44 protein-coding genes and 1 tRNA gene are annotated in these 41,516 nt (G+C 51.3%); 21 read left to right on the top strand and 24 right to left on the bottom strand.

Annotation, left to right across the window (positions count from 1 at the left end; all coding sequences use genetic code 11):
* Nucleotides 1-253: 253 nt before the first annotated feature.
* From gpt to PsW64_RS14455, 4 genes are all read right to left on the bottom strand, one after another.
* Nucleotides 254-757: a xanthine phosphoribosyltransferase gene (gene gpt, locus PsW64_RS14440; RefSeq protein ID WP_057462537.1), complete on the bottom strand. Its 504-nt coding sequence runs from the start codon at nucleotides 755-757 to the stop codon at nucleotides 254-256.
* Between the two features lie 10 nt (nucleotides 758-767).
* Complete coding sequence (locus PsW64_RS14445; protein WP_063304062.1) at nucleotides 768-1,508, bottom strand: competence/damage-inducible protein A; 741 nt, start codon at nucleotides 1,506-1,508, stop codon at nucleotides 768-770.
* Between the two features lie 148 nt (nucleotides 1,509-1,656).
* Complete coding sequence (locus PsW64_RS14450) at nucleotides 1,657-2,856, bottom strand: FAD-dependent oxidoreductase (RefSeq protein WP_063304063.1); 1,200 nt, start codon at nucleotides 2,854-2,856, stop codon at nucleotides 1,657-1,659.
* Between the two features lie 98 nt (nucleotides 2,857-2,954).
* The gene (locus PsW64_RS14455; protein ID WP_063304152.1) at nucleotides 2,955-3,200 is read right to left on the bottom strand and encodes a zinc-finger domain-containing protein; all 246 of its coding nucleotides are present in this window, start codon (nucleotides 3,198-3,200) and stop codon (nucleotides 2,955-2,957) included.
* A gap of 290 nt (nucleotides 3,201-3,490) precedes the next feature.
* On the opposite strand from PsW64_RS14455, the gene PsW64_RS14460 reads away from it, so the two are divergent.
* From PsW64_RS14460 to PsW64_RS14485, 6 genes are all read left to right on the top strand, one after another.
* Nucleotides 3,491-4,243, top strand: coding sequence for an alpha/beta fold hydrolase (locus PsW64_RS14460; protein ID WP_063297991.1), 753 nt, complete (start codon nucleotides 3,491-3,493; stop codon nucleotides 4,241-4,243).
* Nucleotides 4,240-5,112: an alpha/beta fold hydrolase gene (locus PsW64_RS14465; protein WP_063289537.1), complete on the top strand. Its 873-nt coding sequence runs from the start codon at nucleotides 4,240-4,242 to the stop codon at nucleotides 5,110-5,112. The genes PsW64_RS14460 and PsW64_RS14465 overlap by 4 nt, the downstream gene beginning before the upstream one ends.
* A gap of 205 nt (nucleotides 5,113-5,317) precedes the next feature.
* Complete coding sequence (gene cysE, locus PsW64_RS14470) at nucleotides 5,318-6,166, top strand: serine O-acetyltransferase (RefSeq protein ID WP_063289536.1); 849 nt, start codon at nucleotides 5,318-5,320, stop codon at nucleotides 6,164-6,166.
* Between the two features lie 82 nt (nucleotides 6,167-6,248).
* The gene (locus tag PsW64_RS14475; protein ID WP_063289535.1) at nucleotides 6,249-6,464 is read left to right on the top strand and encodes a DUF3126 family protein; all 216 of its coding nucleotides are present in this window, start codon (nucleotides 6,249-6,251) and stop codon (nucleotides 6,462-6,464) included.
* Between the two features lie 260 nt (nucleotides 6,465-6,724).
* Nucleotides 6,725-7,039 carry a DUF6949 family protein gene (locus PsW64_RS14480; protein ID WP_063289534.1) on the top strand — a complete coding sequence of 105 codons (315 nt, stop codon included), beginning with the start codon at nucleotides 6,725-6,727 and terminating at the stop codon, nucleotides 7,037-7,039.
* A 55-nt stretch (nucleotides 7,040-7,094) separates the two neighbouring features.
* The gene (locus PsW64_RS14485) at nucleotides 7,095-7,622 is read left to right on the top strand and encodes a gamma carbonic anhydrase family protein (protein ID WP_063289533.1); all 528 of its coding nucleotides are present in this window, start codon (nucleotides 7,095-7,097) and stop codon (nucleotides 7,620-7,622) included.
* A 78-nt stretch (nucleotides 7,623-7,700) separates the two neighbouring features.
* Here the strand turns inward: PsW64_RS14485 and PsW64_RS14490 are convergent, their stop codons facing one another.
* The 3 genes from PsW64_RS14490 to PsW64_RS14500 all read right to left on the bottom strand — a co-directional run bounded on the left by PsW64_RS14490 (nucleotide 7,701) and on the right by PsW64_RS14500 (nucleotide 10,118).
* Nucleotides 7,701-8,321 (bottom strand): transglutaminase-like cysteine peptidase, encoded by a 621-nt coding sequence (locus PsW64_RS14490; RefSeq protein WP_063300844.1) that lies wholly within the window; start codon nucleotides 8,319-8,321, stop codon nucleotides 7,701-7,703.
* A gap of 367 nt (nucleotides 8,322-8,688) precedes the next feature.
* Nucleotides 8,689-9,324 (bottom strand): PilZ domain-containing protein, encoded by a 636-nt coding sequence (locus PsW64_RS14495; RefSeq protein ID WP_057462526.1) that lies wholly within the window; start codon nucleotides 9,322-9,324, stop codon nucleotides 8,689-8,691.
* A 104-nt stretch (nucleotides 9,325-9,428) separates the two neighbouring features.
* Nucleotides 9,429-10,118, bottom strand: a complete 690-nt coding sequence (locus PsW64_RS14500) for a PAS domain-containing protein (RefSeq protein WP_057462525.1) — start codon at nucleotides 10,116-10,118, stop codon at nucleotides 9,429-9,431.
* A 466-nt stretch (nucleotides 10,119-10,584) separates the two neighbouring features.
* Between PsW64_RS14500 and PsW64_RS14505 the strand changes: the two genes are divergently transcribed.
* Nucleotides 10,585-11,355, top strand: coding sequence for a rhomboid family intramembrane serine protease (locus PsW64_RS14505; protein ID WP_063289532.1), 771 nt, complete (start codon nucleotides 10,585-10,587; stop codon nucleotides 11,353-11,355).
* Nucleotides 11,356-11,519: 164 nt separating this feature from the next.
* Nucleotides 11,520-11,951: a CBS domain-containing protein gene (locus PsW64_RS14510; RefSeq protein WP_057462523.1), complete on the top strand. Its 432-nt coding sequence runs from the start codon at nucleotides 11,520-11,522 to the stop codon at nucleotides 11,949-11,951.
* 86 nt (nucleotides 11,952-12,037) lie between these two features.
* On the opposite strand, the gene PsW64_RS14515 is transcribed toward PsW64_RS14510, so the two are convergent.
* The 3 genes from PsW64_RS14515 to folE form a co-directional block, all read right to left on the bottom strand.
* Nucleotides 12,038-13,051, bottom strand: a complete 1,014-nt coding sequence (locus PsW64_RS14515) for a patatin-like phospholipase family protein (RefSeq protein WP_063289531.1) — start codon at nucleotides 13,049-13,051, stop codon at nucleotides 12,038-12,040.
* Between the two features lie 98 nt (nucleotides 13,052-13,149).
* Nucleotides 13,150-13,620: a phosphoribosyl-AMP cyclohydrolase gene (hisI, locus tag PsW64_RS14520; RefSeq protein ID WP_063289530.1), complete on the bottom strand. Its 471-nt coding sequence runs from the start codon at nucleotides 13,618-13,620 to the stop codon at nucleotides 13,150-13,152.
* Between the two features lie 34 nt (nucleotides 13,621-13,654).
* Nucleotides 13,655-14,287 carry a GTP cyclohydrolase I FolE gene (folE, locus tag PsW64_RS14525; RefSeq protein WP_063304064.1) on the bottom strand — a complete coding sequence of 211 codons (633 nt, stop codon included), beginning with the start codon at nucleotides 14,285-14,287 and terminating at the stop codon, nucleotides 13,655-13,657.
* 415 nt (nucleotides 14,288-14,702) lie between these two features.
* Here folE and PsW64_RS14530 point away from each other — a divergent pair, with 415 nt between their 5' ends.
* Complete coding sequence (locus PsW64_RS14530; RefSeq protein ID WP_063304065.1) at nucleotides 14,703-15,137, top strand: iron-sulfur cluster assembly scaffold protein; 435 nt, start codon at nucleotides 14,703-14,705, stop codon at nucleotides 15,135-15,137.
* 56 nt (nucleotides 15,138-15,193) lie between these two features.
* On the top strand, nucleotides 15,194-15,502 hold the full coding sequence (yidD, locus tag PsW64_RS27155; RefSeq protein ID WP_200962240.1) for a membrane protein insertion efficiency factor YidD: 309 nt from the start codon (nucleotides 15,194-15,196) through the stop codon (nucleotides 15,500-15,502).
* Nucleotides 15,503-15,517: 15 nt separating this feature from the next.
* Here the strand turns inward: yidD and PsW64_RS14535 are convergent, their stop codons facing one another.
* Nucleotides 15,518-16,072 carry a hypothetical protein gene (locus PsW64_RS14535; RefSeq protein WP_063304066.1) on the bottom strand — a complete coding sequence of 185 codons (555 nt, stop codon included), beginning with the start codon at nucleotides 16,070-16,072 and terminating at the stop codon, nucleotides 15,518-15,520.
* 48 nt (nucleotides 16,073-16,120) lie between these two features.
* A complete protein-coding gene (locus PsW64_RS14540; protein WP_063304067.1) occupies nucleotides 16,121-16,420 on the bottom strand; it encodes a hypothetical protein in 300 nt (99 codons plus the stop codon).
* Between the two features lie 350 nt (nucleotides 16,421-16,770).
* Here PsW64_RS14540 and PsW64_RS14545 point away from each other — a divergent pair.
* A tRNA-Tyr gene (locus tag PsW64_RS14545) sits at nucleotides 16,771-16,855 on the top strand.
* Nucleotides 16,856-16,894: 39 nt separating this feature from the next.
* The gene (locus PsW64_RS14550; protein ID WP_063297978.1) at nucleotides 16,895-17,317 is read left to right on the top strand and encodes an ASCH domain-containing protein; all 423 of its coding nucleotides are present in this window, start codon (nucleotides 16,895-16,897) and stop codon (nucleotides 17,315-17,317) included.
* On the opposite strand, the gene PsW64_RS14555 is transcribed toward PsW64_RS14550, so the two are convergent.
* Nucleotides 17,314-18,654, bottom strand: coding sequence for a glycosyltransferase family 4 protein (locus PsW64_RS14555; RefSeq protein ID WP_208980799.1), 1,341 nt, complete (start codon nucleotides 18,652-18,654; stop codon nucleotides 17,314-17,316). The genes PsW64_RS14550 and PsW64_RS14555 overlap by 4 nt on opposite strands.
* Nucleotides 18,655-18,953: 299 nt before the next feature.
* On the opposite strand from PsW64_RS14555, the gene thrS reads away from it, so the two are divergent.
* Complete coding sequence (thrS, locus tag PsW64_RS14560; protein ID WP_063289525.1) at nucleotides 18,954-20,900, top strand: threonine--tRNA ligase; 1,947 nt, start codon at nucleotides 18,954-18,956, stop codon at nucleotides 20,898-20,900.
* 214 nt (nucleotides 20,901-21,114) lie between these two features.
* Nucleotides 21,115-21,906 (top strand): 1-acyl-sn-glycerol-3-phosphate acyltransferase, encoded by a 792-nt coding sequence (locus PsW64_RS14565; RefSeq protein WP_244277281.1) that lies wholly within the window; start codon nucleotides 21,115-21,117, stop codon nucleotides 21,904-21,906.
* Between the two features lie 82 nt (nucleotides 21,907-21,988).
* Here PsW64_RS14565 and PsW64_RS14570 read toward each other — a convergent pair whose 3' ends face one another.
* Complete coding sequence (locus PsW64_RS14570) at nucleotides 21,989-23,074, bottom strand: hypothetical protein (protein WP_063304069.1); 1,086 nt, start codon at nucleotides 23,072-23,074, stop codon at nucleotides 21,989-21,991.
* Nucleotides 23,075-23,333: 259 nt separating this feature from the next.
* Here PsW64_RS14570 and PsW64_RS14575 point away from each other — a divergent pair, with 259 nt between their 5' ends.
* Both PsW64_RS14575 and PsW64_RS14580 read left to right on the top strand, forming a co-directional pair.
* Nucleotides 23,334-23,939: a nitroreductase family protein gene (locus tag PsW64_RS14575; RefSeq protein WP_063304070.1), complete on the top strand. Its 606-nt coding sequence runs from the start codon at nucleotides 23,334-23,336 to the stop codon at nucleotides 23,937-23,939.
* A 16-nt stretch (nucleotides 23,940-23,955) separates the two neighbouring features.
* Nucleotides 23,956-24,567, top strand: coding sequence for a flavin reductase family protein (locus PsW64_RS14580; protein ID WP_063304071.1), 612 nt, complete (start codon nucleotides 23,956-23,958; stop codon nucleotides 24,565-24,567).
* A gap of 26 nt (nucleotides 24,568-24,593) precedes the next feature.
* Here the strand turns inward: PsW64_RS14580 and PsW64_RS14585 are convergent, their stop codons facing one another.
* On the bottom strand, nucleotides 24,594-25,280 hold the full coding sequence (locus PsW64_RS14585) for a hypothetical protein (RefSeq protein WP_063304072.1): 687 nt from the start codon (nucleotides 25,278-25,280) through the stop codon (nucleotides 24,594-24,596).
* Nucleotides 25,281-25,464: 184 nt separating this feature from the next.
* Between PsW64_RS14585 and PsW64_RS14590 the strand changes: the two genes are divergently transcribed.
* Nucleotides 25,465-26,427, top strand: a complete 963-nt coding sequence (locus PsW64_RS14590) for a lytic transglycosylase domain-containing protein (protein ID WP_063304073.1) — start codon at nucleotides 25,465-25,467, stop codon at nucleotides 26,425-26,427.
* Between the two features lie 145 nt (nucleotides 26,428-26,572).
* On the top strand, nucleotides 26,573-27,712 hold the full coding sequence (locus PsW64_RS14595) for a DUF2336 domain-containing protein (RefSeq protein WP_063304074.1): 1,140 nt from the start codon (nucleotides 26,573-26,575) through the stop codon (nucleotides 27,710-27,712).
* A 21-nt stretch (nucleotides 27,713-27,733) separates the two neighbouring features.
* Here the strand turns inward: PsW64_RS14595 and PsW64_RS14600 are convergent, their stop codons facing one another.
* The 3 genes from PsW64_RS14600 to PsW64_RS14610 all read right to left on the bottom strand — a co-directional run bounded on the left by PsW64_RS14600 (nucleotide 27,734) and on the right by PsW64_RS14610 (nucleotide 30,771).
* The gene (locus tag PsW64_RS14600; protein WP_057462504.1) at nucleotides 27,734-28,249 is read right to left on the bottom strand and encodes an Hpt domain-containing protein; all 516 of its coding nucleotides are present in this window, start codon (nucleotides 28,247-28,249) and stop codon (nucleotides 27,734-27,736) included.
* Nucleotides 28,250-28,398: 149 nt separating this feature from the next.
* A complete protein-coding gene (locus PsW64_RS14605; RefSeq protein WP_063289517.1) occupies nucleotides 28,399-29,175 on the bottom strand; it encodes an NAD kinase in 777 nt (258 codons plus the stop codon).
* 453 nt (nucleotides 29,176-29,628) lie between these two features.
* Nucleotides 29,629-30,771, bottom strand: a complete 1,143-nt coding sequence (locus PsW64_RS14610; RefSeq protein WP_063304075.1) for an anhydro-N-acetylmuramic acid kinase — start codon at nucleotides 30,769-30,771, stop codon at nucleotides 29,629-29,631.
* A 465-nt stretch (nucleotides 30,772-31,236) separates the two neighbouring features.
* On the opposite strand from PsW64_RS14610, the gene PsW64_RS14615 reads away from it, so the two are divergent.
* Nucleotides 31,237-31,914, top strand: coding sequence for an OmpW/AlkL family protein (locus PsW64_RS14615; protein WP_057462502.1), 678 nt, complete (start codon nucleotides 31,237-31,239; stop codon nucleotides 31,912-31,914).
* Nucleotides 31,915-31,992: 78 nt separating this feature from the next.
* Here PsW64_RS14615 and PsW64_RS14620 read toward each other — a convergent pair whose 3' ends face one another.
* From PsW64_RS14620 to PsW64_RS14645, 6 genes are all read right to left on the bottom strand, one after another.
* A complete protein-coding gene (locus tag PsW64_RS14620; RefSeq protein WP_063304076.1) occupies nucleotides 31,993-33,081 on the bottom strand; it encodes an ABC transporter ATP-binding protein in 1,089 nt (362 codons plus the stop codon).
* A gap of 14 nt (nucleotides 33,082-33,095) precedes the next feature.
* Entirely contained in the window at nucleotides 33,096-34,382 is a 1,287-nt protein-coding gene (locus PsW64_RS14625) for an MGH1-like glycoside hydrolase domain-containing protein (protein ID WP_063304077.1), read from the bottom strand.
* A 39-nt stretch (nucleotides 34,383-34,421) separates the two neighbouring features.
* Nucleotides 34,422-35,651 carry a carbohydrate ABC transporter permease gene (locus PsW64_RS14630; protein WP_063304078.1) on the bottom strand — a complete coding sequence of 410 codons (1,230 nt, stop codon included), beginning with the start codon at nucleotides 35,649-35,651 and terminating at the stop codon, nucleotides 34,422-34,424.
* The gene (locus tag PsW64_RS14635) at nucleotides 35,648-36,979 is read right to left on the bottom strand and encodes a carbohydrate ABC transporter permease (protein ID WP_063304079.1); all 1,332 of its coding nucleotides are present in this window, start codon (nucleotides 36,977-36,979) and stop codon (nucleotides 35,648-35,650) included. Before PsW64_RS14635 ends, PsW64_RS14630 begins: the two co-directional genes overlap by 4 nt.
* Nucleotides 36,980-37,067: 88 nt before the next feature.
* On the bottom strand, nucleotides 37,068-38,417 hold the full coding sequence (locus tag PsW64_RS14640) for an ABC transporter substrate-binding protein (protein ID WP_063289689.1): 1,350 nt from the start codon (nucleotides 38,415-38,417) through the stop codon (nucleotides 37,068-37,070).
* 11 nt (nucleotides 38,418-38,428) lie between these two features.
* Nucleotides 38,429-39,529 carry a substrate-binding domain-containing protein gene (locus PsW64_RS14645; RefSeq protein WP_063289688.1) on the bottom strand — a complete coding sequence of 367 codons (1,101 nt, stop codon included), beginning with the start codon at nucleotides 39,527-39,529 and terminating at the stop codon, nucleotides 38,429-38,431.
* Nucleotides 39,530-39,923: 394 nt separating this feature from the next.
* Between PsW64_RS14645 and PsW64_RS14650 the strand changes: the two genes are divergently transcribed.
* Both PsW64_RS14650 and PsW64_RS14655 read left to right on the top strand, forming a co-directional pair.
* Nucleotides 39,924-40,436, top strand: coding sequence for a winged helix-turn-helix transcriptional regulator (locus PsW64_RS14650; protein ID WP_063304080.1), 513 nt, complete (start codon nucleotides 39,924-39,926; stop codon nucleotides 40,434-40,436).
* 50 nt (nucleotides 40,437-40,486) lie between these two features.
* Complete coding sequence (locus PsW64_RS14655) at nucleotides 40,487-41,476, top strand: NAD(P)H-dependent flavin oxidoreductase (RefSeq protein WP_063304081.1); 990 nt, start codon at nucleotides 40,487-40,489, stop codon at nucleotides 41,474-41,476.
* Nucleotides 41,477-41,516: the final 40 nt, after the last annotated feature.

Below are 41,516 nucleotides of genomic sequence, written 5' to 3' on the forward strand. Positions count from 1 at the left end.
CCAGCCCACGACACGCTGACGGACGGTCCGCCAGCTGCCCGTCACGTGGGCATGAAGTTAGTATGGGGGCACATTTGAGCAAGGGGGATAAGTTTGTCTAAGATAGCCGCTAGTCCGATGTTATTCATCGCTTCGTCTCGTGCTGCCAAAATGCATTCGTGAAGGTTGGATCATTACCGGCTTATGAACGGAAAAAGCCCCGGCGGTGAGGTCGAGGCTTTTGAAACTCTTATGCAGAATTCCGGTGGGCTGATTAGCCTGCGGTATCTTTAGAGATTGGCGGCTGGAACTGCATGCCCAGATCCCATGGGAAGTACACCCAGGTATCCTGAGAAACTTCAGTCACAATGGTATCAGCCAGATCGCGACCCATTGGCTTGGCGTAGACGGTTGCAAAGTGTGCTTTTGGCAGCATTTCGCGAACAACTTTTGCAGTCTTACCGGTGTCGACCAGATCGTCGATGATGAGAATGCCTTCACCACCTTCAGAGCCGACCACTTTCGGGTCGATTGGCTTGATGACCTTCAACTCACCCTGATCGTCGTAGTCGTGGTAAGATGCAATGCAAACTGTTTCGATGGTGCGAACACCCAATTCGCGCGCAATAATGCCAGCTGGAACAAGGCCACCACGTGTGATGGCTACAATCGCTGTAAATTCGCCTTTGTCGGCGAGGCGCCAAGAGAGGGCACGGCAATCGCGGTGGAATTGGTCCCAAGAGACCGGGAATGCTTTGGATTGCTGCTGATTATCCATGTGTCTTCTTTCAAAGAAATTTTGTCTTTGCAGCTTCTACGGCTGCTCGGACGGCTTCACTGGCCTGTTCCAGTACATCATTTGACCTAGATCGCACAACAACCTGTGTGGAAAATACTCCATCTTTTGACTGCGGATAGGAGCCAATTGAGGTTTCGGGGAAGTTTTTCTGGATTTCCCCTAGGTCTGTGGCAATGCGACTCTCAGGAAGAGAGGCCTCAATAGTCACAGAAAGCATCTTTTGACTGGTTTCCAGTGTTGGTGCGATGGCATCGACCATGGATTGCATGATGGCCGGTACACCTGCCATGACGTGCACGTTTTCCATTCTGAAGCCGGGTGCGATGGACACCTTGTTTTCAATCAGGTCGGCGCCATCAGGCAGGCGGGCCATGCGCTTGCGGGCAGGGGTAAAGTTCTCAGCGCCGTAGTGATCTTCCAGAAGCTTGTAAGCGCGTGGGTCCAGATCAATTGAGACACCGAAAGCTTTCGCGATGGCATCTGCTGTGATGTCATCGTGTGTCGGGCCGATCCCGCCGGATGTGAACACGTAGGTGTATTCTGCGCGTAGAGCGTTGACGGCTTCGACGATCTTATCTTCTACGTCAGGCACGACACGCACTTCAGACAGGTCGATGCCGATATCCGTGAGATAGCTTGCCAGAAAGCCGATGTTTTTATCTTTGGTGCGGCCAGACAGGATTTCATCGCCAATAACGACATATCCCGCTGTGATGATCTTATTGGTCATGGCTTTCTGTATTCCTGAAATATGGGTGGCTTTAACAGCCAGAGCGTGCCGCGTTCATCTGCATTCACGCGCCAAGCTATAGCTGCTTATTTTTATGCGCATTTTTACCCGAAAACCGGACCCACTTTTCGGGAACATGTATCAGTTTTTAGTCGGTATGGTCTTCCGGCGTCCATTCATAGATCCAGTTAAACCGATCAAGAAGCTGACTTGGGGTGTTGGAGCGCATGACGAGATCTCGTGCAATACGAAGAGGGAAGCCCATATGGTAGACCCAGTCATTCCACTTAACGAGCTTGCTCATTTTCTCAATGCGTGGACGGCGGGCAGTCTCATAGGCTTGCAGGGCCTGCGGTGTTGCGCCGTGTTTGTCGACCATTTTGGACAGGACTGCAGCATCTTCGATTGCCATTGCAGCGCCTTGAGCTGAAAATGGCAGGATCGCGTGGGCGGCGTCGCCGATAAGTGTCACAGGGCCCTGGGTCCATGCAGGGCGGGTGTCGACCTCGCACAATGACCATCGGGTCCATGTTTCCGGCAGGTAGACCAGACGCAAGGCCTCTGGAGCCCAGTTGCGAAAGTGCTTGCGGACATGATCACTGCCAACCGGTTGGGACCAGCTGTCTTCTTCCCAGTCTTCCCTCGTGATGGCGACGATGTTGAGCAGCTTGCCATTCTTTACTGGATACTGAACCAGATGGGCGTCACGAGCGAGCCACAGGCCCGAGGTGCTCAGGAGAGGTTCCAGATTGAAGGGCGGCTTTGCTGTTGCTCTGTAGGCTACGAAACCGGTGTGTTTGGCTGGTGCGCCACCCAATGTGGTCTGGCGGATGCTTGAACGGACACCGTCGGCGCCGATGAGCAAGTCAAACTGATCCGGTATACCTGCAAGAGCTTCTGAGAAAGCCGCTCCCTTGAGCGTGACAGTGTCACCGTTGATTTCGGCGGATTCTACCTTGGTATCCAGCCGCAGAGTGACTTCCGGTGTGTTCTGGACAGCTTCCAGTAACAGCTGTTGCAGATCTGCCCGGTGGATCACATAGTATGGCGCGCCATAGCGGTCTTCAGCAATGCGACCAAGCGGAACGGTGGCAAGTTGTGAGCCATCCTGACCGGAGCGTATATTGACGCTGGCAGGAGAGACGGCTCTGGACATGAGTGCAGGGCCTAAGCCAAGAGCCTGCAAACATCTCATTGCATTGGGAGATAGCTGAATTCCCGCGCCGACTTCGGAAAGCTCTGGGGCAGCGTCGAACAGGAAAACACTGTGGCCCTTACGGGCAAGGTATAACGCAGCTGTAAGTCCGGCGATCCCGGCTCCTGCGATAGCAATATTTTTTGGTATCATTACGCAGCTTGCCTGCCGTGCTTTGCCTGAGGTTATTGGGATCAGGCAAAGCAATGAGATTACGGTTTATTCGTTTTATCGATCAGATGACGCGGTTGTTAGGCCGCATCAGGTGCCCAGGCGCAGTCAGCCGGATTAGATTCTGCAGAACCGAGTGCAGCATCGTAGTGGTAAAGCGTTGAGCAGTATGGGCAGATTATGTTGTCATCAGCACCCATGTCGAGGAAGACGTGTGGGTGGTCCTGTGGGGGGCGTGCGCCAATGCACATAAATTCTTTGGTGCCGATTTTAATGGCGTCAACGCCATTGGTGTTGTGAAAGTGGGGTACGACTTTACCGGCCATTTTTTCGCCAAGCTCCATGGAACAAAAATTTGCCGCCGACATTAAATTGGTTCTGGTTAAAAAGACAGTTTTTCTCGCTGATTGATTGCCTTGAGATCGATGCGGTCCACAACTGTACTGCGTTTTTTCACCTAGGACCGAGGTTTTACCGCGGAACTGGTGTTGTCTCAGCCTCTGTGAATAGTTGATGGACTAGTCCAAATTGATAGTTCTTTGGTCTTTTCTTTCTCCACCCTTACATTTACCCTCCCATGACCCCATAGTTTTCCTTTACGTAAACGTTAGGTAATATGCCAATATTCAATAATAATGATCACCCTATCGCTTATCTTGATGAAGGAGAGGGCGACCCGATCCTGCTGATCCACGGATTCGCATCCAACAAGTTCGTCAACTGGGTGTATCCCGGCTGGGTTGATTTGTTGGTGAAGGATGGCCGCCGTGTGATTGCGATTGATAATCGTGGTCATGGTGAAAGCTACAAGTACTACAATGCAGAGGATTATGGCGCTCCGGTTATGGCCGAAGATGCGCTGAAACTGCTGGATCATCTCTATATCGATAAGGCGGACTTGCTTGGCTATTCCATGGGCACCCGCATTTCTGCGTTTTGTGCGCTGCAAGCACCGGACCGGGTGCGCTCGCTGTCGCTTGGCGGGATGGGGTATGGGTTGATTTCTGGTGTTGGTAATCCTGAGCCAATCATTGAAGGGTTGTTGGCTGACAAGATCTCTGATGTGAAAGACCGGACGGGTCGTGCCTTCAGAGCCTTTGCCGAGCAGACCAAATCAGACCGGCGTGCGCTGGCAGCGTGTATGCAGTCAGCCCGGAAGCCTATTTCTGAGGATATGGTATCTAAGATTACGGCGCCGACACTTGTTGCTGTTGGTACAAACGATGACGTGGCCGGTGATCCAAAGGCGCTTGCTGACCTTATGCCGAATGCCAGTTATCTGGAGATTACCAACCGGGACCATATGACCGCTGTTGGCGACAAGATTTTCAAAAAAGGCACATTAGAGTTTTTGGAGCAATTTTCATGAATAGAGGCACCCACGAATTTATCGGAGCCGACGGCAACCGCATTGTTGCAGACCGGTTCGGCTCAAAAGGCCAGCCGGTGATGATGATGCATGGTGGCGGGCAGACGAGACATTCGTGGGGCAAGACTGCTGAGATGATCGCCAATGCAGGTATGCAGGCGTTCTGTCTTGATATGCGTGGACACGGTGACAGTGCGTGGGTTGAAGGGGAGAAGTACTTCTTTTCTGACTTCGGTGCAGATGTTGCTGCAGCTGCCGCGCAAATCTATGAGGAAACCGGTTTCAAGCCAATTGCGATCGGTGCCTCATTAGGTGGTCTTGCGTCTATTCTGGCTGAGGGGGCTTTGCGTCCTGGCGTTCTGGCTGGCGTTATTCTGGTTGACGTGACCCCGCGCCTAGATGAAGGCGGGGTGAGCAAGATCCTGTCGTTTATGGCTGAAAAGGTTGAGGACGGGTTTGGCAGTGTGGAAGAAGCGGCGGACATGATTGCCTCTTATCTTCCGCATCGAAAGCGGCCCAAGACATTGGACGGCCTTTCGAAAAACCTGCGTTTACGGGATGATGGGCGCTATCGCTGGCACTGGGACCCTCGCTTTATCACGCATCACGCTGATCGTGCTGATATGAAAGACAAGGTACAGAGTGAGCTGTTGGAGGCAGCGGCTAATCTCAAAGTGCCGAGTATGCTTGTTCGTGGAGCGGCATCAGAGCTTGTGAAACAGAGCCATGTAGATGAATTTCTCGCATTGGTTCCCCATGCACAATTCACAGATGTGAAAGAAGCTGGTCATATGGTGGCAGGCGATGTGAATGATATTTTCACTGCTGCGATCATGCCATTTTTAAAAGAGTACCAAGCGGCAGCTTAAAATTAGAACCGGTTTCTGATTTTTGAAAGAAATGTAGGTTCACTTTCTAATTGCCAATGCAGGTTTGGTACGCGCTTTCTCTAATGGCAATACTGCGTGATGTACTATAGGCGGATAATTCATAGTGAGTGGGTGGGGCTTGGATCGAGACAGTCTGCACCTATGTAAGGTTGAATAGGTCCTATCCATAAAGGAACGCTCTTTCATGGTGCAATTTTCTTCAAGTAGCCCCAAGGAGTTCGCATCGCATGATCCTGTTTGGGATCGCGTGAAAGCCGAAGCCCAGGCGATGGCCAGCTCTGAGCCAGCACTTGCGTCTTTTGTTTACGAGACGGTGCTGAACCACTCTTCTCTAGAGGAAGCGATTGTGCATCGTGTGGCTGACCGGTTAGGCCATGTGGTTGTCTCTTCTTCTCTTATCCGCCAGACTTATCTGGATGTTCTGGATCAGGCTCCTGATATTGTTCAGGCCTTCCGTGTTGATTTGGGTGCTGTTTTTGATCGTGATCCTGCCTGTGACCGATTCCTGGAACCTTTGCTTTATTTCAAAGGGTTCCATGCGCTGCAGACACACCGGTTAGCCAACTGGTTGTGGAAGCAGGGGCGAGAGGATTTCGCGCTTTACCTGCAAAGCCGTTGCTCTGAAGTGTTCCAGATGGATATTCATCCTCAGGTTCCAATCGGGCGGGGTGTTTTCTTTGACCATGGTACCGGCATTGTGGTTGGCGGAACTGCTGTGATTGAAGATGATGTCTCTATTCTGCAAGGTGTGACACTTGGTGGTACGGGCAAGGTCTCTGGCGACCGTCATCCGAAGATCCGTCAGGGCGTGCTGATTGGTGCAGGTGCCAAAGTTCTAGGCAATCTGGAAATTGGCCATTGCTCACGTGTTGCAGCAGGATCTGTGGTTCTTAAAGACGTTGATCCGTGCACGACTGTGGCGGGTGTTCCTGCCAAGGTTGTGGGTGAAGCTGGTTGCGACCAGCCGGCTCGTGCCATGGATCAAATGATCGGTCAAGGTCAAGGACTTTCCTCGCAAAACAAACAAGGATAAGCTAGTTTCCTAGGGTTGGCAGGACGATAAACTTGTATAGTTTGTGCCCCAAGTTTGAAGTGAAATTGGTAAGGAGACGGCTGTGAAGCCTGATGAAATTCGTAAGGTGCAAACCTACATGCGCAATACTTTCAAGTCGCCAGAACTTGAAGTGCGTGCGCGTCCTCGTAAAGATGATTCCGCAGAAGTATATATCAAGGATGAGTTTCTTGGCGTTATCTTCCGCGACGAGGAAGATGGCGAACTGAGCTGGAACTTCCAGATGGCTATCCTTGATATTGACGTGGAAGGCCTCTAAGGCTTCACGCAAAATCTGATTGATTTGAAGGGCTCCGTTTTGGGGCCCTTTTTGCATCAAAATGAGACTCTTGAAGGCTGTGGGCGTCCTGAATTGAAACGGGATGGAGTTTGTTCGCCTGCCTGAATTTCCTATGCGGATTTCATATGTAAATATTAACAGGAGGTTAACTCGAGGATAGCACGCGGCATAGGAATTGCTTTCAACTGCACAGTAACGCGTTTGAGCTGGATTGAGCCAGCTGAGAATGGGGGAAGTGCATGCTGGGCGATTTGTTGTTGGCCGCGTTTATAGCGGCTTCTGGTTTTGTGACCGCGGGAATTCTGGGTAGCTTCTATCACTTGGTGACTGGGGAGCCACCGCGATTTTTTGCTGAGATGAAAGGGCCGTTGTCCTGGCTTATTGTCGTCGGGTTATGGCTTGTTGCTGGTCCTTTTATATTTATGCGCAATGCGATCCAGGGTTATTACCGGGAGTCATTTAGCCCAAAGATGCTGGCCGCCGCAGGAGGGCTCACCGCTATGTGGAGTATTCTTTCCGGTACGTTTGTTTTGAGTTTTCTCTTGGCACTTTGAGCAAGCCATATGCTAGATTGCGCGGGATTTGATTTGTGCAATCTAGGAGAACCTTGTGCCTTTTTATAAGCTTGGAGACAGAAGCCCTAATGTTCCTGAAAATGGAAACTACTGGGTCGCGCCATGTGCAAGTCTGATTGGGCATGTGCAGCTGGATGAAGAAGCGAATATTTGGTTTGGCGCTGTTTTGCGTGGCGACAATGAGCTTATCCATATTGGTGCACGTTCCAACATTCAGGACGGATCGGTTCTTCATACAGATTTGGGGTATCCGCTGGTTGTTGGCGCAAACTGCACGGTTGGCCACAAGGCAATTTTGCATGGATGCACTGTGGGGGAGGGCTCGCTTATTGGAATGGGCGCGACAATCCTGAACGGTGCTAAGATTGGTAAGGGCTGTATTATAGGTGCAAATGCACTGGTTCCTGAAGGCAAGGTTATTCCAGATGGTTCTCTGGTTGTGGGAATGCCGGGGAAGGTGGTTCGTGAGTTGGATGATGAAGCACAGGCCATGCTTATCCGCTCAGCAGATGGCTACGTGATGAATGCACAGCGCTTTAAAGAGCAGCTGGTTGAACTCTGAAGCCATCACGATTTTTGAAAAACAAAACAAGCCGCGGCATTTTCCGCGGCTTTGTTGTTTGCCAAGACCTTAGCAGCTTTATTCTGGAATACTTGCAACGGTGGTGACGCGTTTATCCGAAATAGCAGACCAAGCAGAAGCATGGCGAGCGGACTGGCGTTTCACGTAGCGGTATGGGGTTGAATACCAAGGCAAGATTGAAGAGATCTGATTGTCGAGAATGAGATCTCCCTGATCAGTGCGCACGCTTAAGACAGCGTGCCCGCCGTTACTCAGGTCTTTCACGACCGTTATGAGCAGGGAGCTTGGCGGCCAGCCCAAGGCAATGAGTTGCCGCTGTTTTTCCAGAACGTACTCTTCGCAATCACCAGCACCCTGCGGGTATGTCCAGTATTCAGGCACTCCGAACAGTTGCTCGTCTGTTAGCGGGCGAACTTGTGTGTTGATTGAAGCGTTTACATCCAGCAATTCCTGCCAGCGCTCTTTGGTCAAGCGGACAACCAACGGCGTGTTGGTACCATAGCGACACTGTTGCGGGTAGTTTTGACAAAACTCAATATGACCAACGGGGGCAGTAGCTTGTCCGATAATTGGCATAAAGCGTCCTGGGACTTGCTCAGCGTGAGCTTGAGACAGGCTGATTAGTCCACCCAATGCGACCCCCAAAACACTTTTCGCGAACAGCTTATACTCAAACACAAGTAGCGCCCTCCAATCATGGCAGGCTCTACTTTCCTTCGCGCATTTTTATTTGGTTATAATCTTTAAAGTCAGTATTTAATCAAAATTGAGCAGTATTTAAATCAAGATTGAATATCAGTTAAATCAATATTTCTGAAAATAAGAGTCAATATTAATTCAAATTGTAATTATGCTAAGACTCCGCAGGAAACTGGAGTTTCTGATGAGACCTAACGAGAGTTTTATGGTTTAGTTACAGTTAATTAGAGAGTTGACATGTGAAGCTGTGTCAGCTGCATGTAATTCTCACTGCAAATATTTTTTTATAAATTTATCGAAAAGCTGAGGCTTAACCGTTGATAAGACAGGAATCGGTCTGGCTGGCTTAGCGCTTTTCAGCGTTGGAGATATGGTGCTCCAGCAGTTCCTTATTCTGGACGGTGGCGAATTCGACTGCGACGCCTTCTTCAAAGTGGCGAACGATCCGCGCACGCATCTTACCAAGCGTGATTGGTGTTCCAAGTGCCGGACGTACATCCGTCTTGAGTGCTGCGCCAGAGAGGGAGACATCCACAATGCGGCAGGCGTATTCTCTGCCGTCTGGCAAAATGATCTTCGTAATCGGATTCTTTGGAGTGAAGCGGTCAAATCTGCGATCTTCTGGCAGATTAAGCTCGTCTTTGTTGGCCAGCCAAGTCAGGACAGAAGCCAGCTTATCGCGCTTGCGTGCGCTGGCATTGAGCGTCATCGCGAAGCCGCCATCGATCTCGCGGACGATCTTTCCTTCAACGCGACCAATGTGATCGAGATAAGCGACCACGCGCTCGCCAACTTCGCCCATTACCGGAGAGATAAAGGCGGCGCCACCAGGTGACATGTTGACGACCTGGCAAGGGTACTCACGTCGGTTTTCCAGCATGAAACGGCCCAGCACGTTGATTTCAACGCGAGAAAAACGGCGTCTGTCAGGTGCTTTTGCTGCTAGTGCAGCAATTCTGTTGGTCGCTGTGCGCCCTGCCATTTTCCTAGGAATCCCGACTACGCGATTATTGACTAGTAGAAACTTGGGTCACACCCTAGGAAAACAAGGTTAACAGAATGGTAACTGTGGTGCGGAGTACAGGTTTATATTTTGCCCCCATCAACAACTCTAAGGTGTCCTACCTGTCGGCTGTTTGGAATTTCGACGGCCTTTGGTACTGCTGACCGTTGCAAGTGACTTCCACGGCTAACTCTTGGTTCCATTGAACTAACAGCGCGATGCGTTGGAGTTCCAAAATGTGGGACGCAGTCATTTTCGTCACTGAAGAGAGGTGCGTCTTCATCCGGCCAGATCAACCTCAGGCTGTTGACTTTTTGCTTGGAAATCGCCTGAACACCGAGCCAGAATGGACGCTTGAGCGGGGCCATACAGCCAAGAATACGCGTACAACCTTCCCCCTGAACACGGATTGGAAGGAGCAGGAGCTCCAGATCTACTGACTGGCCCATTTCAGTTGTGCCCGTGAAGCTGATCACAGCTGCAGCGCCATCCTGTGTTATCGCAGAAAGCATGGCTGTGACGGCTTGCTGGTCTTTCTCATCCCAGCCATCAAGGAAACTGCGGCCTTTCAGTTCACGGCAGAACAGGGAACATAATCGTGTCCCTGCAAGACGGAACCTGAAATTGTTCTGCTGTGCCAGTTCCAGAATAAACGTATCGCCCAAAACACTTTTGATTGCGGAAGGTTGAATATCGCCACGTTCGGGAGCTGGTCGTTCAGCCCGAATTTCGTCCCAGTATTCGAAGAGTATCCGTGATGCACCGTGTTTCATATTCCCGCCTTCCCCAGTCCGCTTATTGGGTTTTCCCATTGGGGTCAGTGTCCTTTTTATGGACAACTTTAACTATCCGCTGGTCTATGGTGGGGAATAAGCATGGAGCGTGCCAAGTTAGAAATATCATAAAAATTTAATAAAATATTAACCTTAATAAAGAGTTTAAGTTGTGCTGTTGGGGGGCTTGTATAATCTTGGTTGCAGTTGCCTCACCTGAACCCTTGAGGCCCTAAGAATTGAGCTATTGTTGGCGGTAAACCTAGGTTTTCAGCATTTCGTGTGCTGATAAAAAGTCGGGAAATCAAACGCCTAACGGGGAGAAGCTCCGATAAACCGTCAGCGCTTGGGGGAGTGCTGGCGGTTTATTGTTTTCATTTGATCCTTACATTTTGCGGCAAGCCTTGCGAAGCGTGCCAAGTTGTCTTAGTTCAAAATGGGACAATAATTTTGGATCTGTAATAAAATGAACCAATCCAATGAAGACCATATGGCACCTCACGGCCCCAACCTTCAGAGACCAGCGCGGGAGCCGATGTTCAATCTGCCAACCGTGGTTGTTGGACTGTCTCTGATCTTTATTGGGATACATCTGGTTCGTGCCTATGTGTTGACGCCCAACGCGGATTTGCAGACGCTGCTTTTATTTGCGTTCTGGCCTGTCCGATATCTTAGTGGTTTTATGGCTGAATATTCCTGGCCAGGAGAAACCGTTTCGGCGATCTGGAGTTTTCTGACCTACGGATTTTTGCATGGTAGCGTGCAGCATGTAGGTTTCAATGTGCTTTGGATGGCAGTGTTCGGGAGTGCTGTTGCACGACGTTTTGGTGCGACCCGTTTTCTGCTGCTCTCGGCTGTTTGCGCTGTTGCTGGCGCGGGGGCTCATCTTGCTACAAACTGGGGGCAGAGTATCCCGGTGATTGGTGCATCGGCGGCAGTTTCAGGGCAGATGGCAGCTTCCTTACGCTTTATCTTTGAAGCTGGTGGTCCGATGAGTTCGTTTCGGCGCTATGATAATGCAGCCTATTCTATTCCTGCCCGCCCTTTGATGGAGGCGTTGAGCGATCGTCGTGTCCTTACCTTTATTCTGGTATGGTTTGGCTTGAACTTCCTATTTGGCATGTGGTCCGCGCCAATTGCGGGTGAGGGCGTTAGTATTGCCTGGCAAGCTCACGTAGGTGGATTTATCGCTGGCTTGATCCTATTCCCATTATTGGATCCGATTAAACCGCGTTGAAGTGGAGCGTTTAATAGTTAGCTAACTACATATGTTAACAGCACCTAAGTTGGTGGCTAGGCAAGCATTGTTTTTTTGTGTCATGATGCCGTAGGGTTAGATTTGTTCTCTTCCTCTTTTTTCTCTGAGAAAGAAGGATGACATAAACAAACGAGGAGGTCGCCATGACAGTTGCTGCCATATTGAACGGCAAAGGGCGGGACGTTTTTACGGAACCGAGCACACGTAGTTTAAGCGAGATATGCGCAAGCCTTGGAGGCCGCCGCATAGGTGCGATTGTGTTGTGTGATCAGCCGGGTGTGATTGTTGGGATCGTGTCGGAGCGTGATGTGGTTAAGGCAATTTCCATGGAAGGAACTGATGCACTTGCACAACCCGTCAGTGACTACATGACTAAAGAAGTTGCCGTCTGTAACGAAACCGATTCCGTGAACGGTGTTATGGCGCGTATGACTGATGGGCGGTTCCGTCATATGCCAGTTGTGGAAGACGGAAAGCTCATCGGGCTGGTCTCGATCGGTGATATCGTGAAGTTCCGCATTGCTCAAGTTGAGCGTGAAGCAGAGGATCTGCGGAGTTACATTCAGGCCGTATGATCTGTGCCTAAACTGCTGTGCTTCTAAGGCACAGCAGTTCCATCCAGCCTATTTCTTATCAATACATTGTTGGTCAATGCACTTCATCAAGGCTGCATCTCTGCCAGTTGATGGAGTTCTGGGAGCGCACGGCATGTGGTTTCGTATCCAACGCGAATTGCTTCTTCACCACGATGGAAGTCGAAAAGACCCAGATGTGAGAGGCGCAGTGTCAGAATGTTGTCTGGTGGGTCTCCTGCAAGCCGTGAGCGCCCAATCCTGTCTTGAATGATATTGTAGCTGTCCATCATTACGCCGGAGATGCCCGGCAATCCTTTTGGCTTCCCACCGAATATTTGACGTCGCAAGACGCGCTTGATTGCGCCGCCCGGATCTTTTTGCAGCTTGCTATCGATCTCCGGGATCATGTCTTTCGGGATTGGGGGCAGTTCATGGACAACTGTAGAGCCTCGGCCGAATGTGTCGGAGTTGAGGTTGACTGCGATCACAGCTCGTGCGCCCATCGCGCGGCAAACTGAGACTGGGATTGGATTGACCAACGCACCGTCCACCAGCCAGCGGCCACCATATGCGACCGGCTCGAACACGCCGGGGAGGGAGGTGGAACACCGCATTGCCTGCGTGAGTGGACCCTTCTTTAACCAGATTTCGTGTCCGGTCCCAAGCTCCGTTGCAACTGCTGCAAAAGGTCGATCAAGATCCTCGATCATGATCCCGCCGAAGTGGTCTTCGAACAATGAGAGGACTTTTTTGCCTGAGATGAGGCCGGAACCGCCGAAGGAAAGGTCGACCATGCTGAAGACCCGGCGGCGAGAAAGCGACACAACCCACTCTTCGAGTTGGTCCAGCTTGCCGCAGAGATAACAGCCGCCGACAACAGCGCCAATAGACGTGCCTGCTATAAAGTCCGGCTGAATGCCTGCTTCTGAAAGGGCTTTAAGTACGCCAATATGCGCCCAACCACGAGCCGCACCACCGCCCAGAGCCAATCCGATACCTGGTGTGATCTCTGGCTCAGGTGTGGTGGGTGGTGTCTCAGACTCTTCTTCTACAGGCTGTTTGCTGTTTGGCCACAGAGGTAGATTTTGCAGCACTGCTATCTCCCCGACTGTCTTTCAACGGTTGAATAATCAAAATTACCTTGGGGTAACTATGCTATTTAAACCTATAAAAAGACTGAATCGGGGCACAGCGAAACCTACTGTTTTTTCCCGTAAACTTCTTGGGGGTCATATACCGGAGCGACTTCCGTCTTCTCCAGCCAAACGTCGCCTGTATCGTTGCTGTCCACTTTTCGGAAGAAGCAGGAGCGGTAGCCGACGTGACAGGTTGCGCCGTTGCCATGCACCTTGACGCGCAGCCATATGGCGTCCTGATCGCAATCGGTCCGGATTTCAATGACTTCCTGCACCTGGCCGGAAGTGCCGCCCTTTTTCCAGTATTCCTGTCTGGAGCGGCTCCAGTACCAAGCTTCGCCGGTTTCAATTGTACGACGCAGGCTCTCGGTGTTCATATAGCCCACCATGAGTAACTCACCGCTCTCGAAATCCGTAACTGCAGCTGCGATTAGGCCGTTATCGTCAAATTTTGGGCAGAGTTCATCACCCAGCTCAATTGCTTTTTTGTCAGCACGCGGCGCGAAGCCGTCGGCTTTAATATTCGTCGACATGAAATGCTCGAATTTTGTGATGAATGGTCCGAGCTTACGAACGGACCATTGTCATAAAGCGTACCTGTTCAGATGCGTTGTCTTCAAAAACACCAGAGAACCGGTTGGTGAGTGTTGATACACCCTGCTTTTGAATGCCACGCATAGACATGCACTGGTGTTCTGCCTCAATCATGACGGCGACGCCACGTGGAGCCAGATATTCTTCCAATGCCGTTGCGATCTGAACGGTCAGATGTTCCTGTGTCTGAAGGCGACGTGCGTAAATTTCTACAACACGTGCGATCTTGGACAGGCCGACCACAGCATGATCTGGATAATAAGCGATATGTGCTTTTCCGGTGAACGGCAGCACATGATGCTCACAGAAAGAAGTGAAAGAGATATCCTTCAGCAGTACAATATCATTGTAGCCGCCGACTTCTTCGAAGGTTCGTTCCAAGTGCTCGCGAGGATCTTCTTTGTATCCAGAGAAGAGATCTTCGTAGGCTTTTACCACGCGTTTTGGTGTATCCAGCAGTCCTTCACGTTCGGTGTCCTCACCGATCCATTGAAGAAGTACGCGTGCAGCAGCCTCAGCTTCAGCCCGGCTAGGGCGGTTGGGGAGCTTGTTGTCTTCTGTAGCCGTGGGATCGGTCTCTGTAACCGGTCTCAAAACAGCGTCCATATTATGTCTCCAACAATACGCAGTCGATGAGTGTAATTTAAGACATACTTCTCTTAAAAAAACACTGAACCCGCCATAGGTTCCTGCGCAACAACTATTTTTGTCGGCCTGTTTTCAGTCAGGCTCTTCCCATTGTCATACGCAAATCTATAGCTTACCTAAGGAGATGCGAGTATGGCGCAGGGTATAAACTACGACAACCCGTTTAGACAGCCAATAAATTGGCACCTATGGTTTCTTCTAGGTAATGTGTGCTAGATTGCGATATTCCGCTTTTGACCTCTAGCAAGGTCTCGGCAGCACCACCTATATAAGATAGATGTCTTGGTTAGGAAAGGGTCTTCCCTTACTACTGAGTGATCCAAGGTCGCTTTAAGTTATAAAGCGAGTGTCAGAATAGTAGCCAGAGTTTTGCATGTTGGACGACATTTACAATACTAAGATCCTTGAGTTTGCAGGGAATATCCCTTTGTTGGGACATCTCGATGCCCCGCAAGCTCAGGCAAAAGCACACTCGCGGCTTTGTGGTTCGACGGTGAGCGTTGAGGTTTGTGTAGCCGATGGTCTAATAACTTCATTTGCGCAGGACGTGAAAGCGTGCGCGCTTGGGCAAGCATCAGCCTCTATTTTAGGTCAGCATGTTATTGGGGCTTCACCCTCTGAAATTCGGGAGGCTTATGCGCAGCTCCATGCGATGTTGAAGGAAGGTGGACCACCGCCGAATGGTCGTTTTGCTGATCTGTCCTTCCTTGAACCGGTGCGCGATTATAAAGCGCGTCATGCGTCCACCATGCTTGCGTTTGAAGCCTTGGTGAAAGCGCTTGATGATGTTGAAGCTACCGTTGCTTAAGGCCAACTGAAATGTGTAAGCCCGAACCGCTCCCCAAAGTGAGGCCTGCCAGCCTGATGGCGCGGGTTGGGATCGGGCTTATTTGGATTTACCAACACAGTTTGTCGTTGATACTCGGGCGTGCGTGCCGTTATCAGCCTTCCTGCTCACATTATACAGCTGAAGCGATGGTGCGTTTCGGCTTTTGGCGTGGCGGTTGGATTGGGTTATCACGGATCATCCGTTGCAACCCATATGGAGCGAGCGGGTATGATCCTGTGCCTGCAAGTTTGCCCGAGCATTCCAGATGGTATCTGCCCTGGCGCTATGGGCACTGGACTGGACACCATATTGACCCCAAGACGCGCTTTGATCTGCCGGACTAGAAACCGTTCCTGTTGCTAAGGGCAGGTGAACTCGTTTTTCTCTTCTTCAGTTAGGACTGGCAAAACCGCGAACTCTCCTTCAATGGAGAGGTTTTCATAGGGCTGTGAGTTGATAACAACGCCGTATGCTTTTCCGCTGGCAGCATCTAATGTCCAAACCCATCCGAGATTGGATTCCTGCGGATTATCCTTCCAGGAGATTTGAGTAATTTCCGATGTGATCTGCTGCACAGTGTAGGTTGCAGATCCTTTGCTCTTGCCAAGTTTGGAGGTGGTGTTCCAGGCGAGTGCTTCACTGTTGCATATGAAGGTCGTGAATTTCTCCTCGATCGCCTCTGCGCCTTCCTTTGTAATAGTCCAGGCGAAATTCAATGATTTCCCTAACCATTGCTCGGCGGCTTTTGCAGTGGAAGCGCCACTTCCAGTTTCTGCGAGTGTATGGATGTCGCTTTGGAGGCTTTTGCTGGTTGGGACGGGCGGGCCATCTCCCGTAACCTGTGCAACTGCGACCAGACCAGATGAATGAATGAACAAGACTGCGCTTGCGCTCAGGATTGCTAAGGGTTTCATTGGGTTATCCTGTTTTCATTCTTGCCGCTGTTTGATTGAGTTCAAAGACTACTGAAAGAACTGCGACCAAAAACTTCCTTTGTCACTCTCGCTTTGCTCATTGTCAGTAGCGGTTGGATCAGTCGTCGGTTCGGATGGTACCGGCATGTCGTGCGGATTGCTCATTTGGTATTCCGGCATACCGCTCATCATGGATGGGTCTTCTTCTGCATTATCTGGTTCTGGTTCGACAGTTCCAGAGGTTCCAAGAGAGGGTTCAATAGATATCTGAGCGTGAGCAGGACGCGCTCCAGACGTGAGCGCAAACCCCATGACGACAAGATATGTGAAAAGCCAGTGCCTGCTCATTTGAATACCTTTGGATGATCAGTGTGGTGTGCACTCCAATACAGAAACTCATAATTTCGTTTGAAGATAATGGCTTAATGTAGAGTTGCGTCCAGCAACTTGCAGTGGTTCCGGGTTCTTGGCTTAATGAAAAGCTATCTGCCGGTGTTGAAATTCATGAAATTTTTGTGCGCGAAATACGTGATTTTGCCTAGGTGAGAGCTGCCTAGAGGCGTGTTGTTCACAGATTGAGGGCCAAAAACGTTTTTTCCTATGTTTTCCCAACCCAAATTTCAAAGGAGCGTTGACAAGAGGGGCTCAAATGAAGATAACCCGTCCTCACACGGCGCGGCCAACTTGGCCAATGCGACGGAGGAGTGCCCGAGTGGCTAAAGGGGGCGGACTGTAAATCCGCTGGCTATGCCTACGTTGGTTCGAATCCAACCTCCTCCACCATTTTTCTTTCATAAAATCAGTTTGTTACGGTAGAGATGCATGTCTATTGAAGGTTTTGAAGACCTCCCAAGTTATGCTTTTGGCGACAGCCCTGACCTTGCTGACAGCTTGCTTGAGCTTGTTCTGAATGGAACAAAGACGGCTACCTGTGGCGATCTGCTTTCCTATGAGAAAGAAGGGGAACCGCTTCCTCAGCCGGGTGATCAGTTCGTTATTCTTGATGGTAAGGGGCAAGCCGCTTGCGTCATTGAGATGGTTACGGTTGATGTGCGCCAGTTCGACGAGATTGATGAAATTTGGGCTGTGCTGGAAGGTGAAGGCGATCTTAGCCTTGAATTTTGGCAGGACGCGCATCGTGAATATTTTGAGCGGAACGGTGTCTTTGCTCAAGATATGAAGTTGGTTTGTGAGTATTTCCAGCTGGTAAAGATCTTCGAACGCGATCAAGCTAAGCCTAATTAAGTCTCTTCCAGTTTTTGTGAGATGCTCTCTGAGCCGGATGATCGCTTGTCCGGTGATGTGCTGTGGCTTTGAATAGCCTGCCAGATATCCTCTTTAACATTCTGCCATTGCCGGAGCTCAGCCCTTAAGGGTAGTTCTGCGCGTAAGGCGTCCTTGGTTTTTAATGTTGATTGGATCAGGGCGGCCAGTTCCTTAGCGTTGTGCGGGTCGAAATATCGGCAATGATCACCGCCAACTTCTGGAATGGAAGTGGCATTTGAGGCAAGCACAGGTGTCCCCATCCAAAGAGCTTCGCCGACGGGCAGGCCATATCCTTCAAACAAGCTCGGATACACCAGCGCAATTGCTTCTTTGTAAAGGGCGGTGAGCTCGGCTTGCGAGGGCGATTGGACAATCGTCACGTACTTGCCAATAGTCGTATATTGCTGATCTTTGTTGAGGCTTGCGAAGGCGCCATTTGGAATTGCGCCTGCACATATGAGCTGTGGCAGAGGTGTATCCTCATTGTGCTCCAGAATGTGCAAGTAAGCGTCAAAAACCAGCTTCGCATTTTTTCGGTATCTAATGTCACCTAACAGCAAAAAGAACCCATTCTCCGGGCGTTGTCTGAGCGGGTAGATCGGCTCTGTTTCCTGAAATTCATGAGCCAAATGGACAACGCTTGTGCTCTGAGGGGATGGGAGTTTCTGCTCTGCCAGGAATTTCAGCAGATCGCTTCTCGTATACTCAGAGTTTGCCAGAACATGCGGTCTTGTAGTGACAGTTCGCCTTAGATGTTCCAGCCAAAGTTTTGCGCCGAGATCTTCTTCAGGGTCGTTGAGACGCAAAGGAGAGATGTCATGGATCATGACGTAAACTGGTACATATGGTGCGCGGCTCTTTACATATTCTGTAAGCCGCCGGGCTTCTTCCAGATTTCCTAATGAAAGGAAAGGAGCGTCAATGTCGGAGAGTGGTTCTCCAAGCGCTTCTCCATCATAAGCTCCGATGGTTTCATCCGCGTGTGAGCGCAATGTATGCCGCAACCTGTGAAATAGTCCTTTGATTTTGCGGTTCCTGTATTTTTCAAGATGGAATGTTTTTACAGGAGCGCCCAGCAAGTCGGGCAGATATGCAGGGTTAAGGTCATCATCTTTAAATAGAGGATCGGCTTGCACACTCACATATTCGTTTGTTCGAGCGTCATGGCAGATGAAGGTGACTTCAAGGTCATCTTTATAAAAGCGTCTGGCTGTTTCATAGAGTGTTCTGGTGACGCCATTCGCCTGTAATGAGGTAGAGCGGTTCTGCCTCAAGGTGGTCAAATCAAAGTAGAGCTTTGGCTTTGGCGTCGTCATGCTCAGCTCCTGGTTGCTGGTAGAGTGTGCGTCATGCATTCCTTGTGATGGAGTTTGCGAATCCTGTTGTTGCAAACAGTATGCGGAGTGGGGAGGGGGAAGGCTAGCTAAACCCTTGCTAACCAGTGGTAATTCAAGGTGTGTAACCTGTCGATTAGGTGATCTCTCCCGAGGAAAACAGAGTTGGGTGCGCTTAAAATCATCTGGACGCGTCTTCAAGAATTGTTTATTCAGGCAATCCATGATTAACACCAAACCGCTTACCTGCCTTGTTTGCAGGAGTGAGCCGGAGACTTGATATGCTGCAATTGACTTTCCCTGACAATTCCGTTCGCGAATATGACGCTGGTTCCACCGGAGCTGACGTTGCGGGGAGCATTTCTAAATCTCTCTTGAAGAAAGCTGTTGCCGTCGCGATTGACGGTGAGCTGCGCGATCTTTCTGATCCTATTCCAGCAAGTGCTGCGATTGAATTTGTTACTCGCGATGACCCTCGTGCGCTGGAATTGATCCGCCACGATGCGGCGCACGTGATGGCAGAAGCTGTGCAGGAGCTGTGGCCTGATACACAGGTTACAATCGGCCCTGTTATCGAGAACGGTTTTTATTACGACTTTAAGCGTGAAACGCCGTTCACACCTGAAGATCTGCCAAAAATCGAAAAGAAGATGCAGCAGATCATCCAGCGCAACGCGAAGTTCACCAAGGAAATCTGGAGCCGCGATGAAGCGAAGGAATACTTTGCTTCCAAGGGTGAAGATTACAAGGTTGAGCTTGTTGATGCGATCCCTGAAGATCAAACCGTTAAGATCTATAAGCAGGGTGACTGGCTGGATCTCTGCCGTGGTCCGCATATGGCATCTACTGGCCAGGTCGGTCAGGCATTCAAGTTGATGACTGTTGCTGGTGCTTACTGGCGCGGCGATTCCAACAATGAAATGCTGACCCGCATCTATGGTACTGCATGGTCTAATGAGAAAGATCTGAAAGCTTACCTCCATATGCTTGAGGAAGCTGAGAAGCGCGACCACCGTAAGCTTGGCCGCGAAATGGATCTGTACCACTTCCAGGAGGAAGGTCCGGGTGTTGTCTTCTGGCATCACAAGGGCTGGCAGCTGTTCCAGAACCTCACCAACTACATGCGTCGTCGTCTTGCTGATGACTATCAGGAAGTGAATGCACCTCAGATTCTGGATAAGTCGCTCTGGGAAACCTCCGGTCACTGGGAATGGTACCGCGAGAACATGTTTGCGACTGAGACCGAAGATCACCGTGTCTTTGCGATTAAGCCGATGAACTGTCCTGGTCACGTCCAGATCTTCAAGCACGGCCTGAAGTCCTATCGTGATTTGCCTCTGCGTATGGCTGAATTCGGTGCGGTTTCCCGCTATGAGCCATCCGGTGCGTTGCATGGCCTGATGCGCGTTCGCGCGTTTACGCAGGATGATGCGCATGTGTTCTGTACTGAAGAACAGATGGCTGCGGAATGCCACAAGATCAACGACCTGATTATGTCCGTCTACAAGGACTTTGGGTTTGAAGAGATTGTTGTGAAGCTCTCAACCCGTCCTGAAAAGCGTGTTGGTTCTGATGAAGTTTGGGATCACGCTGAAGCTGTGATGGGAGAAGTGCTGAAGGAGATCGAAGCGAACTCTGGCGGCAAGATCAAGACAGGCATTCTTGAAGGTGAGGGGGCGTTCTACGGTCCTAAGTTTGAGTACACTCTGCGCGATGCGATTGGTCGTGAATGGCAGTGCGGTACCACTCAGGTCGACTTCACCTTGCCAGAGCGCTTTGGTGCGTTCTATGTCGATAGCGATGGCGAGAAGAAGCAGCCGGTGATGATCCACCGTGCGATCTGTGGTTCTCTCGAGCGCTTCCTCGGCATCCTCATTGAGAACTTTGCTGGTCACTTCCCATTGTGGCTGACACCTCAGCACTTCGTTGTGGCAGCAATCACTTCTGATGCAGATGATTATGCGAAAGAAGTGCATGCAGCGCTGAAAAAAGCTGGTTTGCGCGGTGAGCTGGATCTTCGTAACGAGAAGATCAACTACAAGGTTCGCGAGCATTCTCATGCCAAGATCCCAGTGATCATTGCGGTTGGTAAGCGTGAAGCAGAAGAGAAGACAGTGAGTATCCGTCGTCTTGGTTCGCGCAACCAAACATCAATGACATTGGATGAGGCGGTGGCAAGCCTTACTGATGAAGCAACAGCACCAGATCTGAAAGAGCAGGCTTCCTGATCTTTATAGACTGAGTGAAATTTTGAAGGCTGGCCGCAGGTTTCTGTTGCCAGCCTTTTTCTTTTTGGCCTCACTGTCGCCTAAACTTCACGTAAGTTTGCGAAAGCTTACGAAACCGTCTCAGATGAAATGAGTTATGTGAAGTGAGGATGTCGTGAACCACGCGGATTTAAGCTACGCCAATAGTAATCATCCCAAATTGAAGCAATGACTTATTCGCAGCATTGAAGGGCTCTCTGGCAAGCGAGCGCTGTTGGGCCTCTATGAGGAGTGGCGTGCTGGTTTTTCAGTTTCTGATCAGGCGCTCTGGCGTGATCTGCTGGATCAGATTGACCTACGTGTGGAATGTACCGGAAACGACTGGCCGCCCGCTGATCTGGATGGGAAGCCGCTGATGCTGATTGCGAACCATCCCTATGGCATTGCAGATGGGATCGCGATCCTTTCGCTTGCTGAACAGCTCAATCGTCCTTACCGCGTGCTGATCAATAATGAACTGTTGAAGGTGCCTGAAATCCGGCCTTTCGCTTTGCCAGTGGACTTTGAAGAGACCGAAGAGGCTTTGCGCACCAATTTGAAAACACGGGAGGAAGCGCTGAGATTACTGCGGGAAGGGGTGACGATCGTAATCTTTCCCGGCGGTGGTGTCGCGACAGCTGCTAAGCCATTTGGCAGGGCAGAAGAACTGCCTTGGAAGACGTTCAGTGCCAAGCTCATTCGAAGTGCGCGAGCAACGGTGTTGCCGGTTTATTTTGAGGGGCAGAACTCGGCGTTGTTCCACATGGTCAGTCGCTTTTCCCTGAGTTTACGATCGTCGCTTCTCATAGGCGAGTTCAAGAGCATTTTGGGACAAACCATTCTTGCTCGGATTGGCTCTCCTGTTTCCTATGAGGTTTTAGAGGGATGTGAGAGCCAGAGAGAAATGATGGATGAGCTTCAGGCAACTGTTATGAACTTGCGGGATGGCGTTGAGGCGCCAAAGGGGGAAACCTTTTTTCTCCCGTAGGGCCTCCTCCTTAGAGCCCGCGTAAGCCAATAAAAAAGGCGCCGAGTGAGGCGCCTTGGTCATTCTTGATCTTGTGCAAGTCTTACAGAGGGTTTTCTGCAAGCACTTCCACTTCCACGTTGTTTACGCTTGGATTGACCGTGAACTCTTCGCGATACATCTCACCGTTGTTGCGCGCCATAACCGTATAGGTTCCAGCTGCTAGGGTAAGATCAAGGAACGCACCATTGCCGCTTGCAACTGTGTCGCCGCCTGGAGAGAGGATCGTCCAAGACGTGTTGGCCAAAGATGTCTTGTTTTTAGCGCTTACCAGCTTCAGTGTGATGTTGCCTGCCTGATGGTAAAGGGTTGCTTCGGTCAGCTTGCCTGCCTGAACGTGAATATCTGCGCGTACGACAGCGTTGACATCGCCGTAGCGGCTTTCAACATGGTAGGTGCCTGCGCTCACTGGAACCAGCTCACCCGGCTTGATGCCAGATGCAATGAGACCGCGGTTGCCTGTGGTGTCGTAAGTCATATCGTAGATGTTAAAGCGCACATCTTTGCGTGGCATCTGTTGATCGTTGCCCAGAGCAGCGTCCAGACGAATACCACCTGCGTTCAGGATGATTGTTCCTGTCTTCACACCGCTTTTAAGTTCATAGCGCGTGGTTGCTGTGACTTTGCCAAAAGAGGTGTGAACGAGGTAAGTACCCGGATCGAGGCGGAATTCTGCGTCCTGATCTTGAGAGGACGCGACCATGGTCAAGGATCCATCATCATTTTCTTTTGAAGAGTAGACGCGCCATTTCAGGCCGCGTGTGAGGTTTGGTGTTCCCTCAGCCAGCTTTGCTACCAGATAAAGGACAGGCTGTGCGCCGACAGGTGCCTGCTCTGCGCCTACAGATGGGGGAGCATACGGCAAGAAGCTCGTACCCATTGTTGGTGCAAGGGATTGCCCCTGATAACCGCTGAGCGGATCATAGCTGATAGGAGGTGCGATGGTCTTGTCTGGCTTTGCGTCCAAGTCCAGCACTTCTTTAGAGAATGGCAAAGCAGGTTTGGAAACAGGAATAGGACCTGCAGCCTGAGCGGCGTTTCCAAGCAAGGCCAATCCAGCACAAAATGCTGTGGCGGTTGCTGCGCGTTGTAGCTCTTTGCTGAACGTTGATATCCGCTCTAACTTCACGTGTGCTCTCGCTACTACTTCAGAAAGTGTTACCCGTGTGCGACAGTAAATACAAAACCGACACCCTATCGAGTGAAATCAGATTACAGTGACAAACTGTGATTTGGAAGTGTTTTATAAATTTTTACTAAGTGGGTTGGGGATTGGTAGTCAATGTGGCAAGAATGGGGCAAGACCATCCTTTAATTGACACAGTTGATATTCTGTATAGGACTATTGCGTAGCTTTAATCGTTGAAATCCTGAAAAGAATCGAGACCGTGGAAACTAAAGACCTTCCAGAATTGAAGAGTTTTCTCAAAACTCGTCGCTCCCATCTCGCTGCAACGCTCGTGCATCCTGGTCCCAATCAAGCACAAATTTCAGAGCTTCTTGAAATGGCTTGCCGTGTTCCAGATCACGGAAAAATTTCTCCTTGGCGGTTTATTATCTATGACAATTCACAGGCTGCCCCTATCGGTCTAAAGCTTGCTGAAATTGCAGAAAAACGTCAGGGCTCCCTTGGCGAGAACACCAAGGCAATGGAGCTGGAGCGTTTCAAGCGTGCGCCGTTGGTTATTGGCGTTCTGTCTTCTCCAAACCGGGAACATAAAGTTCCGGTCTGGGAGCAGGAGCTTGCTGTTGGGGCGGTTTGTGTCTCGCTCCTTAATGCCTGCTTTTCACTGGGTTTTGCGGGCCAGTGGCTCTCTGAGTGGTATGCTTTTGATGATGAGGCAGCTGCCTATCTTGGTGCTCGTGATGGGGAACGGTTTGCAGGCTTCATTCATATCGGAAGCGCTAGCATTGTTCCCAGTGAGCGTCCTCGGCCTGATGTTGCCCGATTGACTGAATATTTTGAAAGTTCTCTTTCCGGTGTTGATGCGTAGGAGTTGAGGTAAGTATATGTTTTATGAAGCGAATAAGCCGCATGGATTGCCCCACAATCCATTCAAGGCTGTTGTTGCACCTCGTCCGATTGGTTGGGTTTCTACCGTCTCTAAAGATGGTGTGCGCAATTTGGCTCCTTACAGTTTTTTCAATGCAGTGTGTGATACACCGCCGATGGTTGTGATTGGTTCCAGCGGTTACAAAGACTCTGTCCGCAACATCGAAGAAACTGGCGAGTTTGTCTGCAACCAAGCCACATTGGATCTTGCAGATGCGATGAATCTGTCCTCTGCAATGGTTGGTACTGATGTTGATGAGTTCGAGCTTTCCGGATTAACGGCAGAGCCGTCCAAATTGATCAAGGCTCCACGCGTTTTAGAGGCAAAAACTGCGTTGGAATGTAAGCTGGTTAATGTGCAGCGCCTGGTCGATATTGACGGAAATGAGACCAACAGCTGGCTTATACTGGGTCAGGTTGTTGGTGTGCATATCGACGAGAGTGTGCTTGAAAACGGCTTGCTCAATGTGGCGAAAATGAAGCCTTTGGCCCGGTTGGGTTACATGGATTACTCGGTGGTTGATTCTGTATTTCAGATGGACCGGCCAGTTCTTCCAGAAAAAGCATGATGGCGGGCGCTCAGGCGCCCCTTTTCTTATCTCGAAAATACCTGTTGTATCTGATGTGCGCCTTCAGGCGTGTTTGCGTTCATGCCGGTAAAGCCGAGTGCTACTGATTTTTCCAGATCCTCAGGTGCTGCCGTTGGTGCTGTATCCAGAGCAATCAGGTGAGCCGATTTTGCAGCAAACAGGCATTGTGTTTGTGCATATTGAAACGGCGGCAGCAAACTTCCGTTTTCATCTCTGGACTGTTTCGCGTCCAGTGCCTCTTTCAGCGCTTCTTCATTCCATGCCAGTGCGGTTAGGCGCGGGCTGGTGTTGGAGAGGTTCATGAGGTTGTGAAAGGCTGCAGGATATTTGCCGAGTTCAGGAATGATCTTCACTGTGCAGTCTTGCAATGCGTGTTCGGCTTCAAAGACAGAAAGTATCGCGTGCAACCGTTCAATATCAGCGCGCGATTTGATGAAGGTTGGAACGACGCCTCTTGGCTTCACATGAGCATAGGGCTTGAGCGTTGAGAGGATCGTGCTCTCTGATGGTTCGTTTAGTGTGAGATAAAGATCGTGGTGTTTGCCCAGCTCTGCCAGAGTGTTTGGCGAGCCATAAGGCTCGAACTCGCTGACGGGCTTTTCTGGCAAAATGGCGAGTGATACATTCCTCAGAGCTTTTAGCTCTTCTGTGTTATCGAATGTTGAGGCCATCACGCTCAGCAGGCAGTTCATTGTTTTTCTCCGAATCCAATCAGAAATTGAATTGTAATGCATAATTCGTAGAGAACAGGATAGGCAAAAAATCTGTTTTAACTCAAATAACTCAGTGATTTCAGTAGGGCAAAATTAAAATTTAACTATTTGTTAACTAATATTAAGAGATATTAACTAATGGTATTATAGGAGGCAGATTCTCGTGAAGGTTGCAGGCGATCCTTCCATTGCAGGGCGTATTGAATCGGCTTTTCAAAAGGCCAGTTCCAAAACAGGTACGTCTTTTGACTTTCTGCTGCAAGCGGCTGCCCGTGAATCTTCCTTTGACCCAAACGCCAAAGCTAAAACCTCCTCTGCCTCAGGGCTTTTTCAATTTATCGAGTCCACCTGGCTTGAGACGCTCAAGAAAAATGGCGAAGAATTGGGCTTGCAAGATTATGCGCAGCACATTCGTGTTGATGCAAATGGTAAGTACCGCGTCGACAACAAGCACCTAAAGCAGCAGCTTCTGGATCTGCGTTATGACCCTGACATCTCTTCGCTTGTTGCTGGTGCTTTGGCGAAAGACAACGCCTCCGGACTCTCTTCAAATCTGGGGCGGGATCCGTCCGCTGGTGAACTCTATCTTGCGCATTTTCTTGGGGTGAATGGTAGTCTACGGCTTTTGAATGCTGCTCAGGACCGACCAGAGCACCCGGCTGCGGACCTGTTTCCACTGCAAGCGCGGTCCAATAAGGCTGTATTTTACAATAAGGATGGGCAGGCGCGAACTGTCAGTGATGTGCATGACCGCCTGGTTGGTCGCTTTAATGATACGATTGCTGGTTCAGATCGACCGGCAGTTGGTGTGCGTAGGGGACCTATCACTAAGCCGATTGACAGCCACCGGGTTGAAAGTCGCATTCTGACAGCATGGCGTGCGACGACGGTTGATAAAGATGAGGCTCCTTTTCAGTCCCTGTTTCGGACTGATGAAGCGGCAGCATTAACTGCGTCCAAAGCTGTGAGTGAGACGAAGCGATCCGGTGTTGAGGTTCAGGAATCAATCAGCCAACAGTTTGTTGCACCAAAACCAGTTGCGCGACCATCTGGTGCGCCTTTGGACCTGACCAAATTTCTTGCGCCGTCCCAAACAAGTGGAAAGTCCTTAAGTAAGAAGGTCTAGAACCTGTGACTTACAGGCGTTTCTTGCTGCTCTAATCTTTCAAAAAACAAGTTTTACGAGAAACTGCGGGTGCGGTGAACGAAGCCTTAAGAATTATGATTAATTATTTCTACCCATAGTTGGTGGATACAGGTTTCTGAGTGCCATGATTATCAAGAGTTTTCTGAATTGGGTGCAGTATGCGCCAAGTGGAAGTCGCGTACAGGCGGCTGGTGCTTTGGTGCGTGCTTTCTTGTACTCTGAACTTGAAAGCTCTGAGTACAGCGAAGCAGAGGCAGCATTGACCTTCCTGCTTGATGATCGTGATGTCGCGGTTCGGACCGCTCTTGCAGAAGCCTTTGGCGCTGCAAAGATTGTTCCTTCTCACATCATTTCTGCTTTGCTCGTGGACGAAGATGAAGTTGCGCTGCCTTTGCTTTCTGGTGCAACGACTATTCCAGAAGGTGAGCTGGTGGATCTTGTTGCGACAGGCTCCACTCAGCGTTGTGTTGCAGTTGCCAGCCGACCTGAAATTACGGTGGGCTTGTCTGCTGCTATCTGCGAAGTTGCTTGTGAAGAGGCCTGTGTTGCTTTGCTTGCAAATGAGAAAGCAGAGATCACACCCAACAGTATGGAACGTGTGGTTGCACGGTTTGGCGAAAGCCGGGACGTGAAAGATGCTCTGATGTCTCGTGATGATGTTCCCTTGCAAATCCGACATATGATGCTGCGGCGTTACACTGAAGGTCTTGGTGATCATCCGCAGGTGCTTGGTGCAAGGAATATGCGTGCTCCCGAGCAGCTGGTTGCTGATGCGCAGGATCGTTCCACGATTTCACTGGCCTGGAGTGCCTCTGACAAAGAGCTGCACGGGCTTGTTGAACATCTGGTTGTTTCCGCTCAGATGACAAGCGTTCTTTTGCTTCGTTCAGCAGTAACCGGTTGCTTTAACTTGCTTACAAGCTCGTTGGCTCGTTTGTCTGATTATGAGGAGGATCAGGTGTTTGACGCATTGGCGACGCCATTTGGTGCTTCGCTGCGACGCGTCTTATCAGCCGCTGGCTTACCTGATCGCACGCATGCACTTTTCCAGGAGTGTATTGCCAGCTGGCAACGGGTCGAAAACATGCAGATCGACCATTGGTCCAAGTCACGCATTGTAGCGGGTGATCTGATTGCGCTGGAAGATGAGCTGGGTATTGAGGATCTGGGAGATCTGCAAGACTTGTTGCATCGCCTCTCAAATGAGGCTGCGCGCGAAAGTGCACGTACTCGTGTAGCTGAAATGCTGAGCGACGTTGCTTAAGGTATTCAGATTATTGCTTGATTAGCTGTCGACGAGCTCCGTGAGCGGTGCGCTTGCTTCTTCCAGCCTTGTCACAAGCGCGACACCAAGCCGATTGGTTTCGTCGCGGGCATCTTCAGAAATCATTGCATTGATTGCGCTTACGTGTTGAGCGATGAGCTCTTTCGGGAAGCTCTCTTGTGTCTTGGCGGCGACCAGCAAGAGTGTCAGATTGTTTGCAACGCGGCCAACCAGTGGGAAGCCCAGAGTCTCCGCCTGGCCTTTGATATCGTGGGCGCAGCGGAACAGTGCGTCGTAGGTTTCCTCTGTAAAATCAGCATTCTGAGCTGCCTGATTGGTCTCTTTCAGGCAATCGACTTCCGATCCCATCCAGCTCTCAAACTTGTCAGAGAGTTTCTCGATGGCTTCTTCAGCAGCTTTGACCGGATCGAACTTGGCAGCTTCAATGGTCGACATCTTCCGGACTTTTTTGGAAAGGTCGTTTGGAACGCGGATGTGTTCCTGAGAAGATTTATCTGAACCAGTTAAAGAAGCCATTGTCCTGCGTAATTCCTGAGCCTGCATTGCTGTAGGTGTGATTATATTTCGAATTCGAAATAATATCTAACTATTTTACGAGCAATTCCAACCCGAAGTTGTTTCTTCTAGCATATTTGGTTGTGATCACAGCATCAACTGGTTGTGTCTTAGTACTTAAACATCTCAGAGAGGATACGTTCGTCCCAGCTGTGTTCATTATCGAACATGATGCAGCTTTGAGCTGTCGCGTCCTGATAGATGGTCGTGCTGATAACATTTCGGAACTCACGGTGATCAGCGGCTGCGTTGACCGGGCGCTTGTCTGCTTCAAGTACTTCAATCTTAACGGTGTTCTGTGTCGAGAGCAGAGCTCCGCGCCAGCGTCTTGGACGGAAGGCACTGATGGGTGTAAGTGCCATCAGGGGAGAGTCAATCGGCAGGATCGGGCCATGGGCTGACAGGTTATAAGCTGTGCTGCCCTGGGGAGTAGAGATAATGATACCATCGCAGGCCAGCTCTTCCATGCGGACGCGGCCATCAACGGAGATGCGCAGTTTCGCAGCCTGATGGGATTTGCGGAGGAAAGAGACTTCATTGATTGCACGAGCGGTGAACTCGTTTCCGTCTTTGTCGACAGCTTCAATGTTGAGTGGATGGAGAGGTGTTATCTCTGCTTTTTCAAGGCGTTCGATCAGGCCTTCAGTCTTGTACTCATTCATGAGAAAGCCGACTGAACCGCGATTCATGCCGTAGATCGGCATGCCTTTGTTCATAAACTTATGTAGATAAGAGAGCATAACTCCGTCGCCGCCAAGCGCGACAATGACGTCCGCATCGTCTTGCGAGGCAGATCCATACATCTTTTCAAGAGCTTGGCGTGCAGCAAGTGCTTCTGGCGTATCGCTGGAAACAAAGGCAATGCGGTTGATAGTTCTTCTCTTCAAAGACGGCTCCTCCCTTAAAAAGGAGGTAGCATGACTTTGGGAAAATTCAAACTGCCTTTATGTCGCTTCTCGTGGGATTGCCAATGGATTAGCACATGCCTTGCCAGTTTTTACTGTAAAAAATACATAGACCCTATAAGTATTGTGTTGTGCATTTGTGCAATACTACTTGTTTGTGTTCGAATAAACATCAAGGTACTGAATTGCAACAGTTGTTGTTTTGGTTGTTTGGAGGGGTTTTTGTTAAAATAACTTTCGAGTATGTTGATTGTGTTGCAGATAGTTGAAATTCTTTCAAGATATCAATTATCTACAATGTTGCGACCAGAATATACTGCCTACCTTTTCTTATAGATATTTGAAGTTGAGACCTTTTGAGCTTTAAACAAGAGGTCGGTGGGAGCTCTTGCGCGGCGGCAAGGGCTCCTACCTTTTTACTTCTGGTACGGCTGTTTAGCTGGTGTGTTGGTGTGGAAGCGCCTTGGTACCACCTGACATAGCTGTTGGAACGCCTGTGGTTCCCGGAAAGCTGATCGGCAAATTGCGATCGCATCTGGCTGCGAGGAAGGCGAAGCATTCGGCCTCCACGGCATCCCCACGCCAGCCAAGTTCTTCTGCCTGAATGATTTTTACGTTTGCCCGTGCTTCGATCTCTTTCAGAAGCTGCGGGTTTTTGCGTCCGCCACCGCATGCTACCAGGCGGGCCGGGCGTTTTGGTAGCATGTCCAACCCTTTGCCAACTGCGCTTGCTGAAAATGCAGTAAGCGTTGCTGCGCCGTTTGCGAGAGAAAGGCCGGTTGCCATGTCTTTTGTGAAGCTGTTGCGGTCGAGGGATTTGGGGAAGGCTTCGGTGAGATAGGGGTGTTCGAGAAGTGTTTTGAGGCGGTCTTCGTCCGCTTGTCCGCTGGCAGCGATGAGGCCGTCGCGGTCCATGTCGCCGCGATTATGGGAGCTGATCCAGTCGTTTATAGGCGCGTTGGCCGGGCCTGTGTCGAAGGCAATCAGGGTGTTATGCCCGTCCCACCACGAGATGTTGGCGACGCCGCCGAGATTCAGAATTGCTGTGTCCGTTGGATTGTCGGACAGACCGGCGCTTCTTAAGAGGGCCTGATGGTAGATGGCTGCGAGGGGCGCGCCTTGTCCACCTGCTTCGATATCTTGCGTTCTGAAGTCGTAAATCACTGGAATATCGAGGATATCAGCGATGATCTGGCCGTCACCGAGTTGTCGGGTTGCGCCTTTTTGGCCGCCTTTGGGTGCGCGGTGCAGGACGGTTTGGCCGTGAAAACCGATTAACGCAATATTTTGCGTTGAAATGGAGTTTTTTGAAAGGAAATGTGAAATTGCGTGGGCTTGTCCCTCGCTGAGTGCTTTCTCCGCTCGTGAGAAAATTTCAGGTTCCTCGGATGCGAAATTCCAGTCCTGAGCGGCGGCCATGGCTTCGGCGATCAGCTGATTGGTTTCAGGGGGATAACTTGCCAGTGTGTAAGGGCCGAACTCTTCGATGGTTTGTCCATCGGTTTTCAGCATGGCGATGTCGACGTTGCCGTCCATTACCGTTCCGGTCATCAGACCGATGCACCACTGCGCAGCCATTTATTCCCTCACTCACAAAACCCGGTAGACTTAAAACTGAAGAGACTTCGGTCAGAACCGGATGCTGTAAGGAAGGTGTGTGCCTTACGGATCTGCCTGTACGAAGTCTCCACTTCATAGCGGGTTCTGGGCGCAGTGACAAACGTTGGAGTGAGGGAAGCCTGTGTGTTTTCAGCTGGTGATTGTGATGGTAGGAGGCATTGTTGTACGGGCTACGTATCAATTATTCTGATGAAATGAAGTGATGAGAGTTTCCTTAGCCTTGTTGAGTTCCGGCGATTGTGCTAGTTTTCCTGCAGTAAATGTCTATTTGAAATCAACATTTCACATTTCTTATCCGGCAAAATTACTATTATAAATAGTACTTATATTATCAATGCTGGTTTGATGCACCTCAATGCTCATGTGCTCCACTCTCAATAATTGGAATAAGTGTAAAGCTCGCTTATACAACTGGAGGTGGAGATGAGTTTGAAAAGGGTGATGGGCCTTATGGTCACTGCTGCGATGGTGGTGCCTGCTGGTCAGGTTCTGGCGGCAGATATGCCTGTGCCACAGGAAGATATCATTGCTGCGGCTGCATCTGAGAAGAGCCCTTGGCAGATCCGTGTGCGCGCTCTGGGTGTGATTACTGAAGATAGCGGGCACGTTAATGGTGTTTCCGGCTCAGATCTGTCCTATTCCAACACAGTGGTGCCCGAGCTGGATATCACCTATTACTTCACTGAAAATATTGCTGCTGAGCTTATTTTGGGAACGACGTGGGCAAACGTAGATGGTGATGGTGCTCTTGCTGGTACCGATGTGGGAGACACATGGATCCTGCCGCCAACTTTGACTTTGCAGTATCACTTCACCAACTTTGGCGCTTTCAAGCCTTATATCGGTGCGGGCGTGAACTACACGATTTTCTATAATCAAGATGCCAACGATGTTGATGATCTTGATATTGAAAACACATTTGGTGCAGCGCTTCAGGTTGGTTTCGATTACATGATTGATGACAACTGGGGTGTAAACCTTGACGTCAAGAAGCTGTTCCTTGAGCCAGACTTTGACGTGAAAGTTGGCAGTAACAAGCTGAAGGGCACAGCTGAGCTGAATCCCTGGCTGGTTGGTGCTGGTATCACCTATCGTTTCTAAGCGGGTTTTGGTAGCTAAAAAGTTAGGCTTGGATGTGTGAGCACCCAAGCCTTTTGGTTATCGGGACTGCTTGTTGTTTCAGGCTGGTTCTATTGCCTTCTCGCTGTTCACCCGTTCGGCTTTGTCATCAGCCCCGAAGAAGTGGGTGAGGGCGGGGTCGAAAGAGAGGCCGACGGTGTTGCCTGCGCTGTAGTGCTCCAGGCCGGATAATCTGACCAAGATGGTGCCAAGCCCTTTGGCGGCAACATAGATGAACAGGTCTGCACCAAGGTACTCGACGTGTTCCACCGTGCCCGTTACAGCGGCTTCTGCTGGTGGAACAACACTGATGTGTTCCGGACGGATGCCCAGCTTTACAGGTGTGCCTTCGTTATCTCTGAAAGGTGATGGCTGCTCTGAGAAGCCTGCCAGCGTGAAGGTATTGCCGCTGAACTCAACGGGTATGATGTTCATCTTTGGCGAGCCGATGAACTGAGCCACAAACAGGTTGTTCGGGCGCTCATAGAGTTCTCGCGGAGAGCCGACCTGTTCGATACGGCCAGACTGTAGAACCACAATTTTATCAGCCAGTGTCATGGCTTCCACCTGATCATGGGTCACATAGATCATGGTGGCATCCAGATTGCGGTGTAGTTTTGCAATCTCAAAGCGCATTTCAACACGCAGGGCTGCATCGAGATTGGAGAGCGGCTCGTCAAACAAGAAGGCAGCTGGATCACGGACGATGGACCGGCCAATGGCAACGCGCTGGCGTTGACCACCAGAGAGCGCCTTAGGGCGGCGATCCAGATATTCTTCCAGCTGAAGAACTTCGGCTGCTTTGTTAACTTTGGCCTCGATCTCAGCTTTTGGAGCGCCTGCAGTTTTCAGTGCAAAGCCCATGTTTTCCCGCACGCTCATATGCGGGTAGAGTGCATAGCTCTGGAACACCATGGAGAGCCCACGTCCGGACGGTGGCAGGGCGGTGACGTCTTTGCCATCAATGTGTACGCTGCCGCGGCTGGCTTCTTCCAAACCAGAGATCACCCGCAGAAGTGTGGACTTACCGCAGCCAGAGGGGCCAACAAAGATGACGAACTCCCCGTGATCGATCTCAAGATCAATCCCTTTGATGACCTGAAGATCGCCAAACCATTTCTCGACACCCTCAAGGCGAATAGCTCCCATTCTTCCGTTCCTCCTCAGGCTGCTTTAGCGGTTAGGCTTGGTGTGGCCCATGTGAGCCAGATGGCGGATGTCCATGAGAAGGAGTTGCCGCCAGCACCTTCGCCAGTGATTGGATCAAAGTATTCCGCAAAATCACTCTTTTCGATCAGTGCAACAGTGTCTGTGCGCAGGCGTTCAGCGCGGGCTGTGTCGCCCATATCTGCAAACCCTGTTGCGATGAGGTAGTTGATGATGCCCCAGACCGGACCACGCCAGTAGCGCATACTTTCAAACAGCGGATGATCCGGGTCGTAGCTTGGCATGGTGTAGTTGACCTTTGCCGCGATACGGTCGAAATGCTCACGTGTTGGGTTGATGTACTTCTCTTCGCGAATGCCTGCATATGGTGCGAGGAAGGAGGCGCTGGAGATGCCATCGCCCAGAACGTCATTGCGCAGATCGTAGGTGCAGAAGGCTTGCTTTTCTTCATTCCAGAGCTTGGCCACGCCTTTTTCCGTCAACGCAATCCAGCCCTTCAGTTCTTCGGCTGCGTCTGTTTCGCCCAGCGCTTCGGCCATGGCCAGCAGGTCACGGTCTGCGCGCAGCAGGATGAAGGTGTTGCCCGGGTCAGCCACAAAGAACGGGCACTGGTCTGCAACGATCTTTGGGTCCCAGTTGTTGTCGCGGCCAAACTTCACGATTGCAAGATAGCGGTCGTAGTCGATTTTCTTCGGGCGCATCTCAGGATTTACGTGAGATGTGTCCTTGCGGGTGTACTCGCCAATATCAGAGATATCGACGTGGCTTGCAGCGTTGTCCCAGTCCGGCAGGTTGTCGCGGCCAGATTCCCATGGGTGCATGATGGCGATAACGCCGTGGCCTTCCGGGTCACGATAGGTGTGGTACCAGCGGTGCCATGCCAGCAGTTTCGGGAAGAGGGTTTTGATCTTCTCTTTGCCAGCTTCTGAGGTGTCCTGCTCAAACAAACGACGAACAACGGTTGCTGCCACAGGTGGCTGGGAGTGGCCGGAGGTTGGGATCTTCGGGTTTGTGGTTCCCCAGACGGATGGGCCCGGGAAGTAGCTCGGGTCATCCTTACGGAAGATGATGTGCGGAACCATGCCGTCATCCCACTGGCCTTCAAAGAGCAATTCAATCTCTTCCCATGCGCGCTCCATGTTGAACGTAGCAAAGCCGAGGGCGACGAAAGCGCTGTCCCAGTTCCACTGGTATGGGTAGAGGCCTTTGGTTGGGATGGTGTAGCCGCCCAGATCATTTTCCTTGAGGATGGAAATGGCCTGATTGTCGAGTTGTGCGGACATAGTAGATACTCCGATGTTTTTTCTTTTTGACAGTGCCGCTTAGCCTTTGACGCTGCCTGCTGTGAGGCCCTGAACGAGGAAGCGTTCGAACCACAGGAAGATGCCAAGAACAGGGACTGTTGCGATGACCGCACCGGCCATCAGGTGTTGACGGGGGACTTCTGAAGAGTTGAGGGACACGACACCGCGCGAGAGGGTGAAGATGTCCGGATCATCCAGGAACATGAAGGCGAAGAGGAACTCGTTCCACGCGATCATGAAGACGTAAAGAGATACAGATGCCAGCGCTGGCAAGGACAGTGGCAGGGTGATCTTGAGGATTACACCCAGACGGCTGAGACCATCCATGAGGCCAGCTTCTTCCAGCTCTGCAGGCAGGCCTTTGAAATAGCCTTGCAGCATATACAGGGCGACTGGAATGGTGGTTGCCGGATAGACGATGAGCAGGCCAGTCAGTGAGTTGCGCAGGCCCAGCTGAGAGAAAACAGCGTAAAGCGGGATGACCAGAACAATGGCCGGCACCATGTAGATGAGCAGCACGGAGCGGGACATCCAGGAGCGACCTGGAAAGTTCAGACGAGAGACTGCGTAAGCTCCCGGGACTGAGAACAGCAGGGTCAGGATGACAGTTGCTACTGAAACAATGGCAGAGACTGTCAGATAGGTGCCGAAGTTGAACTGGGTGAACAGCTCTACGTAAGAGCGGAACATGCCGGAGATGCCGCCTGACAGATCAATGGACAGATCCAGCGGGTTGCCGAGCAGTTGTTGTTGGCTTTTCAGGCTGGTCATGACCATGACGTAGAATGGCAGGGCAACCATCACCGTGAAGATGACGAAGCCAAATCCTTTTGCAACACGCAGGAAGACGACTTCCTTCTCATATCGCGTGAGGTTGCCCTTTGGCGTGCCTGCCAGTGTCTGTCGATTAGCCCAGAATGTTATGGCTACAAAGGAGATCAGTGCGATGAGTTGCCAGAGCGGTTCTACGGACAGAGGCAGGGCAAACGGAGCGCCGAAGGTTGCTGCAAGTAGGGCCAGCAGGATGATTGCGGCAGGGGCATATTTTTGCCCGGCGCTTTGAGTTTTTCCATCCCAGAGATGGGTGAAGAGTGCGCCCAGCGCGGAGGCGAGGACGGCGGCGCCCACTTGTGGGATGGCGAGCTCTCCGGTGATGAGTGTCAGGGTGACACCAATCACGATCATGGAGAGGAAGCCCCAGACGGCGCCACTTAGGCCGGCAAGAACGTAGCTACTGAGCAATCTCATAGCCCTTCCTCCTTGGTGGAAAAGCGGATGAACAAGGTGGCGAAGGTGACGAGAACAACAAAGACGACCACGGCAACGGCAGCACCTGCACCCAGGTTGGAAAGGGCAAAGCCTTGTTCGTACACATCTACGGTCAGGGTGCGGGTTCCGGCGTTACCACCAGTGAGCAGGAAGATGTCGTCGAACTTGTTGAAGGTCCAGATGAAGCGCAGCAGGAAGAGGACGGACAGGATGCCCATGAGTTGTGGCAGGGAAATGTACCAGAACTGCTGCATTGGAGTGGCGCCGTCCATTTCAGCTGCCTCATAGATGTCCGTTGAAACGGATTGCATGCGTGCCAGAATGAACAGGAAAGACAGCGGGAAGTAACGCCATGCCTCAAACGCGATGACAGTTGAGAGCGCCAGTGGAAACTCGAAGGAGATTCCGAACAGGTGCAGATCTACAGCGCGCTGACCGAAGAAGTTTACCGGTTCTGCGAGAACACCCATCTTGGTGAGCAGGGCATTCAGGGTTCCGGAGAATGGATCCAGCAGGACAACCCAGGTGAAAGCAACGGCAATCACCGGAGATACATAGGGGAACAGGAAGAGCCCACGCAGAATGCCTCTGCCCTTGAAGGAGGTGTTGAGGAGCTGGGCTGCAAACAGGCCGAGGACCAGTGCGCCAACTGTACCGAAGATGGTATAATAGAACGTGACACGCAGAACGCTCCAGAACTCGTCACTGTCAAACACACGGCGGAAGTTATCGAGCGTGAAGGTGCCGTTGGTGAGCACACTGTCAGCATCGCCGTAGGAAACAGGCTTGCTGGCTTTCTCCGGCTTTCTCAAGGCAAGGTATTCGTTAGAGACTGTGCCTGAAATGACCAGCTTCTCGCGGGCTTTGCCCTCAAGCGTGCCAAGGTCGCACTGTATGTTGATCCCATTGAGAGAGCAGGCGTCCGGCAGCTTTAGCGCGGTGAAGCCGGGTGGGAGGATGTCGGTAAAACCAGCGTTTGCGATGGAGTTTTTCTGGGAGGAGTTTCTGACGCGGTACTCCAGCGTTGCCGGATCGCCTGCTTGCTTTGGCTTACCTTTGACGCGTTCGTTGATAAGGACTTTCGGAGCACGCAGATCGCCCAGCTCCACGGGCTTGAAGCTGATCCAGAAGTTGGCGACCAGAGGTCCGAGAACAATTGCGAGGATGATCAGAAACGTGGGCGCCAGCATGGTGTAGGCAAGGCGGGCTTCCCGCTTTTGCATGGGGCCTGCGCCTTTGGGCGGCTGGCTCACGCTTTCACCTGCTGTGCTAACAGATTTTCCGGCCTGATCGGCTATGGCGCTCATTACGCTGTGCTCCTGATATCACGGTGGTTTTGGTGGATTGAGAGCCCGCAGACACGAGGCCTGCGGGCTGAGATCGTGGCATCAGGCCTTACTTGATCTTGGCAAGTTCCTGATTGATCTTGGTGACCGCTTCTTCTGCAGAGAGTTCGTCATCAATGAACTCGCGGGTGTAGCGGTTGATGGCCATGGAGTTCAGGATCTTGGAGGCAAGGCTGAGCTGGCCTTCCTTCACTCCCCAACGGCTGGCTGTGTCCAGACCTTCTACAATCTGGGTGATTGTCTCAGCCGGATAGAGCTCTGTGAGCGGTGCTTTGCGGTCCACACCCACTGGCAGGGTTGCCCAGCCTTTGATGAAGGCTTCTTTGTCTTCCGCATTGCCGCGGCGGACAGGGAATTTGCCTTCTGGTGCGATGGACAGGGTCGCCAGATAGCCATCATTCATGGAGTACTCCACGAACTGCTGTGCAGCTTCTGTGTCAGCATCGTTGGTGATGGAGAAGTAACGAATGTCACCCCATGCTGCACCGGTCTTGTTGGATGGACCGGACAAGGTGGTTACAACACCGGTTTTACCTGCCAGTTCTTTGGAGGTTGGGTCTCCGTTGATGGTTGGCGGTGCGCTGTCACGCAGGCCTGCCAGCTCGTCCAGAATGAACGGAGACCAGATGATCATGGCTGCCTTGCCAGCGAAGTACAACTCGCGGGACTGTTTCCAGTACAGATCGCCTGGAGGGGAGGCTTTTGCCAATGCTTTGTAGAAAGTCAGAGCTTCTGCCAGCTTCTTCTCGTCAAAGCCTTTGAAGCCGTTTTCGTCAACCGGAGTTGCACCGTTTGCCAGAAGCACATGTTCCAGCAGCTGACTCATGAAGCTTTCGTCGATCTTTGTTGCAGCCACAAAGCCGAACTGCTCTGGCGGATTGTGCAGTTTTTCAAGGGCGGTGAGGATGGATTCGTATGTGTTTGGTGCTTCCAGACCGGCAGCGTCAAACAGGTCCTTGCGGTAGACGATCATCTGGGTCCAGCCATCCACCGGAACAGCTGCGTAGCCATCAGGCAGAGCTGCCATGTTCAGAGCGCCGGATGCGAAGGTGCTTTCTTCCAGATCTTCGATGACTTCGGTTGCTGCATCGGTGTCGATGATGCCCGCTTCTGCCCATGGCAGAACGTGGATCAGCGGATGATAGATGACGTCAGGCAGATCGCCGGCTGCATAAGCTGCTGTTGCGCGGGTGCCCATGTCTTTTTCGGTTACCGGAATGACATTGACTTCAATGCCGGTCTTCTCGGTAAACGCCTTTGCCATTGCTTCCTGCTTGGCAAGACGTGCAGGCTGCTCTTCTGTGGTCCAGAAGCGCAGCGCTTCAGCCTGTGCAGCACTCATTGCAAATGCAAGCGTGCCAACAAGGGCTGTCGTTCTTAGAATGTTCCTCCCGAACATAATTTCCTCCATTATGCGGTTGCGAAGTATGCGCTGAGGTGAGCTTTCAGCTCCTCAGGTGTTTTACGTGGCGGACCATCAGAGCCACGCTGAATAAGTCTTGCTTCGGCCAGTACCTGCAGCTCCCGTGCTGGCTGGCCGCTGATTGCTTTTGTGAGAAGTTCTGCCAGCGTACTGCCTGCAAGGACTGGTTCCTGAGCGAAGCTGGTAAGCGGCGGGTCGAAATGCTCGCACACAGGCAGGCCGTCGTAACCAATGACTGTGACGTCCTCACCAATCGTCAAACCATGGCGGCGAATGATCTTGGTGACGCCGATGGCAATGGCATCGGTCATGCAGATGATAGCTGTTGGCGGACGGTCCTGATGCAGGAGTTGAAGCGCTGCCTGCTCCCCGCCCGGTTCATCCAAGGATGTTTCGACGATCAACTGCTCTTCAAAAGACAGACCGGCCTCTTCCAAGCCTTGTTGGAACCCTTCAATACGCAGGCGGCTGAAGTTCATTTGCGGATTAGACATCACCAGCGCGATACGGGTGTGACCTTGCGCAATGACCTTTCTGGCTGCTGAATAGAACGCGGCGTGGTTGTCGATGTCGAACCACGGGTGTTCGCCTTCGCGGGCTGTACGGCCATGGCTGACAAACGGAAAACCCCGGTCCAATAGATAGTCCACGCGTGGGTCGTTGGTGGCTGTTCTGGTAAGAACGAAGCCATCGACCTTTTGCGAGGAGATGAGGCGGCGGATTGCCAGCACAGCATCATCCATGGAGCTTGCCGTTGTCACCAGCAGGTCTTTATCGACTGCGTTGAGTGCCCGGGTCATGCCGTCCAGAAACTCGGCGAGGAACGGATCAGCTCCTTTGCCAGGCATGAGCGGCAGTACGATGCCGAAGGTGTCGACACGGCCACGCTTAAGATTACGTGCTGTGGAGGAGGGGCGATAGCCCAGCTCTTCGACTGCTTTGAGGACACGCTCGCGAGTTGCTTTGGAAATGTCCGTGTAATTGTTCAGGACGCGGGACACGGTGCCCTTTGCAACGCCTACATGGCGTGCCACGTCTCCAATGGTCACAGATTTTCTCTGTTGCACATTCTGGTCAGTGATGCTCACAGAATTCCCACCCAATAGGTTGTCATCAGATCGCTCCCATTCATGATCTGATTTCATCGATGATGCTTACAAAACCGATTTTGGAAGTCAACAAAATCGGTTTTGTTAAGTCCGAAATCGGTTTTGGAAACCGAAACACAGGGTTTTTCGGAAAGAGGGTTTCGGGTGGTTTCGGTGAGCGAAACTTAGCTTGAAAAAAGTTTGGCAGGGCTGGGGACAACTTGATGCGGACCGTCTGGATGCGGCAATCCAGAGCGATTTTGGTGTTGTGCAGAGGTTTTGAAAAGGACTCAGTGGTTCGGTTGAAGACTAGGCCAAAGAGCTAGGTTGCCCATTAGGTAAACTGGAAATAGCTTCTTTAAACGAAGTTAAATTGAAAGTGCCGGAGCCGGGAATGAGTGGAGCGAGACGAAGCTTTGCAGGTGTTGACTGCGCGGTTGCTCAAGCGATCGAGCAGATGGGTGATCCATGGATCCTGCTTATCCTGAGATGTCAGTTTCAGGGCATCAAGCGCTTTGATGACCTTCAGGGGCATTTGCAGATCTCCACTAGTGTACTGACAGATCGTTTGCGGCGTCTGGTGCAAGCGGGTTTGCTGCGTAAGGAGCAAGACCAGCAGGACAAGCGCGGAACGGTCTATCTGCTCACCGAGAAGGGCATGGACTTTTACCCGGTGATGATTGCGCTGCACCAATGGAGTGAGCGCTGGGAAGCCCGTGAAGGTGGGCCGAGGCTGGAACTGCTGGACAAGCAAAGCGGAGAGCCCGTGCGTGATGTGCGTGTGCTTTCGCAAGACTATAGAGAATTGAGTGCCCGGGATGTTCTGGCACTGGTTGATGACCAGAGTGGCGAGATGATGCAGGACATTCAGGAGAGGTTGAAGCGCCGGAGAGGTGATGCCGCCTGATATTGAGATCAAACAGGCAGCAGATTGAATTGTAAGGGAGTGTGTTTGAAATGGCTTTGCCGGATATTTTGAAGAATAAGTTGCGCCTGCCAGTTGTTGGCAGTCCTTTGTTTATCATCAGCAATCCAGACCTGGTGATTGCACAGTGTAAGGCAGGGATTGTTGGTTCCTTTCCGGCGCTTAATGCTCGCCCGCAGGAAAAGCTGGAAGAGTGGTTGATCCAGATTACAGAAGAGCTGGCAGCTTATGATGCGGCTAATCCTGACAAACCGTCAGCTCCGTTTGCTGTAAACCAGATTGTGCATCGCTCCAATGATCGTCTGCAGCATGATGTTGAGCTTTGCGTGAAGTACAAGGTGCCAATCGTGATTACCTCTCTTGGTGCGCGCCCAGAGGTGTTTGATGCGGTTCATTCTTACGGCGGCATCGTGCTGCATGACATCATTACCAACACCCATGCGCATAAGGCGGTTGCGAAGGGTGCTGATGGCCTGATTGCTGTTGCTGCTGGTGCTGGTGGCCATGCAGGTACAACATCACCGTTTGCGCTTATTCAGGAAATCCGTGAGTGGTATGATGGCCCGCTTCTGCTTTCAGGCAGTATCAGTACTGGCAAGTCTATTCTTGCATCACAGGTGATGGGTGCTGATCTGGCTTACATCGGGTCCGCCTTTATTGCGACTGAGGAAGCAAATGCTCAGCAGGCCTATAAGCAGATGATCGTTGATAGCGGTGCAGAGGATATCGTGTATTCCAATCTGTTTACCGGTGTGCATGGCAACTATCTGAAGCCATCCATCGAGCAAGCAGGCATGGATCCTAGTAATCTGCCAGAAGGCGATCTGAAGACCATGGACTTTCACAGTGCTGACAAGGGTAAGCCGAAGAGCTGGAAAGAGATCTGGGGCTGCGGCCAGGGCATTAGCGCGGTGAAAACCATTGGCAGCACTGGTGATCTGGTTGCTCGGTTGTCGTCAGAGTATGATGAGGCTTGCAAAGCGGTGACGGCGCAAGCTTCTACACTGGAGCCTGCTGAGTAAGAGGGGCTTGCGTTATGGCTTGCGTGATACCTCGCAAGCC

The sequence above is a fragment of the Pseudovibrio sp. W64 genome, from assembly GCF_001623145.1.
Classification (GTDB): Bacteria; Pseudomonadota; Alphaproteobacteria; order Rhizobiales; family Stappiaceae; genus Pseudovibrio.

What these genes read in the sequence shown, in the direction of transcription:
- gpt (WP_057462537.1), bottom strand. Translation starts at nt 757, where the DNA reads ATGGATAATCAGCAGCAATCCAAAGCATTCCCGGTCTCTTGGGACCAA.
- PsW64_RS14445 (WP_063304062.1), bottom strand. Translation starts at nt 1,508, where the DNA reads ATGACCAATAAGATCATCACAGCGGGATATGTCGTTATTGGCGATGAA.
- PsW64_RS14450 (WP_063304063.1), bottom strand. Translation starts at nt 2,856, where the DNA reads ATGATACCAAAAAATATTGCTATCGCAGGAGCCGGGATCGCCGGACTT.
- PsW64_RS14455 (WP_063304152.1), bottom strand. Translation starts at nt 3,200, where the DNA reads ATGGCCGGTAAAGTCGTACCCCACTTTCACAACACCAATGGCGTTGAC.
- PsW64_RS14460 (WP_063297991.1), top strand. Translation starts at nt 3,491, where the DNA reads ATGCCAATATTCAATAATAATGATCACCCTATCGCTTATCTTGATGAA.
- PsW64_RS14465 (WP_063289537.1), top strand. Translation starts at nt 4,240, where the DNA reads ATGAATAGAGGCACCCACGAATTTATCGGAGCCGACGGCAACCGCATT.
- cysE (WP_063289536.1), top strand. Translation starts at nt 5,318, where the DNA reads ATGGTGCAATTTTCTTCAAGTAGCCCCAAGGAGTTCGCATCGCATGAT.
- PsW64_RS14480 (WP_063289534.1), top strand. Translation starts at nt 6,725, where the DNA reads ATGCTGGGCGATTTGTTGTTGGCCGCGTTTATAGCGGCTTCTGGTTTT.
- PsW64_RS14495 (WP_057462526.1), bottom strand. Translation starts at nt 9,324, where the DNA reads ATGGCAGGGCGCACAGCGACCAACAGAATTGCTGCACTAGCAGCAAAA.
- PsW64_RS14500 (WP_057462525.1), bottom strand. Translation starts at nt 10,118, where the DNA reads ATGAAACACGGTGCATCACGGATACTCTTCGAATACTGGGACGAAATT.
- PsW64_RS14505 (WP_063289532.1), top strand. Translation starts at nt 10,585, where the DNA reads ATGAACCAATCCAATGAAGACCATATGGCACCTCACGGCCCCAACCTT.
- PsW64_RS14510 (WP_057462523.1), top strand. Translation starts at nt 11,520, where the DNA reads ATGACAGTTGCTGCCATATTGAACGGCAAAGGGCGGGACGTTTTTACG.
- hisI (WP_063289530.1), bottom strand. Translation starts at nt 13,620, where the DNA reads ATGTCGACGAATATTAAAGCCGACGGCTTCGCGCCGCGTGCTGACAAA.
- folE (WP_063304064.1), bottom strand. Translation starts at nt 14,287, where the DNA reads ATGGACGCTGTTTTGAGACCGGTTACAGAGACCGATCCCACGGCTACA.
- PsW64_RS14530 (WP_063304065.1), top strand. Translation starts at nt 14,703, where the DNA reads ATGTTGGACGACATTTACAATACTAAGATCCTTGAGTTTGCAGGGAAT.
- yidD (WP_200962240.1), top strand. Translation starts at nt 15,194, where the DNA reads ATGGCGCGGGTTGGGATCGGGCTTATTTGGATTTACCAACACAGTTTG.
- PsW64_RS14535 (WP_063304066.1), bottom strand. Translation starts at nt 16,072, where the DNA reads ATGAAACCCTTAGCAATCCTGAGCGCAAGCGCAGTCTTGTTCATTCAT.
- PsW64_RS14540 (WP_063304067.1), bottom strand. Translation starts at nt 16,420, where the DNA reads ATGAGCAGGCACTGGCTTTTCACATATCTTGTCGTCATGGGGTTTGCG.
- PsW64_RS14550 (WP_063297978.1), top strand. Translation starts at nt 16,895, where the DNA reads ATGTCTATTGAAGGTTTTGAAGACCTCCCAAGTTATGCTTTTGGCGAC.
- PsW64_RS14555 (WP_208980799.1), bottom strand. Translation starts at nt 18,654, where the DNA reads ATGACGACGCCAAAGCCAAAGCTCTACTTTGATTTGACCACCTTGAGG.
- thrS (WP_063289525.1), top strand. Translation starts at nt 18,954, where the DNA reads ATGCTGCAATTGACTTTCCCTGACAATTCCGTTCGCGAATATGACGCT.
- PsW64_RS14580 (WP_063304071.1), top strand. Translation starts at nt 23,956, where the DNA reads ATGTTTTATGAAGCGAATAAGCCGCATGGATTGCCCCACAATCCATTC.
- PsW64_RS14585 (WP_063304072.1), bottom strand. Translation starts at nt 25,280, where the DNA reads ATGAACTGCCTGCTGAGCGTGATGGCCTCAACATTCGATAACACAGAA.
- PsW64_RS14595 (WP_063304074.1), top strand. Translation starts at nt 26,573, where the DNA reads ATGATTATCAAGAGTTTTCTGAATTGGGTGCAGTATGCGCCAAGTGGA.
- PsW64_RS14600 (WP_057462504.1), bottom strand. Translation starts at nt 28,249, where the DNA reads ATGGCTTCTTTAACTGGTTCAGATAAATCTTCTCAGGAACACATCCGC.
- PsW64_RS14610 (WP_063304075.1), bottom strand. Translation starts at nt 30,771, where the DNA reads ATGGCTGCGCAGTGGTGCATCGGTCTGATGACCGGAACGGTAATGGAC.
- PsW64_RS14615 (WP_057462502.1), top strand. Translation starts at nt 31,237, where the DNA reads ATGAGTTTGAAAAGGGTGATGGGCCTTATGGTCACTGCTGCGATGGTG.
- PsW64_RS14620 (WP_063304076.1), bottom strand. Translation starts at nt 33,081, where the DNA reads ATGGGAGCTATTCGCCTTGAGGGTGTCGAGAAATGGTTTGGCGATCTT.
- PsW64_RS14625 (WP_063304077.1), bottom strand. Translation starts at nt 34,382, where the DNA reads ATGTCCGCACAACTCGACAATCAGGCCATTTCCATCCTCAAGGAAAAT.
- PsW64_RS14630 (WP_063304078.1), bottom strand. Translation starts at nt 35,651, where the DNA reads ATGAGATTGCTCAGTAGCTACGTTCTTGCCGGCCTAAGTGGCGCCGTC.
- PsW64_RS14635 (WP_063304079.1), bottom strand. Translation starts at nt 36,979, where the DNA reads ATGAGCGCCATAGCCGATCAGGCCGGAAAATCTGTTAGCACAGCAGGT.
- PsW64_RS14640 (WP_063289689.1), bottom strand. Translation starts at nt 38,417, where the DNA reads ATGTTCGGGAGGAACATTCTAAGAACGACAGCCCTTGTTGGCACGCTT.
- PsW64_RS14650 (WP_063304080.1), top strand. Translation starts at nt 39,924, where the DNA reads ATGAGTGGAGCGAGACGAAGCTTTGCAGGTGTTGACTGCGCGGTTGCT.
- PsW64_RS14655 (WP_063304081.1), top strand. Translation starts at nt 40,487, where the DNA reads ATGGCTTTGCCGGATATTTTGAAGAATAAGTTGCGCCTGCCAGTTGTT.